This window comes from Acidiphilium multivorum AIU301 (assembly GCF_000202835.1).
Taxonomy (GTDB): Bacteria; Pseudomonadota; Alphaproteobacteria; order Acetobacterales; family Acetobacteraceae; genus Acidiphilium; species Acidiphilium multivorum.
In genome coordinates this window covers 1,550,370-1,605,392 of record NC_015186.1, presented here as the reverse complement: position 1 = coordinate 1,605,392, position 55,023 = coordinate 1,550,370, and the positions used below count along the sequence as shown (strand labels likewise).

Genomic DNA, 55,023 nt, shown 5'->3' with positions numbered 1-55,023 from the left:
ACGCATTACGGTCGCATGGTCCGCGTCGATGACAACACCGTGATCCTGTTCGGCAACATGGACGACGTCTTCGAATACATCTGAACCGCGGCACTCCGGCGCGCCCGCGCGGCAAGCGCGTGGCGCGCCGCCCAGCAAGCAATCAACACGTGGAGGAAACCATGTTCGTAACGCCTGAGGGTAAGGAAATCTTCATCGTGGACGGCCACACCCATTTCTGGGACGGCAGCCCGGCGAACCAGAGCAACATTCACGGCAAGCAGTTCATCGAATGCTTCTTCGCCTATCACAACGCGCTCAGCCCCGCCGACAAATTGTGGCCGAAGGAGAAGTTCGAGAAATACAGCGCCGATGATCTCTATCGCGACCTCTTCATCGACGGCCCCGACGATGTCGCGATCGTGCAGTCGACCTACCTCAAGGATTTCTACAAGACAGGTTTCAACACGATCGAACGCAATGCGGACGTCGCCGCCCGCTACCCCGAGCGCTTCATCGTCAATGGCGCGTTCGACCCGCGGGACGGCGAGAAGGCGCTCGAATACATCCATTACATGAAAGAAACATACAATATCCAGGGCGTGAAACTCTACACCGCCGAATGGAACGGAGCCTCCCGCGGCTGGCGTCTGAACGATCCCGAGGCATACAAATGCTTCGAGCTTTGCGAGAAGCTCGGCATCAGGAACATGCACGTCCACAAGGGCCCGACCATCATCCCGCTGAGCAAGGACGCTTTCGACGTTCACGACGTCGATTATGCGGCGACCGACTTCCCCAATCTCAACTGGGTGGTCGAGCATTGCGGCCAGCCGCGCATCGACGATTTCTGCTGGATCGCGGTGCAGGAGGCCAACGTCTATGGCGGCCTCGCGGTCGTCCTGCCCTTCATCCATTCCCGGCCGCGCTACTTCGCCGAAATCATGGGCGAGCTGCTGTTCTGGCTCGGCGAGGACCGCATCCTGTTCGGCTCCGACTACGCGATCTGGACGCCGCGCTGGCTGGTCGAGAAATTCTGGAACTTCGAGCTGCCTGAAGATGTGAAGCAGGAGCGCGGCATCGACCTCACCCCGGCGATCAAGGAAAAGATCCTCGGCCTCAACGCCGCGAAGCTCTACGGCATCGACATCGCGGCGAAGAAGGCGGCGCTTGCGGCCTCGCCGCTCGCGGTCGCCGCCGAATAGGCCGGTCCACGCAGCACGCCGGCCATCGGCCGAAGGGAGACAAAATGGCTAAGCTGCTTCTGCATAATTCCGAAGCCCGGCGTGCGCTGGCCCGCGGTGTGGGCCGGCTCGCGGCGGCCGTCGAGCCCACGCTCGGGCCTAAAGGCATGAACGCGATGATCGACCGGCCGATCGGCACGCCGATGGTCACGCGCGATGGCGTCAGCATCGCGGTGGAGATCGAGCTGCCGAACCGGTTCGAGAACATGGGCGCGCAGGTCGTCCGAGAGGTCTCGATGCAGACCAACGAACTCGCGGGCGACGGCACCACCACCGCGATCGTGCTCGCCAACGCGCTCGTCCAGGCCGGCGTCGAGGCCAGCGAGCGCGGCGCCCGCGCGGTCGATCTCATCCGCGGGATCGATCTCGCGGTCGAGCGCGTGGCATCGTCCCTCAAGGAAGCGGCCCGGCCGGCTTCCGGCAACGGCATGCTCGCCGCGGTGGCCAACATCGCCGCAACCGAGCCGCATCTCGGCGCGCTGGTCGCCGAGGCCTTCGCGCGCGTCGGCGCCGAGGGCGTGATCACCACCGACTTCAGCGTGACCACCGCAACGACGCTCGAGGTCGTCGAAGGCATGTCCTTCGATCGCGGCTATATCTCGCATCACATGGTGACCGATCAGGAGAAGATGGAAGCCGTGCTCGAACGGCCGCTGATCCTGATGACGGATCTCAAGATCCGCGATCCCCATGCGCTCGATGCGGCGCGCGCGCTCGCCGCCGACGCCCACCGCCCGCTTCTCGTGATCGCCGAGGAGGTGGCGCCGGAGGTCGTCGTCAGCCTGCTCGGGCGCGACGGGCCGGGCCGCTACCTCGTCGTGCATCCGCCCGAATACGGCAACTGGCGCAAGGCGATGATGGAGGATATCGCCATCATCACCGGCGGCCGCGTCATCGCCCGCGATCTTGGCGGCCGGGTCGAGGACGTCACGGCGGCCGATCTCGGCGCCGCCGAGCGGGTGCGCACCAGTGCGACGCACACCGCGATCATCGGCGGCGCCGGCGATCCGGCGGCGATCGCCGCGCGCCGGGCGCAGGTGCAGCGGATGCACGATGTCGCCCCGCCCAATATCGAGCAGGACAAGCTGCGCGAGCGCCTCGCGAAGCTTTCCGGCGGTACCGCCATACTTTATGCCGGCGGAGCGACGCCGGTCGAGCAGAAGCGCACCATCCAGCTGATCGAGGATTCGCTCGCCGCCGTGCGCGCCGCGAGCGAGGAGGGGGTGGTTGCCGGCGGCGGCACCGCGCTGGCGCAGATCGGCCCGGTGCTCGACGAGGTTCTGGCCGGCGTCGGCGGCGATGTCGCGGAAGGGGTGAAGCTCGTCCGCTCCATCCTCACCCGCCCGCTCTGGCGCATCGTGACCAATGCCGGCGGCGACCCCGACCACGTGGTCGCCCAGGTCTCGGCGGTGAATGGCGGTTTCGGCTACAATGCCGCCATCGGCACGTTCCAGAACATGTACGATGCCGGCATCATCGATCCCGTCCGCGTCACCTGCACGGCGCTGCGCAACGCCGCCTCGGTCGCCAAGCTGATCCTGACCACGGAAACGCTGGTGGGCGATCTGGGTGAGGACGAGGAAGACCCGACCGCGTCTCCCGCCCGCGGCGGCGGCGCCGAGCGTCTCGGCCGCGCATGATCTCCGGCGTCAAGGGCGGCTGGATTCCGGCCGCCCTTGCCGTTCAGACGAAGCCGCGCCTGATTCCGAACTGGTCGAGCTTCCGGTAGAGCGTCGGCCGCGAGATTCCGAGCTTCTGCGCGGCGCGGCTCAGGTTCCCCTTTTCCGCGAGCAGCACGTCGCGGATCGCCTGGCACTCGGCTTCCTCGATGCTGTGCGGCCGCGGCGCTGTTGCGGGCAAAAGGGCGGGCTCCTCCGGCCGGGCGTGGAATTCCGCCGGCAGGTCCTCCGGGCCCACGCGCGTGCCGCGCCAGAGGATGTGGAGCTTTTCAACGAGATTGCGCAATTCGCGCACATTGCCCGGCCAGCGATAGGCGCGCAGGATATCGAGCGCCTCCGCGGCGAACGTCAGCGGGGCCGTGCCGAGGCGTGCTGCGAACCGGGAATTGAAATGCTCGATCAGCAGCAGCACATCGTCGCCGCGCTCGCGCAGCGGCGGGACGTGAATGGTCACCGCGCTGATCCGGTAGAACAGGTCGCGCCGGAAGCGTCCCTGTTCGACCTCCTGTCGCAGGTCGCGGTTCGTCGAGGCGATCAGTCGCACATCCACCGGCCTGGCCCGGCTGTCGCCGAGGCGCCGGACAACCCGTTCCTCCAGCACCCTGAGCAGGAAGGGCTGGATCTCGGGTGGCATTTCGCCGATCTCGTCGAGGCAGAGCGCGCCGCCATTCGCGAGTTCGAACACGCCCGGCTTGCCGTCCCGGCTCGCGCCGGTAAAGGCGCCTGGCACATGGCCGAAGAGTTCGCTGCCGAACAGCTCGCGTGTGATCGCGCCGCAGTTCAGTGTCACGAACGGGCTGTCAGAGCGATGGCGGGTGCGGCCGTGGATCAGCCGGGTGAAGAGTTCCTTGCCGACGCCGGTTTCCCCCTCGATCAGCACGGAGGTGACGTCCGCCGTCGCCGCCACCCGGCTGGCGATCTCGATCGCACGCCGCAGCGCCGGGCTTTCGCCGATGATGCAGTTGGCCTGGCTGTCGCTGGCATCCGCATCGGCGCGCCGCGCCGCGGGGGATGGCCGGGCCTCGCGCGTCGGAAACACCAGCGCCGCACCGCGCATGCCATTATCCGCCTGCAGCGGGCTGAAATGGCAGTTCTGCAGCGCGAGCATCGCGTCATTGTCGAGTTCAGCGCCGTTGCCGCTTTCAAGGAAGCGCACCAGGCGCCGCTCCGCCGCCGGCGTCGGCGGGTTGGCGCGGAACGCGCGCAGCGTGCTTTCGGCGACGTTGTGGCAATAGATCGGCCGCCCCCGATGATCGACGATCAGCAATCCGTCGCTGCGCCGATATTCGGGCGCGGATGAGATGAATGCCTCCAGCAGCCGCGCGCGCTCCTCGTTGCGCTGCTCGGCGAGCGCCTTCTCGATTTCCTGCGCCGCCGCGGCGACGAGGCCGATATTGTGCGGCCGGAAGATGTCCGGATGGCCGGACAGGTCGACGACGCCGATGATGCTGTTGTCGAACGGTTCGCGGATCGGCGCGCCGGCGCAGGTCCAGCTCTTGATGCCGGCGCAGAAATGTTCGGCCGCATGCACGAAGACCGGCGCGCCCGCCCACAGCGCCGTTCCGATTCCGTTGGTGCCGACGACATCCTCGGTCCATTTGCCGCCGATCGAGAGATTGATGTCCATGCCGTCATGCAGCGTCCGCCGGTCGCCGATCGCATCGATCAGCACGCCGTTGCGGTCGGCGAGGACGAGCATCGCGCCGGTGCCGTCGAGCAGCCGGCCGATCGTGCCGAAGCTGCGCCGGGCCGCCGCGAGGAGGTCCCGGTTCTGTTCGATCAGCGCATCGATGCCGTGGTTCAGGGGAGCTTCCCGCTGCCGCGCATCGATGCCGCAGGAGGCGCAACGCGACCATGAATCGCCGATCAGCGGCCGCACCGGAAAGCGGCGCTGCCCGTCCCCGGCCTCGCCGGAGAGCAGGCATTCCCACGCCTTCATCGTGGTGTGCTCGTCGTAGGGGGTGCTGAACTCCTCCGTGCGCGGCCCGCGTGCCGCCGCATCGCCGCCTTTCAGGTCGTCCGGCGGGCGGGTCGCGCGGCGCGGCGCGGAGATCGCGTCAGCCAATGCCCAGCCGAACGCCGATTTCGGCGGCCAGTTCGTCCTCGCCATAGGACGGGGAAAGCCGCGTGCCGTCCAGCGTGCCGAGCGGCGCCGCGATCTCGGGCGCCACGGGCGCGATGAATCCGTTGGCATCGGTGGCCAGCACGAAAATCTCCTCGCCGCCACGCCGCTGCAGGGTTCCCAGGTGATGCAACTGGTAGCCGGTGTTCCCGTCGACGAGGCAGACACGCCCATTCACGCTGATCCGCACGGATGGGGCGGCCGCCGTGGTGTCGGGGCGCGAGGCAGCGCCCGTGCTGATGATCAGGCCGCTGGCCTCGGGGGCCGGCTTCGGTGCCTTGCGCGCCGAGTAGCCGCCGGCGGTGATGTGGTCGGCGATGCGCGTGATCGTTCCCTGGTTGCGCCGGAGAATCTCCCGCATCCGGACGTCTTCAGGGCGCGGGCCCTGGGTTTTGGTGACGATGGTGACCATGGTTCCTCCCACAAGAATCCTCAGGCCGCTGTGTCGCCGTTCATTTTTCCTGCGGATCAGCCGCTATCTCGTCCGACGACTGCTTCAGGTACGATGGATGTTTGATGAATTGGTGGTATCCGGATGCCCCGCTTCGGCAATTCAGGTAACGGTTTGAAATGACCAAGGAAATATCATCATCTTTCGGAAAGATGTGGAAATTTCAAAGTGTTTCCGCACGCGCCGCGATGTTCCGATTCGGCGCAGCTCTTGCGACGCCGCAAAAGGAAGCGCACGTACGGGCTCAGCCATGATCGAGACAGCCGACAATCCGCCCGGCCGCAGGCCGCCATCGCGGGAGCCGCTTTCACATGATGCCGCGGAAAGATGGCGCCGGCGATGAGGGCAGCCGCATCCGTGCCGTTCTGGCTGGAGAGCGAGGCGGGGTTGCTCGTTGCCCTCAAGGTTCAGCCTGGCGCGCGCCGGGCGCGGCTTGGCCCGGTCGTCCCGGCCGCGGCGGCACCGGGCTGGCCGCCGGCGCGTCTCCGCCTGGCCGTGGTTGTGCCGCCGGAAGACGGCCGTGCCAATGACGCGGTTCTGAAGGCGCTGGCCGCGTGGCTTGGCGTCGGCGCCGCGCGCCTCGCATTGCGTGCCGGCGGTCAGGCGCGCGACAAACTGGTGCTCGTGGTGGGCGGCAGCGCCGCTGAATTCGCCGGTCCGCTGGCGGCGGTGAGCGGCGCCGGCGAGGCGCCGCCCGGCGTCACGACAACAGGCGCAAGGTGAAGCGGTAGCGCACGCTCTCGCCGCGGGAGGCCCGGATCGCGCCGAGGATCAGCATGATCACGTCGGCGACCCCGACGATGATCGCGAGCGGAATGCCGACGACCGAGAGAATCAGCGTCGCGGTCAGGAGATAGGCGATCAGCATCAGGCCGAGCACGGTGATCTGGAAATTGAGCAGTTCGACGATCTGCTTTCTGGTCGTGGTGCCGTCCTTCGCGACGAAATAGCCGACGAGCGGCGAGAATACGCCGAAGAAAAGGCTGGCCAGGGTGAAGATCACGACGAAGTTGCGATCGTTGGTGGCGGCAAGATCGCTGGCGATGGCATTCTGGTCTGACATGTTGGAACTCCGGTCTGGAATGGCGGCAAGCCTGAATTCAGAGCGAGGGCTTCGCCGCCGGCTGCTGGTTGGCGTGGGAGACGGTCTTCGCCTGCTGGCTTGCCGCGGCCGCGCGCTCGCGCGCGATGTCGCTGTAGATGCTGCCGGCATCGAGCATCAGTTCCGACAGGAACTGGACATGCCCGCCGAAGCTGTTGTTGGCCGACATGGTGATCTGCAGCACCTGCGGGCAGTCCTTCGACCCGTTGTAGAGCTGGGACGGCACCGCGTTGAACGCGCCGGAGATGCAGCCGCTCTGCAGCGTGTAGATATTGTCGGCCAGCTTGTGGGCCGGGTTCGCCCCGGTCCAGTCGACCGCGCCGATCGTGAAGCCGTCCGGCGTGCCGTATTGCGACAGCATGGCCGCGAACAGGTCGTGCACGCCCGGCGCCTTGCCGAGATCCTTCGCGTCGGACGGGAACGTCGCCTCGCGGTTGACCGCGACAACCTTGTTGCCGCTCGCCGGCGAGGTGTACTGGATGAAGATCGTCTGGGAGATGTCATCCGCGAAATTCCGCGGGTCGGAATGGCTGGTCACCGTCATGTCGGCAACGAAGGTCTTGCCGTCCGGCATGCGGTACTGCCCCTGCTGGATGGCGGCGTTGGGGAACATGTCCTTGTGGGCGCCGATCAGCTGCCGCACATCGGCGGGTGTCATGCCGAACTTGATGCCCATGATGTCGATGGCCGGCTTCGCCGCGGGCGTGGCGGCGGAGGCTGGCGCGCAGCCGCCGACGAGCGCTGCCGCCGCGAGGGCGGCAGCAGCGAGATGTTTCATCTGCATGTCGATTGTTCCGTGTGCGTTAAGGGAGAATGCCGGCCGGATGGACGATATATTCCCAGTGACCGTCATGCTTCCTGAAGTCGAAGGGCTTGGTGGCGGTGCTGCCGTCCGGCGCGGCCATCTTGATCTGGCATCGGTAGATGCCCTGCTCCGCGGACTTGCACGAAACCGCCTTGAACTTGATCTTGTCGATCCCGGCAATCGCCGAATGGGCGACATCGGTGGCCATGCTCCGGGCCATGGCGTTGCTGCCGGCGGCGGCCATTTCCTTTTGCAGCGCGGCGTTGATCTGATCCTTGATCGCCTGCTTCGCCTCTTTCGGACTGGGGCCGGTCCGGCCGCACCCGGCCAGCGCGAGCAGCGGGATCATCGTCAGGGCAGTCTTTTGAATGATTCTCACGGGAAAATTCTTCTTCTTGAAAAGCGTGACTGATCGGAAAGATCGCCGCGGCCGGGCATCACGATACTGAAAACACGACATGCCCGTCGCGGCAGATGGAAATCAAAATTGACAAATAATTATCACATTAAATTCCTCGACTTTTAGAAAAGCATTTCATTACGATTCTTCGATGAACCGGGTCTCCCACAAAATGTCCTGCCTGTAAACAGTTCGTGATCGAAACCGGCGGGGCCGGGTTCAGCCGGCGCCGAGATATTCGATCGCCGCGTCCACGCCGCCGCGCGCGTGCGGCACGCGGGCGAGGCGCAGCGCCATCTCGACCACGCCGAGCGTGCCGAGCAGCATCGCCTCGTTGAGATCGCCCATATGGCCGATGCGGAACACCTTGCCGCCGAGCGGATCGAGCCCGGCGCCGAGCGAGACGTTGAACCGGTCATAGGCGATCCGCCGCACCGCCTCGCCATCGTGCCCCTCGGGCATGCGGATCGCCGTCACCGAATCCGACCGCCTGGCCGGATCGGCGCAATAGAAGGCCACGCCCTGGTTCCCGCTCCAGACCGAAACCGCCCGCCGCGTCGCTTCCGCGAGGCGGTGATGCCGGCGCCACACCGCCTCGATCCCCTCCGCCTCGATCAGCCGCACGGATTCCAGCAGGCCGTAGAACGGCGCGATCGGCACGGTGCCGGTGAAGCTGCGGTGCCGGCGCGCCATCATCCTGGTCCAGTCGAAATAGAACCGCGTCAGCCGCGCCTGGGCATGGGCGGCGAGCGCCTTTTCGCTCACCGCGGTGAAGGCGAGGCCGGCGGGCAGCATCAGCCCCTTCTGGCTGCCGCCCACCACGGCGTCGATCCCCCAGTCGGCCATGCGGAATTCGATCGAGCCGAAGGAGGAGATCGTGTCCGCGAGCAGCAGCGCCGGGTGGCCGGCGGCGTCGAGTGCGGCGCGGATCTCGGGCAGCGGCACGGCAACACCGGTCGAGGTCTCGTTATGGACGATGCAGATCGCCTTGATCTCGTGCGCCGTGTCGGCGGCGAGACGCTCCGCGATCGCGCCGATATCGGGGCCGCGCCGCCAGTCGGCCTCCGGCATTTCGACCTCGAGGCCGAGCGCGCGCGCCATCGCGCCCCAGACGCGGGAGAAATACCCGGCCTCCGGCATCAGGATGCGGTCGCCCGGCGAGAACAGGTTCTGCAGCGTCGCCTCCCAGGCGCCGTGGCCGCTGGAGGTGTAGATGAACACCTCGCCGGTGGTGAACAGCAGCCGCTTCAGCCCCGCCACCGCGCGGTCATAGACCTCGATGAAATCGGCGCTCATGAAATCGGTCGTCGGCCGGTCCATCGCCCGCAGCACGGAGTCGGGAATGTTGGTCGGGCCGGGGTTGGCGAAGAACAGGCGGCCTGGCTTGCGGGCGGCGGGGGACTCGGGGGTCATCGGCCTCATTTCCTTCCGGGGTGACGATACCGAAACCTACCCCGGAGTGCCGGCGTTTGCCCACCCGCGCGGTTGCATCGCCGCCTCGTGCGCGAGCAGCCAGCGCTTGCGCTCCAGCCCGCCGGCGTAGCCGGTCAGCGATCCGTCGGCGCCGGTGACGCGGTGGCACGGCACGACGATGGCGACCGGGTTGGCGCCGTTGGCCAGCCCCACGGCGCGGACGGCGCGCGGCCGGCCCATCCGCGCGGCGAGGGCGCCATAGCTCAGCGTCTCCCCCGCCGGAATGCCCCGCAGCGCCGCCCAGACCGCGCGCTGGAACGCGGTGCCGCCGGTCCGCACCGCGATGCCGCCCAGCGCGTCCGCCCGCCCCGCGAAATAGGCGAGAAGCGCCTCGCGCAGCGCGGCGGGGGCCGGCCGCGCCGCGAGCGTGAAGCCCGTCCCCTCGGCGCCGAAATGGCGCCGCAGCAGGCGGCGCATCCGCGCCTCGTGGTCCGGCCAGTCGAGCGCGCGCAGCGCGCCCGCCGCATCGGTGATGACCAGCATCGTCCCGATCGGGGACTCGATCCGGTCGAGGAACAGCGGTTCAGGCGCCATCGTCGTCTCCTTCGGCCGGGGCGGCGGATGCCGCCCGCGGATGGTGCGCGGCATCCGCCGCCCACAGATGCTGCGCGGCATAGGCGCGCCAGGGTCGCCAGGCTTCCGCCCGCGCGGCGAGGTCGGCCGGGTTCGGCCGTGCGCCGGTCAGCCGCGCCGCCACCCGCAGCAGGGCGGCGTCGGACGCCGGGAACGCATCCGGCTCGCGGGCGGCGCGCAGCGCGATGTAATGCGCGGTCCATTCCCCGATCCCGGGCAGCGCCACGAGCCGGCCCACCGTCTCGTCGAGCGAGCGCCCGGCCCGGAACAGGCCGGGGTCGCGCAGCGCGGCGGCGGCCAGCGTCTCGATCGTGCGGGCGCGGGCGCGCGGCATGCCGAGCGCGACGGCATCGAGCTGCAGCAATGCGGCGGGTTCGGGAAAGACGCGCGCGAGCCCGGCCGGCCCGCCGCCGTCCAGGGGCGCGCCATGGGCGGCGACCAGCCGTCCCGCCAGCCGCGCCGCCGCGCGCACGCTCACCTGCTGGCCGAGCACGGCGCGCACCGCGAGTTCGAACCCGTCCCAGCCGCCCGGCACGCGCAGCCCCGGCCGGGCCGCGGCCAGCGGCGCGAGCAGCCGGTCGGCGGCGAGGTGGCGGCCGATGGCGAGCGGGTCCGCGCCGAGATCGAAGACCCGGCGGATGCGGCCGACCAGCGTCGCCAGCGCCGCCACGGCGGGAAAGCGGATCGTCGCCCGCAGCCCGCAGGCCTGCGCGTCATGCGCGATGCTGACCGTCCCCCGCGCGCCGCCGAGCGCGACGCTGCGGTGGTATCGCCCGGCATCGTCCATCCGTTCGACCTGGTCGATCGCCCGCGCGGCGAGGAAATCCGCCATCGCCGCCCAGTCATAGGGCGGCGCGTAGGGCAGGGTGAGGGTGATGCCCGACGGTTCTGCCGCCGCTACCTGTCCCGCGCGGCGCAGCGCGCCCGGCGCGCTGCCATAGAGCGCGCGGAAGGTCGCGTTGAAGCGGCGCACGCTGCCGAAGCCGGCGGCGAGCGCCACGTCGGCCAGCGGCATCGCGGTTTCGGTGAGCAGTTGCCGGGCGAACAGCACCCGCCTTGTCTGCGCCACGGCGACCGGCGAGGCGCCGAGATGCTGGCGGAACAGCCGCCGCAACTGCCGCTCGCCGAGGCCGAGCCGGAAGGCCAGCGTGTCGACCGCCGCGCCGTCGAGCCCGCCCTCGGCGATCAGCGCGAGGGCGCGGCTGACGGTGTTCGACGTGCCCCGCCAGGCGGCGAGATCGGGCGAGGATTCCGGCCGGCAGCGCAGGCAGGAGCGGAACCCGGCGGCCTCGGCGGCGGCGGCGGAGCCGAAGAAGCGGACATTCTCGCGCCGCGGCGTGCGCGCCGGGCAGACCGGCCGGCAATAGATTCCGGTGGTGCGCACGCCGGTGAAGAAGCGCCCGTCGAACCGGGCGTCGCGCGTGGCGAGGGCGCGGTAGCAGGCATCGGGGTCGAGTTCCATGAGCGCATCATGGCACGGCGGGACGCCGGATGCTCGCCGTTTTCGGACATGATGGCCCGGCGGACCGCCGTTTCCGGACGCCCCGGCCAGGACGCCCGGCCGGCCGCCTCAGTGCGACAGATGCGCGCTGTAGAAGTATTTGGCGTAGGTTGGGTTCGACGCCTCGGCCGTCGTGACCGTGATATTGGCGAGCCGCTTCGAGGCGGGCACCTGCGCGCTCTTTCCGGTCAGGATGTCATAGGCGTATTTCACGCCGAGGCGGCCTTCCTCGGCCGGGCGCTGGACGATCAGGGTGCTGATCACCCCCTGCTTGAGCAGCTTCACCTCGCCCGGCTCGGCGTCGTAGCCGACGACATCCACCTTGCCCTTCTTGCCGGCGGCGACCACCGCCTTGCCGACGCCCTCGCCGGAGAACACGTTGGTGGCGAAGATGCCCTTGAGGTGCGGATACTTGAGCAGCAGCAGCTGGGCTTCGGTGAAGGCCTTGGTCGGGCTGTCGTCATCGTATTCGATGGCGACGACCTTCATGCCCTTGTAGTGCTTCATCTGCGCGAGGAAGCCCTTCTGGCGCGCATCGGTCGTCGAGATGCCGGGCTTGACGTTGATCACCGCGACATCGCCCTTCCCGTGCGCGAAGCCGGCGATCGCCCGCGCCGCCGAGGCGCCGCCCTGGACGTTGTTCGACGTGATCCGGCTTTTCAGGATCGCGGTATCGCTGATCGTGGTGTCGACCGAGATCACCGGAATGCCGGCGGCGATGAACTGCCTGATCGGGTTGATCAGCGCCTTCTCGTTGGTCGGCGCCACGAGCAGGGCGGCCGGGTGCTTGGCGAGCAGCGCCTGCAGCACCGGGATCTGCGTCTCCGGCGAGAAGCTGCTGCCGCCCTGCCAGATCAGGTGCAGGCCGAGCTTCTTCGCTTCCGCCGCCGCCCCATGCTGCATCGTGATGTAGAACGGATCGGTGGCGATGCCCGGCACCAGCGCGATCGTCTTGCCGCCCGCCCGGGCCGCGCCGCCGGCCAGCGCGAGGCCGCCGGCGATGCCGAGCGCCAGCGTGGCGCCGCGGCGGGAAATCCGTTGTCTGCGTGTTGTGGCCATGATGTCCTCCCCTTTGCCGCCGGGTTCGCGGCGGCCGTTTCCGGTCAGATCGACTCCAGCAGCCTGTCGCGAAGCTGGTCCATGGCGACGGCCAGGATCAGGATCGCGCCGACGGCCACCTGCTGCCAGAACGGCTGCACGCCGATCAGGATCAGCCCGGTGACCATGACCGTGATCACGAAGCCGCCGACCACGGTTCCAAGGATGGTGCCGCGACCGCCGAACAGGCTGGCGCCGCCGATGACGACGGCGGTGATCGCGTCGAGTTCGTCGTTCGCGCCGGCCTGGACCGAGGCCGAGGCGAAGCGCGCCATCACCATCAGCCCGGCGACGGCGGCGAGAAATCCCGCCAGCGTGTAGATCCTCACCAGATGCCGCCGCACGTCGATGCCCGCGCGCCCGGCACCCAGCGGGTTCGAGCCCACCGCGTAGGTCCGCAGCCCGAAGCGGGTCTGCGCCAGCACCACGGCGCAGATGATGCAGAACACCGCGGCGACCAGCACGGTGACCGGCATCCACCCGCCGATCGCGAAGGAGCCGGCGGTGCCGACGATGTCCGGAATCGTGCCGACATTGCGCCCGCCATTGAGCAGGTAGATCCCGCCGGTGCAGATCGACAGCATGCCGAGCGTGACGACGAAGGGGGTGAGCCGCAGCCGGGTGATCAGCGTGCCGTTCACCCAGCCGACCAGCGCGCCGCTCGCCAGTGCCGCGGCGATGCCGGCGGCGATGGTCTCGCCATTCGCCGCATGGGCGTGAATCAGCGCGCGCATGACCAGGCCGCCGACCATGCCGGAGAGGCCGAGAATGGCGCCGACCGAGAGATCGATGCCGCCGGTGATGATCACGAAGGTCTCGCCAAGCCCGAGCAGCAGGTATTCGACCGCGAATTGCGAGGTGGCGAGCCAGCTCGCGCGGCTGAAGAAATCCGGACTCGCGATCCCGAACACGGCGATGAGCGCGAGCAGGATGAACAGCGTCCAGATCTCGCCGTGCCGGGAGAGGAATTCGAGCAGCGCGCGAGAGCCGCCCCGCGCATCCGGCGCCACGACCGCCGCCTCCGCGCCGCGCGGCGGGTTCGACGGGCCGCTCACGGCGCGCTCCCCGCCGCATCCGCGCTCGCCAGGCCGGCGCCGGTGATGCAGGCGATCGTGTGCTCGATCGTCATCGACCGCGCGTCCCGGTCGGCCACCTTGCGGCCGCGGAACAGCACCACGATCCGGTCGCACAGCGCATGGACCTGCGGCATGTTGTGGCTGACCAGGATCACGGGAATGCCCTGGTCGCGCACGGCGGCGATGAGTTCGCCGACCTTGGCCTGCTGCTCGACGCCGAGGGCCGCGGTGGGTTCGTCCAGCAGCAGCAGGCGCGACCCCCAGATCAGCCCGCGCGCGACCGCGACGGCCTGGCGCTGGCCGCCGGACAGCGCGCGGCAGGGCGTGCGGACCGAGCCGATGCGGATGCCGGTGCGCCGCAATCCGCCGAGCGCGGTCTCCCGCATCGCCGCCTTGTCGAGAAAGCCGAGGCGCCCGAGCAGGCCGGGCCGCAGCCTTTCGCGGCCGAGAAAGACATTGGCCCAGATGTCGAGATCGAGGGCGAGGGCGAGATCCTGATACACCGCCTCGATCCCGGCGAGGCGGGCATCGAGCGCCGAGCCGAACTGCACCTCGCGCCCATCGACGGCGAGCCGCCCGGCGGAGGGACGGATCGCGCCGGCGATGATGTTGACGAGGGTGGACTTGCCGGCGCCGTTATCGCCCACGAGGCCGACGACTTCGCCTGGATGGATGTCGAGGCTGACATCGGTGAGGGCGCGGATATGACCGTAGGACTTGCCGATGCCCGACACCCGCAGCACCGGCGCTTCCGGGTTCGCGGCCGGCGCCGGTGGATGCGGATCGGGCGTGACCGGCAGTTCGGTTGGCATGGAGTGCGTCCCAAACGTTTCCCTGCCGTGACACTAGACTGGCTTGGGAGCATGTCAATCGACCGCGATCCGCACGATGTCGCGACAGCGTCGCGCCCGCGTCCGTTATTCATTCTATCATGCAGTGAGTTGGCGCGGCTTGCCGGCATCGCCGGTGTGCCATGGCCATGCCGGCAATGCGGAATGGCCCCGAACGATGGACCGGCCGATCTTCTCACGCCCGCGCCGACGCCCCGGCGGGCCATGCCGCCGGGGCGCGTGCGATCGGCCGCTGGCGGTCAGACCGCGAGGCGGAGGCGCCCGACGCGCGGGCGCGCGAGGGTTTCGTAGATCTCGAGATAGTTCTCCGCCATCCGCCGCGCGGTGAAGCGGGCCTCGAACGTCGCGCGGATGCGGGACGGGGAGAGCTGGTGCACCCGGTCGAGCGCGGCGACCGCCTCCGCCTCGCTCTCGACGATGAAGCCGGTGACGCCATCCTCGACGATCTCGGGCACCGAGCCGTGCCGCCAGGCGATCACCGGCGTGCCGCAGGCCATGGCCTCGATCATCACCAGGCCGAAGGGTTCCGGCCAGTCGATCGGCATCAGCAGCGCGCGGGCACCGGAGAGAAATTCGGATTTTTCTCCCTCGCCGATTTCGCCGATCAGGCAGGCATCGGGGCCCAGCATCGGCTTGATCCCGGTTTCGAAATATTCCTCGTCGACACGGTCTACTTTCGCGGCGAGGCGCAGATCCATGCCGGCGGCGCGGGCGATGCGGATCGCGCGGTCGGGCCGCTTTTCGGGGCAGATGCGGCCGAGAAAGGCGACATAGTCGCGCGAACGCTCGCGCGGCGTCAGCAGGTCCTTCGGCAGGCCGTGCTGGACCGTGGCGACGAAATTCGCTTCCGGCAGCGGCTGGCGCTGGGAGTCGGAAATCGAGATCAGGTTCATCACCGGCAGCTCGTCGTAGACGGGGCCGAGTTCGGGCAGGTCGAGCCGGCCGTGCAGCGTGGTGACGAAGGGGGTGCGCTGGCGCGCGAACAGCGAGGCCGGCCAGTAATCGTTATGGAAGTGCAACACGTCGAACTCGTGGGCCCGCCGGTAGACCCGTTCCATCAGCATGAAATGCGGCGCGAGCGTATCGCGGATGCCGGGGTCGAGCCGCAGCGCGCGCGGCCACACGGCGTCGAGTTCGGCGGCGGTTACCGAATCCCCGCTCGCGAACAGCGTGACGTCGTGACCCATCGCGACGAGTTCTTCCGTCAGGAAGGAGACGACACGTTCGGTGCCGCCATAGAATTTCGGCGGAACCGCTTCAGTCAGAGGTGCAATCTGGGCGATTTTCATGAGTGCCTGACTCCTCGCTGCTGGATTGTTTTTACGAGCGTTAGCAGGACGCCCCGATGTGGCAGTCATCGGGCGGTATTTGCCCAAATGCTGCCGCATTCGATGCCAAGGTAGGGAGTGCCGGGGGCGCCGCCGGCTGGCGCTATTGCCGAAATGCCACATGAAGACAGGAAATTTGGCGGCGCCCCTCGATAAAGACCCGCACCGATGGAGCCCGAGACCATGCCGGATCACAAAAAGGCGATTGCAGAAGCGGAAGGAATCGAAAGCGCACCCCGCCGATCGCCGGCGCCGGAGGCATCGGCGCCGCTTGCCATTCCGCTCTCCGCACCGCCGGCATCGCGTCCGCAGCGCTTTCTGCTGCGGGCGATCCTGCGGCACGCGCCGGGACATGCGACGATCGTGCTTTCCGTCGTCGCCGCGGTCGCCTGTTCTGTGCTGTCGCAATATGCCGTGAAGAACCTGGTCGATGTGCTGACCGCCAATCAGCGCGGCGCGGTCTGGGGGGCTTTCATGCTCCTCGCCGGGCTGATCGCCGCGGACAATCTCGCATGGCGGATCGGCGGGTTCGTCGCGGCGCGCAGTTTCGTGGCGGTGACCGGGGAATTGCGGCGCGCGCTGTTCAACCACACGCTTGGCCATTCGCCCGGCTTCTTCGCCGACCGCCGGCCCGGCATGCTGGCCGGCCGCATCAGCGTGACCGGCAATGCGGTCTTCCGGCTCGAGAACCTGATGGTGTGGAACGTGCTGCCGCCGGCGCTGGCGGTCGTTCTCGCGATCGTGATGATCACCAGCGTCGATCCGGCGATGGGGCTGGCGCTGCTGGGCATCGCGCTGGCGCTGGGGGCGGTGCTGGCCTGGCTGGCGGCGAAGGGGCGGCGGCTGCATCGCGACTATGCCGAGGCCGCGGCCTCGGTGGATGGCGAGCTGGTCGATGTGATCAACAACGTCGCCGTCGTCCGCGCCTTCGGCGCGATGTTCCGCGAGCGGCAGCGCTTCGCCGAGGATGTCGGGCGCGAGATGCGCGCGCGCCGGGCGAGCCTGAACTACCTTGAAGGGCTGCGGAGCTTCCACGCGGTCACCACGGCGCTGCTGACGGCCGGCATGCTCGCCTGGATCATCGACCGCTGGCTCGACCATGCGGCGAGTCCCGGCGACGTCGTGCTGGTGACGACGCTCGGCTTCACCGTCCTGCACGGCACGCGCGATCTCGCGATCGCGCTGGTCGAGATGGTGCAGGACTGGGCGCGGCTGCACGAGGCGCTGGCCTCGCTCCTGATCCCGCACGACATGATGGACGCGGCGGACGCGCGGGCCCTGCCGCAGGCGCGCGGGGCGGTGAGCTTCGCCGATCTCGATTTCGCCTATCCGGACGGGCGGGCGGTGCTGAAGGAGGTGAATCTGACCGTGGCGCCCGGCGAGAAGGTCGGCCTGGTCGGCCGGTCGGGCTCGGGCAAGACGACGCTGCTCGCCCTGCTGCAACGGCAATACGATCCGGCGCGCGGGCGGGTGACGATCGATGGCACCGACATCGCCGCGCTCAGCCGCCAGGGCCTCGCGGAAATCCTGTCGGTCGTCTCGCAGGACGTGCAGCTGTTCCACCGCTCGGTGCGGGAGAATATCCGCTATGGCCGGCCCGATGCCGGCGATGCCGAGGTGGAGGCGGCGGCGCGGGCGGCCAACGCGCATGACTTCATCATGGCCCTGCCGCAGGGGTATGACACGCTGGTCGGCGAGCGGGGGATGAAGCTGTCGGGCGGGCAGCGGCAGCGCCTCGCGATCGCGCGGGCGGTGCTGCGCGACGCGCCGGTGCTGCTGCTCGACGAGGCGACGTCGGCGCTCGATTCCGAAAGCGAGGCGGCGGTGCAGGAGGCGATCGACCGGCTGGCGCGCAACCGGACGGTGATCGCGGTGGCGCACCGGCTGGCGACGCTGCGCGATTTCGACCGCATCGTGGTGATGGCGGAGGGGCGGATCGTCGACGAGGGATCGCCGGCGGCGCTGGCGTCGCGCCCCGGCCCCTATCGCGAGCTGTTGCGCCGGCAGGATACCGCCCGGCTCGGCCGGGCGGCCTGAGCCGGCTCAGCCGTATCTTGTTTTGAAAACGTAACGAAAATGGCGCGGTGAGGCGGCGCAGGTCAGGCGCCGTTTCGGCGGCGCCGGCTTGCGGGGGGAGAAGGCGCGCATCGCGCGGCGGGCGTCGGGCCCGCGGCCGAAGCCGGTGGCGCGGCGCACGGTGGCGGCAGGGCGGCGGGATCGGGCGCGGTATCGGCTGCCGGATCGGGTGCTCGATCGGGGATCTTGGGGCGGCGCAGCGCCGGCGGCGGGCGCAGGCCGAGGGCGTGGCAGAGCGGGCGCAGGGCGCGGCCGGCGGCCGGGATGGATGCGGCGAGGGCGAGGATTTCGGGGTCGGCGAGCAGGTCGCGAAGCTGGCCGGCGGCGGCGGCGGCGCCGGGGATGAGGGTGCCGAGCCAGCCGAGGCGGCGCGGCAGCGGGCGCGGGCGCGCCGGGGCCGGTTGGCGGGCGGTTGCGGGATGGCGGGGGCGCGGGGGGCGCTGCGGACCGTCCAGCGCCGCGGCGAGACGGGCGGCGAGGCGGCGCAGGCGCGTCCAGATCAGGATCACCAAGGGGCCGGCGATGCCGCGCCGGTGACCCTCGGCGGCCACGCGGTCGCACAGCGCCGCGATGATCGCGGCGAAGCGGCTGGCGGGACTGGCGAGGGGGACGGCGCTGGCCATGCCCGAAAGGACCACGGCGGAAGGGGGGTGGGCAAGGGCGATGTGACGCCGGTCATTGCCGGTTGACGGATTTGCCGGCAAGACGGCGATGAAAGCATCGTTGCCGCCTCATGATGATCGCGGGGCGGCGCGCCGGCGTCCTGTCCCTGAAATTCGCGGTGGATCTCGGATCCGGGACGCCGGACAACAAATCCTGGGAGGCGGCGGCGTGATTCACATCATTTATCAGGCGGACCACAAGAAGCGGGCGGAGGCGTTGCAGGCGGCGAATCCGGGATCGTTGATCAGCGAGGTCGGCGATACGCCGTTCGGACGCGGCAGCGTCGACACGCTGGTCTATTGGGGGCATGGCGACGCCTACAAGTTCTGCACGATGGAGGCGGACGCGTTTCTCGCGAACATCAGGGCGTGGCAGAAGATGAACCCCAATATCCGCACGGTCGAGGTGATCACCTGCAACGCCCGCCACGGGTTCGAGGGGGCGGAGATCCGGGCCTCGTTCACCGACCAGATCAAGAAGCAATGGCGGAAGAAGTTTTCCGGCATGATCATGAAGGCGCTGCCGATGGGCGTGAGCAAGGGGCAGGTGAACAGCTGGTCCATCCTGAAATACCAGGACACGACGAAGACCTGGTATTACGTGACGGCGCCGGGGGCGAAGGACACCCAACACATGTGGCCGGGCTGCCATGAGATCGAGGCGGCGGTGGGGAACGGGCTGCACGAGAAGGCGCAGGCAGCGAGCGCGAACACCCGGCGGGTGTGGACGGTGATGTCCGGCACGATCTACACGCTTCGCAGCAGCCTCGTGGTGATCAATCGCTGACGCGGCCGCGGCGGGCGGGCGCCGGCCGGCCCGCGATGGCGAGGAGGAGCAGAAATATGGCGAAGGGATACTGGATCGCGAGCGTCGATGTCAGCGACGCCGAGGCCTATGCGGCCTATGTGCGGGAGAACGCGGTGGCGTTCGCGAAATATGGCGCGCGGTTCCTGGTGCGCGGCGGGGCGGCGGAGGCGGTCGAGGGCGGGATGCGGTCGCGGATCGTGGTGCTGGAATTCCCCGACCACGCGGCGGCGCTGGCCTGCTACCACTCGCCCGAATACGCGAGGGCGAAGGCGCTGCGCGAGGGGGCGTCGGTCGCCGATGTGGTGGTGGTCGAGGGGTATGACGGGGCGCAGCCCGGCGCGGCCTGAGCGCGGGCGGATGCGCGCCCTGCTTGCCGCGCTGGCGCTGGCCTGGCTGCCGCTGGCGGCGGCGCGGGCGCGGGTGGTGCGGCTGGACACGGCGCTCGGGCCGGAGCGCGTGCTGGTGCTGCGCCCGGCGCATCCGCGCGCGACGCTGGTGATGCTGCCGGGCGGGACCGGGCGGGTCGGGCTGACGCGGACGGGGCGGTTCCGGCATGGCGCGAATTTCCTCGTCCGCACGAGGCGGGACTGGGTGCGGCGGGGCTTCGCGGTGGTGATTCCGGACGCGCCGGGCGGGCGCGACCTGCGCGGCCACCGGCATGGGCCGGGCTTTGCCGCGGTCGTCGGCGGGCTGGTGCGGCTCGCGCGGCGGCGGATCGGGGCGCCGGTGATCCTGTTCGGCACCAGCCAGGGGACGATCGGCGCGGTGAACGGGGCGGCGCACGCGGCGGCGGGGAGCATCGCCGGGGTGGTGCTCACGGAGACGGTGTCGGTGCCGGGAAGGCTGAGCCGGATGACGGTGTTCGACGCCGATCCCGCCGCGGTGCGGGCGCCGGTGCTGATCGTCGCCAACCGGGACGACCGCTGCCCGGTCGCGCCGCCCGGACAGGCGCCGGCGGTCGCGCGGGCGCTGGGCGGCGCATCGTCGGTGACGGTGCGGATGGTCGCGGGCGGGGCGGCGGGAGACCGGCCTTGCGGCTCGCTCGGCCCGCACGGGTATTTCGGGATCGAGGGGCGGGTCGAGGCGGCGATCGCCGGGTGGATCGGGACGCTGGGCCTCGAAAAAGAAAAAGGCGGTGCCTGAGCACCGCCAAGTTCAGGGAGGAAACGTCCTGGGATTTTTCTAGCACGGACGCGGGACGCGCGGATTGTTTTTGTTGCAGTGCAGCATTGCCGCGGCAGGCGTCCGGCGTGGTTCGGGGGGCGCTCAGAGCTCGCGGGCGAGGGTGGCGCGGGCGGCGGCGGCGGCGTTGATGCAGTCCGGGCTGGCCGCGAGATCGCCGGGATTGGCGGCGCAGGCGGCGATGGCGGCCTGGCGGGCGGCGGCGTGGCGGGCGAACCAGGGGACGTCGTGCGTCGCCGCCGCATGGGCCGCCGGGGCGGCGAGGGCGAGGAGGAGCGAAAACAGGATCTTGCGCGTCATGGTCTTGGTCCTTGCGTGGTGGTCTGCCCCCGATGTGCGCCCGCGCGCGCCGGCGCGGTAGGCACGGGGGCGGCAAAAGACCCTTGCCGGGACGGCACGGATGCGCGTATCCGGCGGGCTGGGATCAGGAAGATTCGGGGGCGATGCGGCGGGCGCGCAGGCGGCGGATGCGGCGGGCATCGGCGTCGAGGATCAGGAACTCGATGCCGGCGGGGTGGGAGATGATCTCGCCGCGGGTGGGCACGCGGCCGGCGAGGGTGAAGACGAGGCCGCCCACCGTGTCGAGATCGGCTTCCTTTTCCTCCTCGGTCAGGAAGTCGCCGAACCGGGTGGTGAAGTCCTCGACCGGGAGGCGGGCGTTGAGATCGACCGCGCCGTCGTCACGGTCGATCATCAGCGGGCCCTCGATCTCGTCGTGCTCGTCGTCGATGTCGCCGACGATGGTCTCGACGAGGTCCTCGATGGTGACGAGGCCGTCGACGCCGCCATATTCGTCGATGACGAGGGCGAGATGGGTGCGGCGCTGGCGCATCTGCAGCAGCAGGTCGAGGACGGGGATCTGCGGGGCGACCATCAGCGGGCGGCGGAGGATGGCGCGCAGCGAGAACGCCTCGGGGCGGCCGGTGTAGCCGACCACGTCCTTGATGTGGACCATGCCGAGAATGTCGTCGAGATGCTCGCCGAAGACGGGCATGCGGGAATGGCCCTCGCGGCGGATCTGGTCGATCGCCTGGTCCAGCGTGACGTCGGCGCGCATGGCGACGATGTCGGCGCGGGGGATCATCACGTCGTCGGCGGTGATGCCGCGCAGGCGGAGGACGTTGGCGATCAGCGCGCGTTCCTGGCGGTCGAGCCCGGTGCCGCCCTCCTCGCCGCCGGCTTCCGCGGCGGCTTCCTCCATCAGCTCGCCGATCTGCTGGCGCAGGTCGGGCTGCTCGCGCATCTTGCTGAGCAGGCGGGAGAACCAGCTGCCGCTCACGACGCGTATTTCCACGGGTTGGGCACGCCGAGGCGGTGCAGGAGGCGGGTTTCGAGGCGTTCCATCCGGCGGGCCTCGCCAGCTTCGTGGTGGTCCTCGCCGGCGAGGTGGAGGGCGCCGTGGACGACGAGATGGGCGAGGTGGTGCGCCGGGCGGCGGCGGGCGGCGCGGGCCTCGCGCAGGACGACGCCGAGGGCGAGGATGATCTCCGGCGGCATCTCGTAGGTGAGGACGTTGGTGGGCTTGTTGCGGCCGCGGTCGCGCGCGTTCAGCGCCTTCACCGTGCGGTTGTCGGCCAGGATGACCGGGCAGGCGGCGCCGGCGGCATCGAGCGCGCGGGCGACCACGCGCTCGGCGTCCGGCACGAAGCGGCGCCAGCGGGGCTCGGCGATGTGGATCAGCCCCCGCAGCGCGGCGCCGCGGGGGAGGCTACTTGGAGGCTCGCTCACAGGTCCCGCGCGCGCTCGCGCTGCGCCTCCGAGCGGTGGTCGTAGGCCTCGACGATGCGGGCGACCAGCGGGTGGCGCACCACGTCGCCGGCATTGAAGCGGGTGACGCCGATGCCGGAGACGCCTTCCAGCGTCTCCAGCGCGTCGGCCAGGCCCGAGCGGCTGTGGGGCGGCAGGTCGATCTGCGAGAGGTCGCCGGTGATGACCATGCGGGTGCCCTCGCCCATGCGGGTGAGGAACATCTTCATCTGCGCCGGGGTGGTGTTCTGCGCCTCGTCGAGGATGACGAAGGCATGCGCGAGGGTGCGGCCGCGCATGAAGGCGAGCGGGGCGATCTCGATCTCGCCGGCGGCCATGCGGCGGGCCATGACCTCGCCGGGCATCATGTCCTGCAGCGCGTCGTAGAGCGGGCGGAGATAGGGGTCGACCTTCTCCTTCATGTCGCCGGGCAGGAAGCCGAGGCGCTCGCCGGCCTCGACCGCGGGGCGGGAGAGGACGATGCGGTCGACCCGTCCGGAGGTGAGCATGGCGACGGCCTGGGCGACGGCGAGATAGGTCTTGCCGGTGCCGGCGGGGCCGATGGCGAAGACCATCTCGTGGCGGGAAAGCTCCTCGATATAGGCGGCCTGGCCGGGGCTGCGCGGGCCGACCACGCCCTTGCGGGTGCGGATCGCCGGCAGGTCGGACAGCGGCAGGCGGGGCTCGGCGGCGGGATCGACCAGGCGGGCGGCGGCATCGACCTCGGCGCCGGAGATCTGCTCGCCGCGGGCGAGACGGTCGTAGAGCGCCGAAAGCGCGGTTTCGGCGGCGGCGACCTGGTCGGGCTCGCCCGAGATCGACACCCGGTTGCCGCGGCAGGCGAGCCGGACATGCAGGCGCTTTTCGAGGCGGGCGAGGTTGCGGTCGTGATCGCCGAGCAGGATGGAGAGCAACCCGTTGTCGTTGAAGGTGAGGGTGCGGGACAGCCGGGGGGGCTGGGATGTGACGATCTGGCTCAAGCGGCGATCTGCTCCTGTGTGAGACTGGCCATGAGAGAATTGGGGTTGGACTGCACGATTTTCACCGTCCGCAGGGTGCCGGGCGGTATGTCGGCATTGTCGACGACGACGGGCTGCAGGTAGGGCGAGCGGCCGGTGGACTGGCCGGGATGGCGGCCGGGGCCGGTGAAGAGGACTTCGAAGCTGCGGCCGACCTGGGCGCGGTTGAAGGCGTGCTGCTGGTCGCGGAGGACGGCCTGGAGTTCCTGCAGGCGGGCATCCTTCACCGCCTCGTCGATCTGGTCGGCGGCGTCGGCGGCGGGGGTGCCGGGGCGGCGGGAGTATTTGAAGCTGTAGGCCAGGGCGAAGCCGGTCTCGCGGACGAGCCGCATCGTCGCGGCGAAATCGGCGTCGGTCTCGCCGGGGAAGCCGACGATGAAATCGGACGAGAGCGCGATGTCGGGCCGGGCCGCGCGCAGCTCGCCGGCGATGCGGCGGAACAGGTCGGCGCCGTGGCGGCGGTTCATGCGGGCGAGGATCGCATCCGAGCCGGACTGCACGGGCAGGTGCAGGAAGGGCATGAGCTTCGGATTGTCGCGATGCGCGGCGATCAGCGCGGCATCCATGTCGCGCGGGTGGGAGGTGGTGTAGCGCAGCCGGGCGAGGCCATCGATGTCGGCGAGTTCGGCGAGCAGGCGGGCGAGGTTCCAGGTGGCGCCGTCCGGCGCCTCGCCGTGCCAGGCGTTGACGTTCTGGCCGAGCAGGGCGATCTCGCGCGCCCCGCCGGCGACGAGGCGGCGGGCCTCGGCGAGGATGGCGGCGGCCGGGCGGCTGGCCTCGGCGCCGCGCGTGTAGGGGACGACGCAGAAGGTGCAGAACTTGTCGCAGCCTTCCTGGATGGCGAGGAAGGCGATCGGGCCCTGGCTGGCCTGGTCCTCGGGCAGGAGGTCGAATTTCTGCGCGGCGGGGAAGTCGGTGTCGATCACGGCGCGGCGCTTCGCCTCGATCTCGGCGATCAGCTCGGGCAGGCGGTGATAGGCCTGCGAGCCGACCACGAGATCGACATGCGGGGCGCGGGCGAGGATTTCCGCGCCCTCGGCCTGGGCGACGCAGCCGGCGACGGCGATCATCATCGCGCCGCCGCGGGACTCCTTGAGCGCGCGCAGGCGGCCGAGCTCGGAGAACAGTTTTTCCGAGGCGCGCTCGCGGATGTGGCAGGTGTTGAGGATCACCATGTCCGCATCCTGGGTGGCGACCTGCCGGTAGCCGAGCGGGCGCAGGACGTCCGCCATGCGTCCACTGTCGTAGACGTTCATCTGGCAGCCCCAGGTGGTGATGTGCAGCGTGCGGCGTGAGGCGGTCTCGGTCATTCCAGTTCATCCGGGCAAGGGTTTGCCCAGTGGATGTGCCGGGACGCCGGACGGGTCAAGCGCGGAAGAATGAGATTGCTCCCGATTCCATGATCGTAACTATCGCAGATCGTGGGGCGGCGCTGTCAAGCGGATTCCGGTTATGCTTTCGTGAAGGGGCCGGGAAAGCGGCCCTGGCGGATCGCGGCGGCGCGGGCGGCGATCTGGCGTTCGAGGGTCGCGGTCAGCGCCTTGCGGCCGCCGTCGAGCTCGATCGGGTCGTCGAGCACGATGGTGGCGCGCCAGTCGTGCCGGCCGAGCTCGGCGTAGTGCGAGGCGATGTCCATGTCGCCGTACCAGGCGATGCGGGGGCGGTTGCGGCGGCAGACGGGCAGCGAATCCATCCGGTCGTACACGATGGTGACGGGCTGGATCAGCGGCGGCGGGTCGGTCTCGGCGAGGGCGAGGAAGCTGGAGCGGAAGGGCAGCACCCGCGCGCCGTCCGACGTGGTGCCCTCGGGGAAGAGGATCAGGCTGTCGCCGGCGGCGAGGCGCTCGGCGAGCTCGGCGCGCTCGCGGCCGGCGCCGGTGCGCGCGCGGCTGACGAAGATGGTGCGCCCGGCGCGGGCGACGGCGCTGATGCCGGGCCAGCGCCCGACATCCGCCTTGGCGATGAAGCAGCCCGGCAGCACCGCGCCGAGGGCGACGATGTCGAGCCAGGAGGTGTGGTTGGAGACGAACAGCACGGGCCGCTCGTCGGTCGCGGCGGGGGTGCCGATGACCTGGAGTTCGAGGCCGAGGATGCGGGCCACGCCGCCCCAGTAGCGCAGCGGCAGCGCCCGCTTGGCGCGGCCGGGCCGGCGGATCAGCACGAGCTGGACCGGCAGCAGCGCCATCGTCCAGGCCAGCACGGCGGCGAGGCGGGCGTACATCCGCGCGCCGGAGAGTGTTTTCGTCATGGCCCGCCGGGTCATGGTGCGTCGCCGCGCAGCATCATGCGCAGGTCGGCGAGGATGGGGGCGGGGTCGGCGCCGAGTTCGTCGCGCAGCAGGTCGGCCCAGTCGCCGATATCCTCGACCTTCGTGGGGTTGTCGCGCAGCAGTTCGCGCTTGATGAACGGATAGCCGGACAGCAGCAGGTGGCGCCAGAGATCCGAGGTCGGGTTGAGCGGGCGGCGGCGGGCGATCGCGTCGCGCAGGCGCAGGATGTGCAGCCAGCGGGTGAGGTCGTGCGGGTCGGCGCGGCCGCCGGGCTCGATGTCGAGATAGGGGGCGAGCTGGTCGCGGGTGATCTGCCGGGTCAGCGCCTCGTAGGGCCAGAGGGCGGCGACGCGCAGGCCGGCGCGGATCATCGCCTGGGTCAGGCCGACCTCGTATTTGCCGATCACGTAGGGTTTCGACGGCGCGGGGATCACGCCGGACCAGAAGCGGCGGAAGGCGGGGCTGCGGATGGCGCGCGGGCCGAAGGCGACGAAATAGGATTGCAGGTGGTAGCGGCGCTGCCAGCTCTCGGTGAGGCCCCAGACATCGGCTTCGTCGTAGTCGAGCCGGAGCAGCATCGAATCGATCGGGCGGACCGGGCCGAAAATGCTGTCGTTGGCGATGATGATCTCCTCGGTGCCGGATTGCGGGAGATCGAGCGTCTCGATCGCGTCGCGCCAGCCGCCGAAATCGTAGCCGATGTTGCGGCGGACGAGAATGCCGGCGCAGAGGGCGAGCAGGCGGGCCTCGGCGCCGGGGTCGAGCGCGCCGGCATTGGTGACGAAGACGACCGAGCGGCCGGAGGCGGCGAGCTGGGCGATGTAGTCGAACAGCGCCTCGCGCACGCGGCCGCCGCGGTCCCAGTGCAGGAAGAGGACGACGCGGGGGCCGAGGACGATGCCGCCATCCGGCTTACGGGCGATGACCTGGTGCGGGTTGCGCAGCCGGCCGAGCCCGGCGGCGACGGTCATGGCGGCGAGGGTCCAGGCGTGGCGGAGGGCGCGCCAGGCGGCGCGGAGCAGCTGGGCGGTGTTCATCGGGCGGGCGGGGCCAGTTCGGTCCTGAGACTGTCGGGAGCGCCCTCATAGCGCGCGAGCATCGCCCGGCCCAGGGCCGCGGCCTCGGCGGCGCGGCCGGTGCGGTGGAGGGCGATGATCTCGCCGCGCAGGGCTTCCCAGAACAGCGCCGGGGCGGCGTCGCCCTCGGCGAGGTCGGCGGCGAAGCCGCGGCGGACGGCGGCGAAGGCGCGTTCGGCGCGGTGCGGGCGGGCGGGTTCCTGCAATTCGAGCAGGCCGAGGGCGAAGCCGGCGCCGCGCAGCGCCGGGCTCGCCGCCGGAGCGAACCCGTCGAAGGCGGGCTCGACGCGGCGGCGCAGCCGGTCCGCCGCCGCGAAATCGCCTTCATGGACGGCGCTGACGAAGCGGCCGACGGCGAGGCCGGCGAGCCGGCCGGGATCGGCGCCCTCGGCATCCAGCCGGTCGAGCAGGTCGGCGAGGGCGGCGGTGTCGCCGGCGGCGGCGGCGCAGCCGGCCCGTGCCGCGAGCAGCTCGATCCGCGCCGCCGGGGCGAGGGCGGCTTCGTCGACCGGGGCGAGCAGGCGGGCGGCCTCGTCCGGCCGGCCGAGATGCAGCAGGCGGAGCGCGGCCTGGACCAGCGCGTCGCCGCGCGCGGCGGTGTCGAGATGCGGCAGGCCGTCGAGCAGGGCGGGCAGGATCGCGGGGTCGCCGGCGACGAGGGCGAGGGCGATCAGGGCGATCGCGGCGTCGTGCCCGTCGGCATCGCCGGCGGCGGCCCAGTCGGCGATCGGGGCGGACTCGGCGAGGGCGATGGCCTCGTCGTAGCGGGCGCGGTTGACCAGGGTGACGAAGGCGCCGAGCGTGATCTGCCGGCGGCGCTCGGGCGCGAGCGGCACCGCGGCGATGCGGGCGGGCGCGCGGGCGGGATCGCCGGTGACGAGGTCGAGGATGGCGAGCGCGGTCAGCGCGTCGGCCGCGGCGGGATCGTTCCCGCCGCCGCTCGCGGCCAGCGCCTCGATCCCGGCGGCCTCGGCATAGGTCGCGGCGTCGGCGTAGCGGCCGGCGTTCACGAGGCGGCAGAACCCGTCGATCAGCATGTCCCGCTGCGCCGCCGGACCGAGGGCGAGGCCGGCGATGCGGGCGGGAACGTCCGCCGGGTCGCCGGTCGCGAGGTCGAGCAGGGCGAGGGCGAGGCGGGTGTCGCGGCCGATCGCGTCGTCGCGGGCGACGGCGTGGCTGACGATGTTCTCGGCATCGGCCATCGCCACCGCCTCGTCGTGGCGGCCGGCGGCGACGAGGCGGGTGAAGGCGGTGAGCACCGCCTCGACCCGGCGCCGCGCGTCGATCCGCAGCGGGCGGAGCAGGAGCGGGATCTCGGCCGGGTCGGCATGGCGGGCGATGGCGCCGGCGAGGGCGTTCGAGGCGTCGGTGCCGAGCGCGTCGGTGCGGCCGGCGCAGAGCGGGGCGGCGCGGTGCAGCAGCGGGACGAGGGCGGCTTCCTCGCCGTCGTTCGACAGGCGGACGACGGCGCCGAGCAGGAGGGGCGCGCCGGGGCTGGAGGGGGCGTCGGCGCCGAGGCGCTCGGCGAGGGCGATGGCGCGGCGCGGGTCGCCGCCCGGGCCAAGGGCGAGCTGGCCGAGCACGATCAGCGCGTCCCGCCGCGTGACGTGCGGCAGGTCGGGGCCGGGTTCGGCGAGGCCTTCCGCCTGCATCAGCGCGCGGGCGCGCTCCGGCGCGCCGGCATTCACCAGTTCGATCACGCCGCGCCAGAGCACGTCGCGCCGTTCGGCCTCCGGCGCGGCGCGGCTGGCGAGGGCGGCGAAGCGGAGCGGGGTTTCGGGGGCGGCGACGCGGGCGGCCTCGAGCGCGGCCTCGGCGGCGGCGCGGAAGGCGAGCTGGGTGGCCAGCGCGTCGTTCAGGGTGAGGCGGGCGAGGGCCGCGTGCAGGGCGGCGGCGGCATCGCCGGCGAGGGCGAAGACGGCGCCGGCGCGCGGCCGCGTGGCCGGGGCGGCGCGCAGGCGGCTGGCCTCGGCGTGCAGGATCATGCCGAGATTGAGCGGCATCACCTCGTTCAGCCGGGCGAGGGGCAGGCTCATCCAGTCCGCCGGGATCGCCTCCAGCGCGTCGGGCTCGAAGCCGTAGCGGGCGCGGATGGCCGGCCAGAGGTGGGAGCGGGCGGCGGCGGCGGCCGGCCAGTCGAGATCGACCGCCGCCTCGAACAGGGCGCGGGCGGCGAAGCCGAGGCCGGGATCGGAGACCGGATCGAGGGCGCGGGCGCGATCGGCCAGCCAGGCGCGGAAGCGCGGGCGCTGGGCGGCATCGTCCTCGGCCAGCGCGCCGCGGGTGGCGCCGGCATAGGCGACCAGGGTGAAGCCCTCGCGGCCGACGCGGACATTGGCGAAGCCGGCGGATTCGAGCAGGCGGCGCAGGCTCGCCTCGGTCTGGAAGACCATGTGGATGCCGGGGGCGAGGAGCTGGGCGAGGTCGGTTTCCGGGGTGGCGCGGTCGATCGCCGCGCCGTCCGGCGTGGTGAGCAGGAGGATGCCGTCCGGCGCCAGGCGGGCGCGCAGCTCGGCGAGCAGGGCGGCGGGGCGCTGGACGTGCTCGATCACCTCGGTCGCGGCGATGACGTCCCATGGCGCGGCATCGGGCAGGGCGTCGGGGAAATAGCCGTCGATGATGTCGAGGCCGAGATCGGCGGCGCCGACGCGGGCCATCGGCGAGGGGTCGATGCCGAGGCAGGTCCAGCCCATCGCGTGGCGGGCGAAATCGAGGCCGAACCCGTAGCCGCAGCCGATTTCGAGGCAGCGCGTGCCGGGCTTGCGGGCGATGCGGCCGAGCAGGCGGGTGATGGCGACGAGGCCGGCGCCGTGCTGGATGTGGAACTGGTGCCAGCCCCAGTCCATCACGTCGGGGTCGCCATAGTTGGGGACGCGCAGCGGCGGGTAGAAGCGGGCGGTGCAGGCGGGGCAGGCGAGCACCGGCTTGCGGTCGCCGCGGGGCAGCTTGGGCGCGGTCCAGGCGACGTCGAGCAGGCGGGGCTTGGGGCCTTCGGCGCCGCAGTTCGGGCAGACGAGATCCTGCGGCGCCGCCGGCGCGTCCGGCCAGTGGACGCGGATCGCCGGGGCGGTGGCGGGCTGGGGGGGGCTGGTCGTCATCTCCGGCAGATGGGCGCGCGCCGGTTACGCGAACAGGGCCGGGACGCGGGCGCGGAGGGCGGCGTCCAGCTCCGCGCGGCGGGCCCAGAGGGCGCGGTACCAGTCGGTCCGGGCGCGGACCTGGTAGGCGAGCATCCGGTTCGCGGCGACCTCGGCGCGGGCGGAATCGGCGAGGCGGCGGGCGGCCTCGGGATAGGCGAGCAGGCGGAGGAGCTGCATGCGCAGATGGTCGGGCGAGGTGAAGATCAGGCCGGTCTCGCCGTCGCGCAGCGAGTCGCCATAGACCACCGGGCTCGCCAGGGGAACGACGCGGGCGGCGCCGGCCTCGATGTATTTCAGGTCGGACTTGGCGCGGTTGAAGGGCGTGTCGGCCAGCGGCATGAAGCTGATCTCGCAGCCGGCGAGGCGGCTGCGATAGGTCGCGTAGTCGGAGATCGGCACGAATTCCTTGTTCGGCGTCTCCAGCGCGTCGAAGAAGGCGCGGTCGTGCATGACGAGCAGGTGCAGGCGCGGGCCGACGGCGCGCAGCACCTCGTTCAGCACGGGCATGAAGGGCGCCCAGTCCTCCTCGCGGTTGAGGGCGCCGAAGAACAGGGTCAGGCGGTCGGGGTTGGCGAAGTTGGCCGGCGGGTCGAGCGCGCGGATCGCGTTGGGGAAGACCGCGACCTCGGGATTCCAGGCGGCGAGGGTGGCGGCGAGCGGCTCGGTGCTGGTCTGGATCGCGTGGACGCCGGTGAAGGAGAGCAGCTCGGCGACATCGATGCCGCGGGCGGCGAGGAAATCGGGGTGGTCGTCGAACTCGGTGACGACGAGGAAGCCGCGATCGATCAGCGCGCGCAGGCGGGCGCGGCCGGAGTCGCCGACCAGCAGCGGGCGGTGCAGCACGGCGATGTGCGGCGCGCCCTCGATCATCGGGGCGATCTCGGCTTCCTGGCGGACGACGCTGAAGACGGTGGGGTCGCTCGCCAGCGCCGCCGCCGGCTCGATGACGCGGACATCGGAGACGCCGCCCTGCGGCGGCAGCATGGTGGAGGCGACGACCAGGCGCTCGCGCGGGGCGAGGCTGGCGCGCCAGACGAACTGCACGGGGGTGGCGCGGCCGAGATATTCCGCCGGATCGACGCCGATCGCGGCGAGGCCGGGGCGCATCGCCTCGACGAAGCGGGCGGCGGCGGCGGCATCGCTCGGGCGGGAGCGGACGTCGCACGGGGTGAGGCCGGCGCGTTCGAGCAGGGCGCGCATGGTGCGCGGGGTGAAGAAGCGCAGATGCGTGCGGTCGAGCAGGCCGCGCTCGTCATAGTCGAACCGGCCGGCGAACAGCCGGTAGGCGATGCTCCAGTGCTCGACATTGGGGAAGCAGACGACCACCGCGCCGCCGGGGTTGAGGTGGCGGACATGGCGGGCGAGCACGGCCCAGGGATCGGCCAGGTGTTCCAGCACGTCGCCATAGACCAGGACGTCGACGCCGCCGGAGAGGTCGAAGGGCAGGTCCTCGGCCTGGATGTCGCAGCGGGCGACCTCGGTGAGGCGGGTGCGGGCGATGGCGAGCGCCGCCTCGTCGGTATCGATGCCGAGCACGCGGGCGGCGGGGTTGAGGCGGAGATAGGCGGCGCCGAGCGCGCCGCCGCTGCAGCCGATGTCGATCACCGTCCGCGCGTCCAGCGGAATGGCGGCGAGCAGCTCGGGATTGGCGAAGTCGGGGTAGGCGCCGGCCATGGCGAGTTCGGGCGGCGCGTCGCCGGCCGTGGCGCCGGCGGTCAATTCATCCATCGGAAAACTCCCTGTCCTGCTCAAAATCCTGCTCAAATTCAGGGTTCGCGGCCAATTGCGAAACGCTGCCGCGACCCACGCCATGATACACGAAACCGGCGGCGCGAATCGCCGCCGGGTCGAAAATGTTGCGCAGGTCGACGATCAGCCGGCCCTGCATCCGCGCCGCGAGCCAGGCCGGGGCCAGGGCGCGGAACTCGTTCCATTCGGTGACGGCGACCAGCACCGCCGCCCCCTCGATCGCCGCCTCGGCGGTTTCGGCATAGCGCACCGCGGCGGGCAGCAGGGGTTTCGCCGCCGCCATCGCCGCCGGATCATAGGCGATGATGTCGGCGCCGTCATCCGCGAGCGCCTCGATCAGCGGGATCGCCGGGGAATCGCGCATGTCGTCGGTCTCGGGCTTGAAGGCGAGGCCGAGCACGGCGACGCGCATGCCGCGCACCGAGCCGCCGGCGGCATCGAGCACGCGGCGGCCGAGCCCGGCCTTGCGCGCGTCGTTCACCGCGACCACCGCCTCGGTCAGGCGGGAGGGGGCGCGGGCGTCCTGGGCGATGCGGGCGAGGGCGAGCGTGTCCTTGGGGAAGCAGGAGCCGCCGAAGCCGGGGCCGGGGTGGAGGAACTTGGCGCCGATCCGCCGGTCGAGCCCCATGCCGCGGGCGACGCCGTGCACGTCCGCCCCCACCGCCTCGCAGAGATCGGCCATCTCGTTGATGAAGGTGACCTTCATCGCGAGGAAGGCGTTGGCGGCGTATTTGATGAGTTCGGCGGTCTCGAGCCCGGTGATCAGGATCGGCGTCTCGATCAGGTTGAGCGGGCGGTAGAGGGCGCGCAGCACCTCGCGGGCGCGCTCGGTCTCGGCGCCGACGACGACGCGGTCCGGCCGCATGAAGTCGCCGATCGCGCTGCCCTCGCGCAGGAATTCCGGATTCGAGGCGACGTCGATCGCAAGGTCGGGGCGGCGGGCGGCGGCGAGGGCGGCGAGGCGGCGGCCGGTGCCGACCGGGACGGTGGATTTGGTGACCAGCACCGTCGGGTGGTCGAGTGCCGCCAGCACCTGCTCGGCGGCGGCGAAGACATAGGACAGGTCGGCATGGCCGCCGCCGCGCCGCGAGGGGGTTCCGACGGCGATGAACACCGCCTCGGCCCCGGCGATCGCCTCCTCGATGCGGCCGGTGAAGCCGAGACGGCCGGCGGCGCGGTTGCGCTCGACCAGCGGATCGAGCCCCGGCTCGTAGATCGGGATCTCGCCGCGGCGCAGGCGGTCGAGCCGCGCGGGGTCGGTTTCCGCGACCATCACGCTGACGCCGAATTCGGCGAAGCACGCCGCCGACACCAGGCCGACATAGCCGCCGCCGATGATCGCGATCTTCAACACGTTCAGCTCCTCTAACTCGCCTCGGGGATGTTCTGGCAATCATGCGGGCGCGAGGCAATAGGCGCCCGCGCGGGGATCAGGGTGGCGTCGCGTCGCGCTCCCAGTAGGGCGGGGCGCCGAGATGGGCGGCGAAGCCGTCGATGAAGGCGCGGACCTTGGGCGGGACCACGCGCTTGGGCGGGTAGACCGCCCAGATGAAGCGCTCGCCGGGCCAGAACATCGCCTGGTGGTCGGGCAGTAGGCGGACCAGCTCGCCGGCGCGCAGCGCGGCGCCGGCGACCCAGAAGGGCAGCAGCGCCGCGCCGAGCCCGGCGCGGGCGGCGGCGAGCAGGGCCTCGCTGTCGTTCAGGCGGAGGCGGCCGGTGAGGGGCATGTCGTGCCGGTGTCCGCCCGGATCGGTCAGCAGCCAACGGTCGTGCGGCTGCAGCGCGAAAAGGAGGTGCGGCAGGCGGGCGAGATCGTCCGGCGTGGCGACCGGGCCGTGCCGGGCGAGCAGGGCGGGGGCGGCGCAGAGGACCCGGCGGTGCGGCGCGAGCTTGCGGGCGATCAGCCGGCTTTCCTCCAGCGCGCCGATGCGGATGGCGAGATCGGTGCCGGAATCGATGATGTCGACCACCGAATCGCTCAGGGTGAGGTCGATGCGGATGTCCGGCCAGGCGGCGGCGAAGCCGGGCAGGAAGGGCATGACGTGCAGCCGGCCGAAGGCGGAGGGGACGTTGAGGCGCAGCAGGCCCTGCGGCCGGGCGTTGAGATCGGCGGCGACGGCGCGGGCCTCGTCGAGCTCGGCGAGCACGCGGCGGGCGCGTTCGAGAAAGGCGAAGCCGACCTCGGTGAGATGCAGCTTGCGGGTCGAGCGGTTGAACAGCGCGGCGCCGAGCTCGGCCTCGAGGGCGGCGATGGCGCGCGAGACCGAGGAGGGCGGCAGCCGGGCCTCGCGCGCGGCGCCGGAGAAGCTGCCGAGCTCGGCGGCGCGGACGAAGGCGCGGAGGCGGGCGAGTTCATCCATCGGGCGGGCTTGTGCTGGCGGGACAAAAATGAATTGCGATTTCTGCTTCTACAGCACGGGCGGCGGTGGGCGCAAATGGGATCGGGCGATGAGGAGAGAGGGACATGCGCCGGATTTCGGAATTTCGGACGACAGGGGTGGCGACGGCGGTGCGGCTTGCGGCGGGGTTCGCGGTGGTGCTCGGCTGCCTTGCGGCAGGCGGCGCCGTGGCGCCGCTGCTGCCGGTGAAGCTGCCGGGGGCGCTGGTGGGCATGGTGATGCTGGCGGCGCTGCTTGCCGCGCATCGCGGGCGGGCGGCCGTCGCGGCCGGCGAGGCGGGGGCGCTGCTGCTGCGGCGCTATGCGCTGTTCTTCGTGCCGGCGGGCGTGGGGGTGATGACCGGTGCCGGCGCGCTGCGGGCGGCCTGGCCGGCGGTGGCGGCGGCGCTGGTCGTCTCCTCGCTGCTGGCGCTGGCGGTGACGGGGCTGACGATGCGGCTGCTGCTCGGGTCGCGGGCTTCGGCGCCGCGGGCGGCGTTGCCGGCGGCGGGCGGCCATGAGTGAGATGTGGAGCGGCGCGCTGCCGGGAATCGGGTTCGCCGCCGGCACGGTGCTGGCCTTCGAGGCGGCGCTGCGGCTGGCGCGGCTTGTGCGGCATCCGGCGCTGAACCCCACTCTCGTGGCGATTCTCGCGGTGATGGCGGGGCTGGTGGCGGGGCACGTGCCCTACGCGGCCTATGCGCGCGGGGCGGCGCCGGTTTCCTGGCTGCTCGGGCCGGCGACGGTGGCGCTGGGCGTGCCGCTGGCGCGCAATCTCGGCGCGATCGCGCGGGACAGCCTGGCGGTTCTGGTCTCGCTCGCCGCCGGCGCGCTGACCGCGGCGATCGCCGGGCCGCTGGTGCTGGCGGCGTGCGGCGGCAGCGGCGCGCTGGGGCTGGCGATGGCGCCGAAGGCGGCGACGACGCCGATCGCGATGGCGGTGGCGCGGGAGATCGGCGCCGCGCCACCGCTCGCCGCGGTGTTCGCGATCGCCGGCGGGGTGATCGTGGCGATCGCGGCGCGGCCGTTGCTGGGCTGGCTCGGGATCGAGGATCATCGGGCCTTCGGCCTCGCGGCCGGGGTGGCGGGCAGCGGGATCGGCGCCGCGGAAGCGGTGGCGCGCGATGCGGAGGCGGGCGCCTACGCGGCGCTCGGCGTCGGGCTGACGGCGGTGGCGACCGCGCTGGTCGTGCCGGCGCTGGCGGCGCTCGGGGTGGTCTGACCGGCGCGGAGGGCATCGCGGGGCGGACCGGACCCCGCGGCCAGCGCCGCGGCCCGGGGCGGCGGTGGGCCGCGCCGGGCTTGCCGGTGGCGATCTGCGGGTTCGGGCCGGGCGGCGATGCCGTCCCGGACGATCAGCGTCACGCGGGCCGGGCCGGCCTTCCGCCTGAACGCAGTCCCCGCAGCCCGCCGCGGATTGCCGGCGCCGAGCGGGCGCCCAGGAATCCGATGATCGCGGTGCCGAGCAGGAGAAGGGAAGACGGCTCGGGCACGTTGACCGGGGTGGGACCGGGACCGGGGCCGGGGCTCGGCACGCCGCCGGTATGGCCGTTCACGGGCGGCGGGTTGGGGGCCCCGGGGACGGGCGGCAGGCCGGTATCCACCGCGGGTATGAAGGACGGCATGGGTTGGGAGAGAATGCCCGGATTCGGGATCTGATCGGTCACGCCCTGAGGGGCGATATACGGACTCGGGTTGCTCACGCCGCCGACCGGTGTCATCGGCATGGCGACCGGACCCGGGGCACCGGCGATGACGGGCGGCGCCCCGACCGGATGCGGCGGGCGCGGATCCGCGTGACCGGCCAGCGTGAATGCCGCTCCCAGAACGCAGGCGGTGCCGACGACCGCATGAGGGAGTGCCAGCCATGCGGCCCGCGAACCGTGCCAGGGCACCCATCTGCATTGGAGGCGATTCCAAATTTTCATACACGAAATTCCAAAATGCCGTAAAAAAACTATAAAAACTGCCCAAATATCGCTTATCGCGATTCTTGCTGTTTGGCAATATTTCATTAAGAATTTGATCCGCGGCTCCAGCGCCACGGTCAGGCGCGTCGAAGCCCGCCGATCCGGTTGATCAAAAAATCTCTCGCAATCAGAAAGTTATGGGCTGGATCGCAGGTAGGCCACGGCGTGTCCGGCGTTGGAGGGGCGGGGCGCGGCGCCATGAGGGCCGGAGGCGGTGGCCTCGGGCCCCGCGGGGCGGATCAGCTCGCGCCGCGATCCTTCAGCAGGTCGCGGATTTCGGTGAGGAGAAGTTCGGTCGGCGTCGGCGCCGGGGGGGCGGAAGGGGCCGGTTCCGGCGCCTTGTGCAGCTTGCTGATCAGGCGGACCATCCAGAAGATCGCGAAGCCGACGATCAGGAAGTTGAACAGCGTGTTGACGAAGGCGCCGTAGTTCAGCGTGACGGCGCCGGCCTTCTTCGCCGCGGCGAGGGTGGGCTCGGCCGCGCCCTTGAGCGTGATGAAATGGTTCGAGAAATCGACCCCGCCGGTCAGCAGGCCGATGACCGGGTTGATGATGTCGGCGACGAAACTCTTGACGATATTGGAAAACGCGGCGCCGATGACCACGGCGACGGCCAGATCGACCACGTTGCCGCGCATCAGGAAGGCCTTGAAGTCATCGACCCAGGCGGGCCGTTTTGGCTTGAACGACTCTGACATCGAATGCTCCCGTCGTGAAAAACGCCCGTTTTGGGGCGAGTGGCCTGGCATGACCGTTGGCCGGTCACGCTGGCGTGCGCGGAGGCTAGCCGGGTTTGCGCGCCGGGGCCAGCCCGATTGCGAGCCGGCGCGCCGCCCAGCGCCCGGCTTCGGCGACGACGGGATCGTCATCGGCGGCGAGGCGCGCGGCGGCGGGGGCGAGTGCGGGATCGGCCGAATTGCCGATGGCGATGGCGACGTTGCGGGCGAGGCGGGCGCGGCCGATGCGCTTGATCGGGCTGCCGGCGAACAGGGCGCGGAAGCCAGCATCGTCGAGGGCGGCGAGATCGGCGAGGCGGGGGGCGAGGAGGTCGTCGCGCGCGGCGAGTTTCTGCTCGCGCCCGGCGGCGGCGAACTTGTTCCAGGGACAGGCGGCGAGACAGTCGTCGCAGCCATAGATGCGGTTGCCGATGGCGGGACGGAACTCCTCCGGGATCGGGCCCTTGTGCTCGATGGTGAGGTAGGAAATGCAGCGCCTGGCATCGAGCCGGTAGGGGGCGGGGAAGGCATCGGTCGGGCAGGCGGCCTGGCAGGCGGTGCAGGTGCCGCAGCGGTCGGGGTGCGGCGGATCGGGCGGCAGGGCCAGCGTCGTCATGATCTCGCCGAGCAGGAGCCACGAGCCGTGGCGGCGGGAGACGAGGTTGGTGTGCTTGCCCTGCCAGCCGAGCCCGGCGGCGGCGGCCAGCGGCTTTTCCATCACCGGCGCGGTGTCGACGAAGACCTTCACTCCTTCGCCGCGCGCGGCGATGAACTGGGCGAGGTGCTTCAGCCGGCCCTTGATGATGTCGTGATAGTCGCGGTTGCGGGCATAGACCGAGATGTTGCCGCGATCGGGGCGGGAGAGGGTCGCGAGCGGGTCGCCATCGGGGGCGTAGGACAGGCCGAGGGAGATGACGCTGACCGCCTCCGGCCAGAGCGAAGCGGGGTCGGCCCGCTGGGCGGCGCGATCCTCCATCCAGCCCATCGTGCCGTGATGGCCGGCGGCGAGATGGGCGCGGAGATTGTCGCGGACGCTCTCGGGCAGGCGGGCGCGGGCGATGCCGATCGCATCGAAGCCGAGAGCGGCGGCGCGGGCGGCGATGGCGGCGCGGAGATCCGCCTCAGCCACGGCCGCGATAGGGCGGCACGCCCTGGTCGGGCAGGTAGGCGCCCTCGGGCGGGGCGCCGGTCTGCCAGAACACGTCGATCGGGATGCCGCCGCGCGGATACCAGTAGGCGCCGATGCGCAGCCAGCGCGGGGCGAGCAGGTCGACCAGGCGCTCTGCGATCATCAGCGTGCAGGCCTCGTGAAAGGCGCCGTGGTTGCGGAAGCTGCCGAGATAGAGCTTGAGCGACTTGCTCTCCACGATCCACGAATCGGGGATGTAGTCGATCACGACATGGGCGAAATCGGGCTGGCCGGTGATCGGGCAGAGCGAGGTGAATTCGGGGCAGGTGAAGCGCACCACGTAGTTCTTCCCCCGGGACGGGGCGGCGACGCGTTCGAGCACCGCGGCCTCGGGCGAGTCCGGCATGCGGCTCTCGCGGCCGAGCTGTTGCAGCGCGTCATAGCGTGTGTCGGTCATCGCCCTGGCTCCATGCGTCGCGGGTGGCGGCGGCGTAGGCGGCGAAGCGTCCGGCCTCGATCGCCTCGCGCGCGCCGCGCATCACCGTCTGGTAATAGCTCAGATTGTGGGTGGTCAGCAGCATCGGGCCGAGCATTTCGTCGCAGCGGAAGAGATGGTGCAGGTAGGCGCGGCTGTGGCGCGCGCAGGCGAGGCAGGGACAGGCCGGGTCGAGCGGGCGGTCCTCGGCGGCGAAGCGGGCGTTGCGCAGGTTGAGGATGCCGCGCGAGGTGAAGGCGCGGCCGGTGCGGCCGGCGCGGGTGGGCATCACGCAGTCGAACATGTCGACGCCGCGGGCGATGCTGCCGAGCAGGTCGTCCGGCGTGCCGACGCCCATGAGGTAGCGCGGGCGGTCGGTGGGCAGCAGGGGGGTGGTGACGTCCAGCGTGTCGAACATCGCCTGCTGGCCCTCGCCGACCGCGAGGCCGCCGATCGCGTAGCCCTCGAAGCCGAGGCCGGTGAGGGCGGCGGCGGATTCGGCGCGGAGATCGGCGAAGACGCTGCCCTGGACGATGCCGAACTGGCCATAGCCGGGGCGCGGTTCGAAGGCCGCGCGGGAGCGTTCCGCCCAGCGCATCGACAGGCGCATCGAGGCGGCGGCCTGCTCGTGCGTGGCGGGGAAGGGCGTGCACTCGTCGAAGGCCATGGTGATGGTCGCGTCGAGCGCGTTCTGGATCGCGGTCGAGGATTCGGGGGTGAGGTGGTGGGCGGAGCCGTCGAGATGCGAGCGGAAGGTGACGCCGACCTCGTCGATCTTGCGGAGCTTGGCCAGCGACATGACCTGGAAGCCGCCGGAATCGGTGAGGATGATGCCGGGCCAGTCCATCATCCGGTGCAGCCCGCCAAGGGCGCGGACGCGCTCGGCGCCGGGGCGGAGCATCAGGTGATAGGTGTTGCCGAGGACGATCTCGGTGCCGGTGGCGCGGACGGCGTCCGCCGTCATCGCCTTCACCGTGCCGGCGGTGCCGACCGCCATGAAGGCGGGGGTTTCGGCGGTGCCGTGGGCGGTGACCAGGCGGCCGCGGCGGGCGGCGCCGTCCTGCCCGAGATTGTGGAAGGCGAAGCCGGTCATGCGCGCTCCAGCAGCGAGGCGTCGCCGTAGGAATAGAACCGGTAGCCCCGTGCTATGGCGTGGGCATAGGCGGCGCGCATGCGCTCCACCCCGGCGAAGGCGGCGACCAGCATCAGCAGGGTGGATTTCGGCAGGTGGAAATTGGTCATCAGCCGGTCGACCAGCTTGAAGCGGTAGCCGGGGGTGATGAAGAGCTCGGTCTCGCCGTGCCAGGGGGCGAGCGTGCCGTCATCGCCGGCCGCGGTCTCCAGCACGCGCAGGCTGGTGGTGCCGACGGCGACGATGCGCCCGCCCCGCGCGCGGGTGGCGTTGACCAGGGCGGCGGTCTCCGGGCCGATCAGGCCGCGCTCGGCGTGGAGCTTGTGGCGTTCGAGCTGGTCCTCGCGCACCGGCAGGAAGGTGCCGGCGCCGACATGCAGCGTGACGGTGGCGAGGCCGACGCCGCGCGCGGCGAGGGCGGCGAGGACGGTTTCGGTGAAATGCAGCCCGGCGGTGGGGGCGGCGACGGCGCCCTCCTCGGCGGCGAACATGGTCTGGTAGTCCTGCCGGTCCTGTTCGGAGATGCCGGCGGGGCGGGGGATGTAGGGCGGCAGGGCGAGGCTCGCCGCGCGGTCGAGCATGGCGCGGAAGGTCTCGGCGTCGCAGTCGAAGCGCAGGGTCGCCGAGCCGTCGGGCGCGCGGTCGATCACCTCGGCGGCGATGCCGCCGGCGCCGTCGATCGCGATGGTCTCGCCGGGGCGGGCGCGGCGGGCGTTGCGCAGCAGGACGCGCCAGGTGCCGTCGGCCAGCGGGCGGTCGAGGGTGATGCCGATCCGCGCGTCGCCGCGCCGCCCGGTGAGCTGGGCGGGGATGACGCGGGTGTCGTTGACCACCAGCAGGTCGCCGGGGGCGAGCAGGGCGGGCAGGTCGAGGATGGTGCGGTCGTCGAGCCCGTCGCCGCGGACATGCAGCAGGCGCGCGGCGTGGCGCGGCCGCGCCGGTTCGGCCGCGATGCGCTCGGGCGGCAGGTGATAGTCGAAATCAGCGAGGTTCATTCTTCGAGGTAGCTCGAAATCTCGACCAGGTTGCCGTCCGGATCGCGGCAGTAGACCGAGCGCATGGCGCCGAGCGCGCCGATTTTCGGCGCCGGTCCCTCGACGATGTCCACCCCCTGGGCCTGGAGGTGGTTCACCACGAAGTCGGTGCCGAGGGCGGTGACGAAGCAGATGTCGAGCGCGCTGGGGGCGGGTTTCGCCGCCTGCGGGCCGGACTCGCGCCCGGCCTGGTGCAGGTTCAGCTTCTGCGCGCCGAAGCGCAGGGCGATCCGGCGCTCGGCGCCGAATTCCTCGCGCTCCATGCCGAGGACGCGCTCGTACCAGTCGGCCGTCCTGTCGACGTCGGAGCAGGTCAGCACGACATGGTCGATCCGGTCGACGGTGAACTTCATGGCCGGCTCAGGCGAGGTCGGCGAAGAAGTCGTTGCCCTTGTCGTCGACCACAATGAAGGCGGGGAAGTTCTCGACCTCGATGCGCCAGACCGCTTCCATGCCGAGTTCGGGGTATTCCAGCACCTCGACCTTGCGGATGTTGTCGCGGGCGAGCACGGCGGCGGGGCCGCCGATGGAGCCGAGATAGAAGCCGCCATGCGCCTTGCAGGCGTCGCGCACGGCGCGCGAGCGGTTGCCCTTGGCCAGCATCACCAGCGAGCCGCCGGCGGCCTGGAACTCTTCGACATAGCTGTCCATCCGCCCGGCGGTGGTGGGGCCGAAGCTGCCGGTGGCCATGCCCTCGGGCGTTTTCGCGGGGCCGGCGTAGTAGACCGGGTGGTTCTTGATGTAGTCGGGCAGGCCCTCGCCGCGGTCGAGCCGTTCCTTCAGCTTGGCGTGGGCGATGTCGCGCGCCACGACGATCGGGCCGGTGAGGGCGACGCGGGTCTTGACCGGGTGTTTCGAAAGCTCGGCGAGGATGTCCGCCATCGGGCGGTTGAGGTCGATCTGCACCACGTCGCCGCCGAGATGGGTGTCGGTGACCTCGGGGAGGTATTTCGCCGGATCGGTTTCGAGCTGTTCGAGGAAGACGCCTTCCTTGGTGATCTTGGCGCGGATCTGCCGGTCCGCCGAGCAGGAGACGCCGATGCCGACGGGCAGCGAGGCGCCATGGCGGGGCAGGCGGACCACCCGGACGTCGTGGCAGAAATACTTGCCGCCGAACTGCGCGCCGATGCCGAGCCGGCGGGTCATTTCCAGGATCTGCCGCTCAAGCTCGAGGTCGCGGAAGGCGTGGCCGGTGGGCGAGCCCTGGGTGGGCAGCGAGTCGAGCCAGCGGGTGGAGGCGAGCTTGACCGTCTTCATCGTGGTCTCGGCCGAGGTGCCGCCGATGACGATGGCGAGGTGATAGGGCGGGCAGGCGGCTGTTCCGAGGGTTTTTACTTTGGTTTCAATGAATTCGAGAAGTTTCTTCGGATTCAGGATCGCCCGCGTTTCCTGATACAGGAAGCTCTTGTTGGCGGAGCCGCCGCCCTTGGCGACGAACATCAGTTCGAATTCCTCGGCATGGGCCTCGCCGGGGGCGGCCATGATGTCGCACTGGACCGGCAGGTTGGTGCCGGTGTTCCGCTCCTCGTACATCGAGAGCGGCGCCATCTGCGAGTAGCGCAGGTTGGTCTCGGTGTAGGTGCGGTAGACGCCGTGGGAGAAGGCCTCCTCCTCGTCGCCCTCGACCCAGACGCGCTGGCCCTTCTTGCCGAAGACGATGGCGGTGCCGGTGTCCTGGCACATCGGCAGGATGCCGCCGGCGGCGATGTTGGCGTTCTTGAGGAATTCCATCGCCACGTAGCGGTCGTTCTCCGAGGCCTCGGGATCGTCGAGGATCGCGCGGAGCTGGCGCAGATGGCCGGGGCGCAGCAGGTGGGAGACGTCGTGGAACGCCTGGAAGGCGAGGGCGGAGAGGGTTTCCGGGGCGATCCGCAGGATGGTCCTGCCCGCCGCCTCGATGGTGGCGACGCCGCCGAGATCGAGCCTGCGCCAGGGCGTGTCGTCATGGCCCAGGGGGAACATGGTGCTGAAGGCGAAATCGGGCGTCTTCTTGGTGATCGCGTTCATGGCGGCTCTCCGGGCTCAGTCTTTGGCGGGCGGGCGGCGGCGGAAGGCGTCGAGGCTGACGACCTCGGCGGGGCCCTGCTCCGGTGGCGGCGGCGCGGGTTCGGGCGCGGCCGCGGGCGCTTCTTCCGGCGCTTCGGGGACGCGGGCGGCGAATTGCAGGCCGAAGCGCACCGCCGGGTCGGCGAAGGCGGTGATGGCGTCGAGCGGGATGTCGAGCGTCGCCGGCACGCCGCCGAAGGAGAGGCGGACCGAGAAGCGCTGCGCCTCGGCATCTACCGACAGGTCGCGGTACTGGTGCTGCAGGACGATGGTCATCTCGTCCGGATACTGGGCGCGCAGCCGGTCGGGCATGATCACGCCGGGATGGGCGGTGGCGAAGGTGATGTAGAAGTGATGCTCGCCCGGCATGCCCTCGCGCGACGCATGGTCGAGCGCGCGCAGCACCACGAGGCGGAGCGCGTCCTCGGTCCATTCGTCGTAGGGCAGGAGGCTTTCGGGGATCGGCGTGTCGTCGTCTTCGGCCATGTCGTCGAATTCACCTTGCAGTCGTCATGCGTGCGGGCCGGCAGCGGCGCCGGCGGCTTGTCAGCGGGACTGTCGCTCGTAATGGCGGTAATATTTTTCGGTCACAAGATCCGTCTGCACGACGACGGCTATGTCCGTCGTGTTGAACTGCCAGTCGATCACCGCGCCGTCGCCGACGAAGCCGCCGAGGCGGAGATAGCCCTTGATCAGCGGCGGCAGCTCGGCGAGGACCTGGCGGGCGTCGTATTCGTCGGCGCCGAGGCGGCACATCTCGACATAGCGCGCCTCCAGCGCGCGCGGGCGGATGTGCGCCGGGGCGAGGTGGTGGGCGTGCAGGTAGGAGAGCGCCGGCGCCAGATCGTCGAGATCGGTGCCGTGCAGGCTGGCGCAGCCGAACATCAGCTCGATCCCGTGCTGGAACACATAGGCGGCGATGCCGCGCCAGAGCAGCTGCATGACGGCGCGGGAGCGGTGCGCCTGGTCGACGCAGGAGCGGCCGAGCTCGAGCAGGCGGCTGGAGAAGCGTTCGAGCGGCGCGATGTCGTATTCGTCGGCCGAATAGAAATGGCTGCCTTGGGGCAGGGCGTCCTGCCGGATCAGCCGGTAGGTGCCGACGACGCCGCGGGCATCGTCGGCGATGTCGTGATCGATCACGAGGAGATGATCGGCGATCGCATCGAAGGCGTCCTGGTCGCGGCCGGAGGCGAGGGTCGCGGCGTCAGGATGGGCGCCGAGCTCGTCGTAGAAGATGCGGAAGCGAAGGGCCTGGGCGGCGTCGAGCTCGGCCGCGGTCGCGGCGAGGCGGACGCCGAGATTGCCGACCCGGATTTCCGGAAAGGCCAGCAGGCTGTCCATCGGGCGTTCGGCCGTCATGGTCCGGCCGCCTCGCCGGCGGGCTCCGGCGCGCGCGCGGCGGTGCCGAGGCGGCGGCCGAACAGCTCGATCTTGAGGGAAACGAGTTCGAACCCGTGGCGGGCGGCCACCTTGCGCATGAGAAGTTCGGTCTCCGGCTCGTCGAATTCGATCACCTGGCCGCTGTCCTGGTCGACCAGGTGAAAATGGTCGTGCTCGCCCGACATCTCGTAGCGCGCGCGGCGGCTGCCGAGGCTGCGGCGCTCGAGGATGCCGTGCTGCTCGAACAGGCGCACCGTGCGGTAGACGGTGGCAAGCGAGATCCGCGGGTCGAGGCGGTGGGCGAGGCGGTGCAGTTCGTCGACATCGGGGTGGCCGTTCACCTCGGACAGCACGCGCGCGATGACGCGCCGCGGGCCGGTCATCCTGAGCCCGTTTGCCACGCACAGACGCTCGATGCGGGTCTCCATCCGCTGCCTTGTGGACCATCTCGGCGGCGCGGTCCACCCCAATCCGCGCCCGAGGGCGGGGGCGCTAGGACAGGCGGCGGCGCGGGGTGTAGAAATTGCAGAAGCCGGCCGGCGCCACCGCGCCGCGCACCCGCCGGCAGGCGGCGCCGGCGGCGCGGAAATTGGCGCAGGTCGCGCAGCGCGCGCCGTTGCGGAAGGGATGCGGGACATAGCCGGCGGCATCCCGCGTGGCCTTCGGATGGGGGGCGCGCAGAACCCGGGCGGCGGCCAGGGCGAGGGCGCCGCAGAATGTTTCGAGCCAGTAGCGGCGGGGCCGGGGCGGAATCGTCGTCTCCCTGCGGATTGCGCGTCATGTTATCATTTCTAGGGCGGTCATGCACGCGAAAGTTGTGTTCCGATGGCGGCGGCGCCGCGCCGGGCGCGGCGGCTGCATCCAGATTGTCTCGGCGGCGGTAATGCCATAAGCAATGTTCGATGGCGCAGGATACGGAACGGTGACGTCGTCGCCCGGTGGGGCGGTTGCGGCGGATGAGGAGCTTGGCCGGTTGGTCGAGGCCTGCCAGGCGCAGGACGCGGCCGCGCTGCGCGAGCTTTACCGGCGCATGTCGCCGATGCTGATGGGGGTGGCGCTGCGGTTGCTGCGCGACCGGCCGCAGGCCGAGGAGGTCTTGCAGGAGGCGTTCCTGCAAGTGTGGCGGAATGCGGCCAGGTTCGACCGGGCGCGCGGATCGGCGAAGGCCTGGATGATCGGGATCGTGCGCTACCGCGCCCTCGACCGGATCGACAGCGAGCGGCGGCAGCCGGCGAATGGCGGCGAGATTCCCGATATCGCGGCGGAGATGCCGGTGGCGGTGGAGGACGGGCGGGCGCTGGCCGCCTGCCTCGGCGAACTGCCGGAACACTGGCGGCGCGCGGTCGTGCTGTCGTTTGTCGACGGGTATTCGCACAGCGAGATCGCCGAACGCACGGACACGCCGCTCGGCACGGTGAAGAGCTGGATTTCCCGGGCCCTCGGCGCGCTGAAAAGGTGTCTTGAGCGATGAGCGGGTCGATGGCGGACGACGGGCCGGACCGGGCGGGGCTTTACGTGCTGGGCCTGCTGCGCGGCGCGGAGCGGCGGGAGTTCGAGGCCGCGTGCGCGCGCGATCCGGCGCTGGCCGCCGAGGTGGCGGCGTGGGAGGAGCGGCTGCTGCCGCTGGCGCTCGCGGTGCCGCCGGTGGCGCCGGGGCCGGCTGTGTGGGCGGCGATCGAGCGCGCGACGAGCCCGCGCGCGGCCGCGCCGGCGCGGCGCAACCGGCTGCGGGAGATCTGGGACAATCTGTTCGTCTGGCGGGGCATCGCCCTGGCCGGCGCGGTGGCGGCGGCGCTGCTGCTCGTGCTGCCGCGCGGGGCGCCGGGGCCGGCGATGGTCGCGGTGCTGTCGGCGAAGTCGGGCCCGGTGTTCACCGTGGCGATGAAGACGAACGGCGCGCTGAACATCGCGCCGGTGGGGCATGCGGCGCCGCCGGCGGGCAAGGTCTGGCAGCTCTGGGCGGTCGGCCAGGGCGAGGCGCCGGTGCCGATCGGCTTCGTGCAGGCGGGGGCGACAAGGCTGCCGGCCAACGACGTGCCGGCGCGGCTGCGCCGGGCGCATACGCTGATCGCGGTGACGGTGGAGCCGCCCGGCGGCTCGCCCACCGGCAAGCCGGACATGCCGATCGTCTTCGCCGGGCCGCTGCTGCCGGTGGCGCCGACAGCCTCCTGATATCCGGCCGGATCAGAGATCGAGGCTGGTCTGCGCCGGCGGCGCGCGGTCGGCTTCGGGACGGACGCCGAGCGTGCCGTCGCCGAAATGCAGCACGAGGTGGCGTTTCGATCCGGCGTCGCGCCGCGTGGTGACGGGATCGCCGGACGGGGTCGCCACCATCACGAAGCCGCGCGCCAGTGTCGCGTGATAGGACAGGGCTTCGAGGCGGGCGGCGAGCGCGCCGAGGCGGAGCCGGTTCTCCCGCAGCAGGCCGGGGGCCGGGGCGGCGAGGCGCTGGCCGAGCAGGGCGAGGCTGTGGCGGCGGGCGGCGATGATCTCGCGCGGATGCACGAGGCGGGCGGCGACTTCCCGCGCCTGGGCGCGCTTCGCGGCGACGAGGCGGGGCAGGGCGAGGGCGAGGCGCTCGCCGCGATCATCCAGCCGCTGGCGGGCGGTGCCGATCATCGAGGGCAGGTCGGGCAGGGCGGCGGCGGCGCGGTCGAGCCGCAGGCGGACCGACTGGGTGACGCGGGTGAGCGCGCCGGTCAGCCGCGCGCCGCTCTGGGCGAGATCGGCGGCCAGCGCCATGCGGTCGGGCACGGCGAGTTCGGCGGCGGCGGTGGGGGTGGGGGCGCGGCGGTCGGAGGCGAAGTCGATCAGCGTCGTGTCGGTCTCGTGGCCGACGGCGGAGATCAGCGGGATGGGGCAGGACGCGGCGGCGCGGACCACCTCCTCGTCGTTGAAGGCCATCAGGTCCTCGAGCGAGCCGCCGCCGCGGGCAACGATCAGCACGTCCGGCCGCGGCACCTCGCCCGCCTCCGGCAGCGCGCCGAAGCCGCGGATGGCGGCGGCGATCTGGGCGGCGGCGGCCTCGCCCTGGACGGCGACCGGCCAGAGGATGATGCGGCGGGGGAAACGGCGGGCGATGGTGGTGCGGATGTCCTGGATCACGGCACCCTGGGGCGAGCTGACGACGCCGACGATGCGCGGCAGCAATGGCAGGGCGCGCTTGCGGGCGGCGTCGAACAGGCCTTCCTCGGTGAGGCGCAGGCGCAGCTTCTCGATGCGGGCGAGCAGCGCGCCCTCGCCGGCATAGTCCAGCCGCTCGATGATGAGCTGGTATTCCGAGCGCTCGGGATAGGTGGTGATGCGGCCGGTGGCGATGACCTCGACGCCGTTCTCCGGCTTCAGCCCGAGTCGCGCGGCGTTGCCGCGCCAGATGATCGCCCGGATCTTCGCCCCCTCGTCCTTCAGCGCCATGTAGGTGTGGCCGGAGGCGTAGGTCTTCATCTCGGTGATCTCGCCGCGCACGCGCACGCGGCCGAAGGCGGTCTCGACCGTGCGTTTGACCGCGCCGGCGAGTTCGGAAACGGTGAGTTCGGGCAGGTTGCCGGTGGCGGTGTCCGTGGTTTCGCTCATGGCGGCGGACTATGCTAAGCGCGCGCCGGTTGCACAAGCGCAAGGGGGTCGATCATGCGGGTTCTGGTTGTCGGCGGCGGCGGGCGCGAGCATGCGCTGGCGTGGAAGCTCGCGCAGAGCCCGGTGCTGGAGACACTCTTCGTCGCGCCGGGGAATCCGGGCATGGAATCGCTGGCGAAATGCGTCGGGATCGGCGCCGAGGAGATCGACGCGCTCGTGGAGTTCGCGCGGGCGGAGCGGATCGACCTCGTGGTGCCGGGGCCGGAGGCGCCGCTGGCGCTCGGCCTCGCGGACCGGCTGGCGGCGGCGGGAATCGCCTGTTTCGGCCCGACCGAGGCGGCGGCGCGGCTCGAATCCTCGAAGCGGTTCACCAAGGAGATCTGCGACGAGGCGGGGATTCCGACGGCCGGCTGGGCCAGCTTCACCGATGCCGGCGCGGCGCGCGCCTATCTCGACGAGCATCCGGCGCCGATCGTGATCAAGGCGGACGGGCTGGCGGCGGGCAAGGGCGTGGTCGTCGCCGCGACCGATGAGGAGGCGCGCGAGGCCGTGGCGGCGATGCTGGAGGGCGGGCTGCACGGCGCCTCGGGTGCGGAGATCGTGATCGAGGAATGCCTGATCGGCACCGAGATCTCGCTGTTCGCGATCTGCGACGGCGAGGCCGCGGTGTTCTGCGGCACCGCCTCGGACCACAAGCGGGTGGGCGATGGCGATACCGGGCCGAATACCGGCGGGATGGGCGCGATCGCGCCGCCGCCGGCGGCCTCGGGGGCGGTGATCGGGGCGGCGATGGAGCGGATCGTCCGCCCGGCGCTGCGGACGATGGCGCGGCGCGGGACGCCGTTCCGCGGCTTCCTGTTCGCCGGGCTGATGCTCACCGCCTCCGGCCCCCGGCTGATCGAGTTCAACGTGCGGTTCGGCGATCCGGAATGCGAGACGCTGCTGCCGCTGCTGAGGACCGACCTGTTGCCGGTGCTCGCCGATGCGGCGCGGGGGCGGCTCGATCCGGAAACCCGGCTCGACTGGCGGGACGGCGCGGCGGCGACGGTGGTGATGGCGGCGAAGGGCTATCCGGGCGCCTATGAGAAGGGCCATCCGATCGACCTCGCCGGGGTGGCCGGGCTGCCGGAGACGACGGTGTTCCAGGCCGGCACGGCGCGGCGCGACGGCGCGCTGGTGAGTGCCGGCGGGCGGGTGCTGGCGGTGACGGCGACGGGCGATGACCTGCGCGAGGCGATCGACCGCGCCTATGTCGCGGTGCGGCGGATCGGCTTTCCCGGCGGATTCTGCCGCCGGGATATCGGCGCCAAGGCGGTGTAGTGTCCTGCCCCTGAAATTCGTGGGTGAATTTCAGGGACAGGCAGGCCACCAAACTATTGTTTTTTATCAATACGATAGAGCACTACATCCGATCCGGAAGGATCGGAAAGTGCTCTGACCGCCTCAGGCGGCGCGGCGCTCGCCGCGCACCGCCGCGGCCAGGGCGGCGACATCGTCCAGCACCGCCTCGACGATGGCGGGCGGGGCCTTGCCGTCGGCATCGAGGCCGGCGGCGAGCTTGTCGATCAGCGCCGAGGCGACCACGGCGGCATCGGCGAACCGCGCCACCGTTGCGGCCTGGGCGGGGGTGCGGACGCCGAAGCCGACGGCGATCGGCATGTCCGTCGCCTTGCGGACGCGGGGGATGTCGCGCGCGAGATCCTCGGCGGAGGCGGTGCGGGTGCCGGTGATGCCGGTGATCGAGACGTAATAGACGAAGCCGGAGGAGTCGTTGAGCACGACGGGCAGGCGCTCGTCCGTCGTGGTGGGGGCGACGAGGCGGATGAGGTCGATGCGGTGCTGGCGCAGATGCGGCAGCAGCAGGTCGGCCTCCTCGGTCGGCAGGTCGACGACGATGACGCCATCGACGCCGGCGGCGGCGGCATCGGCGGTGAAGCGCTCGACGCCGTAGGAGAGGATGGGGTTGAGATAGCCCATCAGGATCAGCGGCACGGTGTCGTTGACAGCGCGGAAGTCGCGCACCAGGCCGAGCGTGCCGGCGAGGGTCGCACCGGCGCGCAGCGCCCGGCGGCCGGCCTGCTGGATGGTCGGGCCGTCCGCCATCGGGTCGGTGAAGGGCATGCCGATCTCGATCAGGTCGGCGCCGCGGGCGGCCATGCCGGCGAGCAGGGTGGCGGAGGTTTCGCGATCGGGGTCGAACGCCTCGACGAAGGGGATCAGGCCCGCCCGGCCCTCATCGCGGAGGCGGGCGAAGGTGGCGGCGATGCGGCTCAAATCTGTTCTCCGAGATGGCGGGCGACGGTGAAGATGTCCTTGTCGCCGCGGCCGCAGAGATTCATCAGGATGATGCTCTCCTTGTCCATGCCGGGGGCGATCTTCGCGACATGGGCGAGGGCGTGCGAGGGCTCGAGGGCGGGGATGATCCCCTCGGTGCGGCAGCAGAGCTGGAAGGCGGCGAGGGCCTCGTCGTCGGTCGCGGACACGTATTCCACGCGGCCGATATCGTGCAGGTAGGAATGCTCGGGGCCGATGCCCGGATAGTCGAGCCCGGCGGAGATCGAGTGGGCCTCGAGGATCTGGCCGTCATCGTCCTGCAGCAGGTAGGTGCGGTTGCCGTGCAGCACGCCGGGGCGGCCGCGCGAGAGGGAGGCGGCGTGCTCGCCCGAATCGAGGCCGCGGCCGGCGGCCTCGACGCCGATCAGCTTCACCTGCTCGTCGAGGAAGGCGTGGAACAGGCCGATGGCGTTGGAGCCGCCGCCGATCGCCGCGATCGCGACATCCGGCAGGCGGCCCTCGGCCTCCATCATCTGGGCGCGGGCCTCGACCCCGATGACCGACTGGAAGTCCCGCACCATGGCGGGATAGGGGTGCGGGCCGGCGGCGGTGCCGATGATGTAGAAGGTGTCGCGCACATTCGCGACCCAGTCGCGCAGCGCCTCGTTCATCGCGTCCTTCAGCGTCGACGCGCCGGAGGTCACGGGGCGGACCTCGGCGCCGAGCAGCTTCATGCGGAAGACGTTGGGCTGCTGCCGCTCGACATCGGTGGCGCCCATGTAGACGATGCAGGGCAGGCCGAAGAGGGCGGCCACTGTCGCGGTGGCGACGCCGTGCTGGCCGGCGCCGGTCTCGGCGATGATGCGCGTCTTGCCCATGCGCTTGGCGAGCAGGATCTGGCCGATGCAGTTGTTGATCTTGTGCGCGCCGGTGTGGTTCAGCTCGTCGCGCTTGAAATAGACCTTGGCGCCGCCGAGTTCCTTCGTCAGCCGCTCGGCGAACCAGAGCGGGCTGGGGCGGCCGACATAATGTTGCAGGTAATACTGGAATTCCCGCATGAAATCGGGATCGTCCTTCGCCGCCTCGTAGGCCGCCTCGAGCTCGAGGATCAGCGGCATCAGGGTTTCGGCGACGAACCTGCCGCCGAACTCGCCGAAGCGGCCGCGGTCGTCGGGCAGGGTGCGCAGGGAATTGGGTATCGGCTTGTTCATTCTGGCTCTCCGTTCCGCACGGATAGCCGATATGGCAGGCGGATGAAACCGGATCAGGTCTCCAATTCGGTATCCCAGTAGAGAAAGTCGCGCCAGCTTTCGTGCAGGTAGTTGGGCGGGAAGGCGCGGCCGCGGTCCTGCAGCTCCCAGCTGTTCGGCCGGCGCGGCGTTTCATAGGGGAACATGTGGCATTCGCGCGGGAGTTTCGAGCCCTTGCGCAGGTTGCACGCGCCGCAGGCGGTGACGACGTTCTCCCAGGTGGTGCGGCCGCCGCGGGCGCGCGGGATGACGTGGTCGAAGGTCAGTTCCGGGGCGGGCAGGCGGCTGTGGCAGTACTGGCAGGTGAAGCCGTCGCGGAGAAAGACGTTGAAGCGGGTGAAGGCGGGCTGGCGCAGGCCGGGGACGAAATCCTTCAGCGCGATGACCGAGGGCAGGCGCATCGCCGAGGACACGGAATGCACCTCGTGCTCGTATTCCGACAGGACGGAAACGCGGTCGAGGAAGACGGCCTTGACGGCGTCCTGCCAGGACCAGAGCGACAACGGAAAATAGGAGAGCGGACGGAAATCCGCGTTCAACACGAGGGCGGGAAAGTTCTGCCCGCCGTCAGGCATTACTGAACCGCTCCCAGAAGGGCGACCAGATCACCGGGCCGGCCTCGGACTGGAAACGCCCTGCAATGTTCTGCACCGATTCCATGAGTGAAATATGGCGCCAACGACCCGGGGCCGCAAGGCGGGTTTCGCAATGTCAACAGCTTGTCACGCGGGCGAGGCCGGGGCGGCGAAGGCGCGCTGGAGCGTGAGGGCGCCGAGGGACAGCCCGGAATCGTCGATTCCGTGGGCGAGTTTCGGGACAAGGAGGCTCTCGACCGGCACGCCGGCGGCGCGCAGGGCGGCCTCGGCATCGCGCGAGCGGGAGGGCGGGACGATCTCGTCGGCCTCGCCATGGACGAGCAGGACCGGCGGGCGGCCGGCGAGTTCGGCGGGCAGCGACTCGGGGGCGAGCAGCGCGCCGGAATAGGCGAGAATCGCCCGCGGCGGCACCGCCCGGCGCAGGCCGGTGAACAGCACGGTCATCGCCCCCTGGCTGAAGCCCATCAGCGCATAGGCATCGGCCGGCAGGCTGAGGCGGGCGAGTTCGGCGTCGATGAACGGGTCGAGCGCCGCGCGGGCCCGGCGCACGCCGCCGCCGAGCGCGTGCGGGTCGAGCGTGCCGATCGGGAACCACTGGCGGCCGAAGGGGGCGAGGTCGAACGGGTCGGGCGCGTGCGGGGCGACGAAGGCGGCATCGGGGATCGCGCGGGCCCAGTAGGGCGCGAGGTCGATCAGGTCGTTGCCATCGGCGCCGACGCCGTGGCACAGCACCACCAGTTGCCGCGCCTTGCCGCCGTTCGCCGGGCCCCAGCGCGGTCCGTCCAGTTCAGCCATGAAGTCCTGCTCCTTGCATTTGCGGGGGAGCGTATCATCGTGGAGGCCGATGTCCATCGTCACCCGTTTCGCGCCGAGCCCGACCGGCTACCTGCATCTCGGCCACGCGGCCTCGGCCATGGCCGGGCACGACCTGGCGCGCGGGGCGGGCGGGCGGTTCCTGCTGCGGCTCGAGGATATCGATGCCGGGCGCTGCCGGCCCGGATTCGCCGAGGCGATCCTGGAGGACCTGGCCTGGCTCGGCCTGGCCTGGGATGGCGCGGTGCGGGTGCAGTCGGCGCATTTCGACGAGTACCGGGCGGTGCTGGCGCGGCTGGAGGCGATGGGATTGCTCTACCGGTGCTTCTGCACGCGGGCGGCGATTGCCGCGGCCCTCGGCGCGCCGCACGGGGCCGAGGCGGCCTATCCCGGCACCTGCCGCGGGCTCGATCCGGCGCTGGCGGACGCGCGGGCGGCGCAAGGCGAGCCCTATGCGCTGCGGCTGCGGATGGACCGGGCCGCGGCGATGGCCGGGCGGCTGCGCTATCACGAGGCGGCGGAAGGCTGGGTGGAGGCCGATCCGCGGCCGCATGGCGATGTGGTGCTGGCGCGCAAGGACGTGCCGGCGAGCTATCATCTCTGCGTCTGCCATGACGATGCGGCGCAGGAGGTGACGCATGTGACGCGGGGCGAGGACCTGCGGGCGGCGACGGATGTTCACGTGCTGCTGCAGGCGCTGCTGGGCTGGCCGCATCCGGCCTATGCCCATCATCCGCTGATCCGCGACGCGGCGGGGCGGCGGCTGGCCAAGCGCGACCGGGCGGCGACGCTGCGCGATCTGCGGGACGCCGGGGCCACGCCCGCGCAAATCCGCGAGATGGTCTCTTGCCGGATCGGCGATCTCGCCTCACTCTGACAGGATGATGCGTTTCGCGATTTTGGTTCCGACCGCCGGCGCGGCCCTCGCGCTCGGCCTGCTGCTGTCCTCGTCCCCGGCCCATGCCGTGCCGGCGCCGCCCGCGGTCGCGCAGGTGGCGCGCGCGGCGCTGCCCGCCGTGGTGGATATCGAGAGCATCGATCCCTCCAAGGGAAAGGGCGACAAGTCCGGCGAGATGCCGCCGCCCGACCAGGGGGCGGCGGCGCCTTCGAAATCGGAGCCGGCGGACACGAGCACGCTGATCGTGCCGCCGAAGGCCGAGCAGGCGCTCGGCACCGGGTTCTTCATCAGCCCGACCGGCTATATCGTCACCAATCATCACGTCATCGCCGGGGCGAGCGAGATCAAGGTGACGATGCATGACGGCTCGATCTTCACCGCGAAGCTGGTCGGCTCGGACAAGAAGGCCGATCTCGCGGTGCTGAAGATCGACGCGCATCATCCGGTGCCCTTCCTGCATTTCGGCGACAGCTCGCAGCTGGTGCTCGGCGACTGGGTGGTGGCGATCGGCAATCCGTTCGGCCTCGGCTTCAGCGTGTCGGCGGGGGTGGTGAGCGCGCTGCACCGCGACATCGGCTCGGGACCGTATGACGATTTCATCCAGACCGACGCCGCTATCAACCGCGGCAATTCGGGCGGGCCGCTGCTGGACGCGAAGGGGGAGGTCATCGGCGTCGATTCGGCGATCTACTCGCCTTCGGGCGGGTCGGTCGGGATCGGGTTCGCGATTCCGTCGAGCATGGTGCGGCCGGTGGCGGCGGCGATCATCGCCGATGGCGCGATGAAGCGCGGCTGGGCGGGGCTGCGGATCGAGCATGTGTCGGAGGACATGAAGGCGGCCTGGCATCTGGCCTCGACCGATGGGGTGGTGGTCGGCGGCGTGGTCGCGGACGGGCCTTCCGCCGGCAAGCTCGGCCCGGGCGACGTGGTGACGGCGGTGAACGGCCGGAAGGTGGCCACGGTGCATGACTTCAAGGTCGCGCTGGCGGAGATCCCGGTCGGGCACGAGGCGCGGATGACCTATGAACGCGGCGGCAGGACGGAGGAGGCGGCGATCACGATCGAGCCGGCGCCGGCCGCCAAGGGAAAGACCGGCAAGCCGGCGGCGAAGCCCGCGCTGGTTCCGACGGAAATTCCGGCGCTCGGCATCGGTGTGGCCGCGCATCCGGGCGGGGCGGGCGTGATCGTGATCACGGTCGCCAAGGATGGCCCGGCGGCGCGGGCCGGGCTGCTCCCGGATACGCTGATCGAGGCCGTCGGGCCGCATTTCGTCACGACCGCGGCGGCCTTGCAGGACGGCGTGAAGGCGAGCCGGCACGTCGTGCCGCTGCTGGTGGGCGGGCCGACGGGAACGAGCTGGATCGTCGTGCCGCTGGGCGACGGGGCCGGCTGAAAGCGTGCCCCGGCCGGGCGGCGTGCCCGGCCGGGGACGGCGGCTTGCGACCAGACGATTGAACGGCCTTCCGGCGCGCCGGGCCGTCAGTTCGCGCGGGGGGTGAGGCCGGCGGCCTCGATGCCGGCGATGGCGCAGGCCTCGTCATTGTCCGAGGTGTCGCCGGAAATGCCGACCGCGCCGAGCACGGCGCCGTCGGCGGTGACCAGCACGCCGCCCGGCACCGGCACCATGCGCCCGCCGGTCGCCGCGGCAAGGGCGGTGACGAAACCGGCGCCGCCGGCGTTCCAGCGGTCGAACAGCATGCGCGAGCCGGCGCCGACGCCGAGGCCGCCCCAGGCCTTGCCGGTGGCGATCTCGACGCGGGCGATGCCCGAGCCGTCCTCGCGGGCGAGGGCGATCATGTGGCCGCCGGCATCGAGCACGACGACGGTGAGCGGCGCGAGGCCGAGTTCGCGGCCCCTGGCGCGGGCGCCCTCGATGATGCGGTTGGCGGCTTCGAGCGTGAGACGGGACATCGACATACTCCGTTGGACTGGGTGATGGCGGATGTTTCGC

At 71.2% G+C, this 55,023-nt stretch carries 56 protein-coding genes (1 of these 56 cut by a window edge); 15 read left to right on the top strand and 41 right to left on the bottom strand.

Annotated features, from left to right (window positions below; all coding sequences use genetic code 11):
- The 3 genes from ACMV_RS07055 to groEL form a co-directional block, all read left to right on the top strand.
- Positions 1-84 carry the end of an MmoB/DmpM family protein gene (locus tag ACMV_RS07055; protein ID WP_007421823.1) on the top strand. The gene continues 285 nt to the left of window position 1, outside the view, so the window shows 84 of its 369 coding nt (coding positions 286-369); its start codon lies off the left edge, out of view; the stop codon is at positions 82-84.
- A 77-nt stretch (positions 85-161) separates the two neighbouring features.
- Entirely contained in the window at positions 162-1,184 is a 1,023-nt protein-coding gene (locus tag ACMV_RS07050; RefSeq protein WP_013639985.1) for an amidohydrolase family protein, read from the top strand.
- A gap of 44 nt (positions 1,185-1,228) precedes the next feature.
- Entirely contained in the window at positions 1,229-2,863 is a 1,635-nt protein-coding gene (groEL, locus tag ACMV_RS07045) for a molecular chaperone GroEL (protein WP_013639984.1), read from the top strand.
- Positions 2,864-2,906: 43 nt separating this feature from the next.
- Here groEL and ACMV_RS07040 read toward each other — a convergent pair whose 3' ends face one another.
- Both ACMV_RS07040 and ACMV_RS07035 read right to left on the bottom strand, forming a co-directional pair.
- Entirely contained in the window at positions 2,907-5,012 is a 2,106-nt protein-coding gene (locus ACMV_RS07040; protein WP_231844503.1) for a sigma-54-dependent Fis family transcriptional regulator, read from the bottom strand.
- On the bottom strand, positions 4,960-5,436 hold the full coding sequence (locus tag ACMV_RS07035) for a hypothetical protein (RefSeq protein WP_013639982.1): 477 nt from the start codon (positions 5,434-5,436) through the stop codon (positions 4,960-4,962). Before ACMV_RS07035 ends, ACMV_RS07040 begins: the two co-directional genes overlap by 53 nt.
- A gap of 378 nt (positions 5,437-5,814) precedes the next feature.
- Here ACMV_RS07035 and ACMV_RS07030 point away from each other — a divergent pair, with 378 nt between their 5' ends.
- A complete protein-coding gene (locus tag ACMV_RS07030) occupies positions 5,815-6,198 on the top strand; it encodes a DUF167 domain-containing protein (protein WP_158320257.1) in 384 nt (127 codons plus the stop codon).
- On the opposite strand, the gene ACMV_RS07025 is transcribed toward ACMV_RS07030, so the two are convergent.
- The 10 genes from ACMV_RS07025 to ACMV_RS06980 form a co-directional block, all read right to left on the bottom strand.
- The gene (locus ACMV_RS07025; protein WP_007423733.1) at positions 6,176-6,538 is read right to left on the bottom strand and encodes a DUF4870 domain-containing protein; all 363 of its coding nucleotides are present in this window, start codon (positions 6,536-6,538) and stop codon (positions 6,176-6,178) included. The genes ACMV_RS07030 and ACMV_RS07025 overlap by 23 nt on opposite strands.
- 37 nt (positions 6,539-6,575) lie before the next feature.
- Entirely contained in the window at positions 6,576-7,361 is a 786-nt protein-coding gene (locus tag ACMV_RS07020; RefSeq protein WP_013639980.1) for a hypothetical protein, read from the bottom strand.
- Between the two features lie 19 nt (positions 7,362-7,380).
- On the bottom strand, positions 7,381-7,842 hold the full coding sequence (locus ACMV_RS07015; RefSeq protein ID WP_013639979.1) for a hypothetical protein: 462 nt from the start codon (positions 7,840-7,842) through the stop codon (positions 7,381-7,383).
- Positions 7,843-8,001: 159 nt separating this feature from the next.
- Positions 8,002-9,195, bottom strand: a complete 1,194-nt coding sequence (locus ACMV_RS07010) for a pyridoxal-phosphate-dependent aminotransferase family protein (RefSeq protein WP_041664680.1) — start codon at positions 9,193-9,195, stop codon at positions 8,002-8,004.
- Positions 9,196-9,231: 36 nt separating this feature from the next.
- On the bottom strand, positions 9,232-9,789 hold the full coding sequence (locus ACMV_RS07005) for a methylated-DNA--[protein]-cysteine S-methyltransferase (protein WP_013639977.1): 558 nt from the start codon (positions 9,787-9,789) through the stop codon (positions 9,232-9,234).
- Positions 9,779-11,290, bottom strand: coding sequence for an AlkA N-terminal domain-containing protein (locus ACMV_RS07000; protein ID WP_013639976.1), 1,512 nt, complete (start codon positions 11,288-11,290; stop codon positions 9,779-9,781). Before ACMV_RS07000 ends, ACMV_RS07005 begins: the two co-directional genes overlap by 11 nt.
- 108 nt (positions 11,291-11,398) lie before the next feature.
- The gene (locus ACMV_RS06995; RefSeq protein ID WP_013639975.1) at positions 11,399-12,388 is read right to left on the bottom strand and encodes an ABC transporter substrate-binding protein; all 990 of its coding nucleotides are present in this window, start codon (positions 12,386-12,388) and stop codon (positions 11,399-11,401) included.
- Positions 12,389-12,432: 44 nt separating this feature from the next.
- The gene (locus ACMV_RS06990; protein ID WP_013639974.1) at positions 12,433-13,482 is read right to left on the bottom strand and encodes an ABC transporter permease; all 1,050 of its coding nucleotides are present in this window, start codon (positions 13,480-13,482) and stop codon (positions 12,433-12,435) included.
- Entirely contained in the window at positions 13,479-14,315 is an 837-nt protein-coding gene (locus ACMV_RS06985) for an ATP-binding cassette domain-containing protein (protein ID WP_013639973.1), read from the bottom strand. The genes ACMV_RS06990 and ACMV_RS06985 overlap by 4 nt, the downstream gene beginning before the upstream one ends.
- Positions 14,316-14,593: 278 nt before the next feature.
- Positions 14,594-15,643 (bottom strand): glycosyltransferase family 4 protein, encoded by a 1,050-nt coding sequence (locus ACMV_RS06980; protein ID WP_007423455.1) that lies wholly within the window; start codon positions 15,641-15,643, stop codon positions 14,594-14,596.
- Positions 15,644-15,865: 222 nt separating this feature from the next.
- On the opposite strand from ACMV_RS06980, the gene ACMV_RS06975 reads away from it, so the two are divergent.
- On the top strand, positions 15,866-17,719 hold the full coding sequence (locus tag ACMV_RS06975; RefSeq protein WP_231844502.1) for an ABC transporter ATP-binding protein: 1,854 nt from the start codon (positions 15,866-15,868) through the stop codon (positions 17,717-17,719).
- A 62-nt stretch (positions 17,720-17,781) separates the two neighbouring features.
- On the opposite strand, the gene ACMV_RS06970 is transcribed toward ACMV_RS06975, so the two are convergent.
- Entirely contained in the window at positions 17,782-18,381 is a 600-nt protein-coding gene (locus tag ACMV_RS06970; protein WP_013639972.1) for a hypothetical protein, read from the bottom strand.
- A 208-nt stretch (positions 18,382-18,589) separates the two neighbouring features.
- Here ACMV_RS06970 and ACMV_RS06965 point away from each other — a divergent pair, with 208 nt between their 5' ends.
- The 3 genes from ACMV_RS06965 to ACMV_RS06955 are packed head-to-tail and all read left to right on the top strand — an operon-like array spanning position 18,590 to position 20,371.
- Positions 18,590-19,207: a hypothetical protein gene (locus ACMV_RS06965; RefSeq protein ID WP_013639971.1), complete on the top strand. Its 618-nt coding sequence runs from the start codon at positions 18,590-18,592 to the stop codon at positions 19,205-19,207.
- A gap of 56 nt (positions 19,208-19,263) precedes the next feature.
- On the top strand, positions 19,264-19,575 hold the full coding sequence (locus ACMV_RS06960; RefSeq protein WP_013639970.1) for a DUF1330 domain-containing protein: 312 nt from the start codon (positions 19,264-19,266) through the stop codon (positions 19,573-19,575).
- Positions 19,547-20,371 (top strand): alpha/beta hydrolase, encoded by an 825-nt coding sequence (locus ACMV_RS06955; protein WP_081479230.1) that lies wholly within the window; start codon positions 19,547-19,549, stop codon positions 20,369-20,371. Before ACMV_RS06960 ends, ACMV_RS06955 begins: the two co-directional genes overlap by 29 nt.
- A gap of 123 nt (positions 20,372-20,494) precedes the next feature.
- Here the strand turns inward: ACMV_RS06955 and ACMV_RS06950 are convergent, their stop codons facing one another.
- The 11 genes from ACMV_RS06950 to ACMV_RS06900 all read right to left on the bottom strand — a co-directional run bounded on the left by ACMV_RS06950 (position 20,495) and on the right by ACMV_RS06900 (position 33,769).
- Entirely contained in the window at positions 20,495-20,710 is a 216-nt protein-coding gene (locus ACMV_RS06950; protein ID WP_013639968.1) for an EexN family lipoprotein, read from the bottom strand.
- 124 nt (positions 20,711-20,834) lie between these two features.
- Positions 20,835-21,653, bottom strand: a complete 819-nt coding sequence (locus tag ACMV_RS06945; protein WP_231295411.1) for a hemolysin family protein — start codon at positions 21,651-21,653, stop codon at positions 20,835-20,837.
- Between the two features lie 32 nt (positions 21,654-21,685).
- Positions 21,686-22,138 carry an rRNA maturation RNase YbeY gene (gene ybeY / locus ACMV_RS06940; protein ID WP_013639967.1) on the bottom strand — a complete coding sequence of 151 codons (453 nt, stop codon included), beginning with the start codon at positions 22,136-22,138 and terminating at the stop codon, positions 21,686-21,688.
- Positions 22,135-23,136, bottom strand: a complete 1,002-nt coding sequence (locus ACMV_RS06935) for a PhoH family protein (protein ID WP_007423478.1) — start codon at positions 23,134-23,136, stop codon at positions 22,135-22,137. The genes ybeY and ACMV_RS06935 overlap by 4 nt, the downstream gene beginning before the upstream one ends.
- Complete coding sequence (miaB, locus tag ACMV_RS06930) at positions 23,133-24,485, bottom strand: tRNA (N6-isopentenyl adenosine(37)-C2)-methylthiotransferase MiaB (protein ID WP_013639966.1); 1,353 nt, start codon at positions 24,483-24,485, stop codon at positions 23,133-23,135. Before miaB ends, ACMV_RS06935 begins: the two co-directional genes overlap by 4 nt.
- A gap of 140 nt (positions 24,486-24,625) precedes the next feature.
- Positions 24,626-25,438 (bottom strand): lysophospholipid acyltransferase family protein, encoded by an 813-nt coding sequence (locus tag ACMV_RS06925; RefSeq protein WP_013639965.1) that lies wholly within the window; start codon positions 25,436-25,438, stop codon positions 24,626-24,628.
- Positions 25,435-26,481: a rhamnan synthesis F family protein gene (locus tag ACMV_RS06920; RefSeq protein WP_013639964.1), complete on the bottom strand. Its 1,047-nt coding sequence runs from the start codon at positions 26,479-26,481 to the stop codon at positions 25,435-25,437. Before ACMV_RS06920 ends, ACMV_RS06925 begins: the two co-directional genes overlap by 4 nt.
- Entirely contained in the window at positions 26,478-29,618 is a 3,141-nt protein-coding gene (locus ACMV_RS21810; RefSeq protein WP_013639963.1) for a class I SAM-dependent methyltransferase, read from the bottom strand. The genes ACMV_RS06920 and ACMV_RS21810 overlap by 4 nt, the downstream gene beginning before the upstream one ends.
- 24 nt (positions 29,619-29,642) lie before the next feature.
- On the bottom strand, positions 29,643-31,388 hold the full coding sequence (locus tag ACMV_RS06910; RefSeq protein ID WP_013639962.1) for a methyltransferase: 1,746 nt from the start codon (positions 31,386-31,388) through the stop codon (positions 29,643-29,645).
- Positions 31,381-32,760 carry a UDP-glucose dehydrogenase family protein gene (locus ACMV_RS06905; protein WP_048858219.1) on the bottom strand — a complete coding sequence of 460 codons (1,380 nt, stop codon included), beginning with the start codon at positions 32,758-32,760 and terminating at the stop codon, positions 31,381-31,383. The genes ACMV_RS06910 and ACMV_RS06905 overlap by 8 nt, the downstream gene beginning before the upstream one ends.
- Positions 32,761-32,839: 79 nt before the next feature.
- On the bottom strand, positions 32,840-33,769 hold the full coding sequence (locus ACMV_RS06900; protein ID WP_013639960.1) for a LysR family transcriptional regulator: 930 nt from the start codon (positions 33,767-33,769) through the stop codon (positions 32,840-32,842).
- A 104-nt stretch (positions 33,770-33,873) separates the two neighbouring features.
- Between ACMV_RS06900 and ACMV_RS06895 the strand changes: the two genes are divergently transcribed.
- Both ACMV_RS06895 and ACMV_RS06890 read left to right on the top strand, forming a co-directional pair.
- Complete coding sequence (locus ACMV_RS06895; RefSeq protein WP_013639959.1) at positions 33,874-34,311, top strand: CidA/LrgA family protein; 438 nt, start codon at positions 33,874-33,876, stop codon at positions 34,309-34,311.
- Positions 34,304-35,008, top strand: coding sequence for an LrgB family protein (locus ACMV_RS06890; protein ID WP_041664653.1), 705 nt, complete (start codon positions 34,304-34,306; stop codon positions 35,006-35,008). Before ACMV_RS06895 ends, ACMV_RS06890 begins: the two co-directional genes overlap by 8 nt.
- Before the next feature lie 139 nt (positions 35,009-35,147).
- Here the strand turns inward: ACMV_RS06890 and ACMV_RS21475 are convergent, their stop codons facing one another.
- The 11 genes from ACMV_RS21475 to ACMV_RS06835 form a co-directional block, all read right to left on the bottom strand.
- Positions 35,148-35,513, bottom strand: a complete 366-nt coding sequence (locus tag ACMV_RS21475; RefSeq protein WP_231844501.1) for a PEP-CTERM sorting domain-containing protein — start codon at positions 35,511-35,513, stop codon at positions 35,148-35,150.
- 482 nt (positions 35,514-35,995) lie between these two features.
- Positions 35,996-36,454: a large-conductance mechanosensitive channel protein MscL gene (mscL, locus tag ACMV_RS06880; RefSeq protein WP_007423609.1), complete on the bottom strand. Its 459-nt coding sequence runs from the start codon at positions 36,452-36,454 to the stop codon at positions 35,996-35,998.
- 85 nt (positions 36,455-36,539) lie between these two features.
- Entirely contained in the window at positions 36,540-37,601 is a 1,062-nt protein-coding gene (gene queG / locus ACMV_RS06875; RefSeq protein ID WP_013639956.1) for a tRNA epoxyqueuosine(34) reductase QueG, read from the bottom strand.
- Entirely contained in the window at positions 37,594-38,058 is a 465-nt protein-coding gene (queF, locus tag ACMV_RS06870) for a preQ(1) synthase (RefSeq protein WP_007423611.1), read from the bottom strand. Before queF ends, queG begins: the two co-directional genes overlap by 8 nt.
- Positions 38,039-39,169 (bottom strand): tRNA guanosine(34) transglycosylase Tgt, encoded by a 1,131-nt coding sequence (tgt, locus tag ACMV_RS06865; RefSeq protein ID WP_011942171.1) that lies wholly within the window; start codon positions 39,167-39,169, stop codon positions 38,039-38,041. Before tgt ends, queF begins: the two co-directional genes overlap by 20 nt.
- Positions 39,166-40,203: a tRNA preQ1(34) S-adenosylmethionine ribosyltransferase-isomerase QueA gene (queA, locus tag ACMV_RS06860; RefSeq protein WP_011942170.1), complete on the bottom strand. Its 1,038-nt coding sequence runs from the start codon at positions 40,201-40,203 to the stop codon at positions 39,166-39,168. Before queA ends, tgt begins: the two co-directional genes overlap by 4 nt.
- Entirely contained in the window at positions 40,200-40,595 is a 396-nt protein-coding gene (locus tag ACMV_RS06855; RefSeq protein WP_007423941.1) for a VOC family protein, read from the bottom strand. The genes queA and ACMV_RS06855 overlap by 4 nt, the downstream gene beginning before the upstream one ends.
- A 7-nt stretch (positions 40,596-40,602) precedes the next feature.
- Positions 40,603-42,249: a fumarate hydratase gene (locus ACMV_RS06850; RefSeq protein ID WP_013639955.1), complete on the bottom strand. Its 1,647-nt coding sequence runs from the start codon at positions 42,247-42,249 to the stop codon at positions 40,603-40,605.
- 15 nt (positions 42,250-42,264) lie between these two features.
- Positions 42,265-42,774 (bottom strand): SspB family protein, encoded by a 510-nt coding sequence (locus tag ACMV_RS06845; RefSeq protein WP_007423939.1) that lies wholly within the window; start codon positions 42,772-42,774, stop codon positions 42,265-42,267.
- A 60-nt stretch (positions 42,775-42,834) separates the two neighbouring features.
- Positions 42,835-43,647, bottom strand: a complete 813-nt coding sequence (locus ACMV_RS06840; protein ID WP_007423938.1) for a GNAT family N-acetyltransferase — start codon at positions 43,645-43,647, stop codon at positions 42,835-42,837.
- Positions 43,644-44,096 carry a Fur family transcriptional regulator gene (locus ACMV_RS06835; protein ID WP_007423937.1) on the bottom strand — a complete coding sequence of 151 codons (453 nt, stop codon included), beginning with the start codon at positions 44,094-44,096 and terminating at the stop codon, positions 43,644-43,646. The genes ACMV_RS06840 and ACMV_RS06835 overlap by 4 nt, the downstream gene beginning before the upstream one ends.
- Before the next feature lie 494 nt (positions 44,097-44,590).
- On the opposite strand from ACMV_RS06835, the gene ACMV_RS06830 reads away from it, so the two are divergent.
- Both ACMV_RS06830 and ACMV_RS06825 read left to right on the top strand, forming a co-directional pair.
- Positions 44,591-45,139, top strand: a complete 549-nt coding sequence (locus ACMV_RS06830; RefSeq protein WP_231295389.1) for an RNA polymerase sigma factor — start codon at positions 44,591-44,593, stop codon at positions 45,137-45,139.
- Complete coding sequence (locus ACMV_RS06825) at positions 45,136-45,840, top strand: anti-sigma factor (RefSeq protein WP_013639952.1); 705 nt, start codon at positions 45,136-45,138, stop codon at positions 45,838-45,840. The genes ACMV_RS06830 and ACMV_RS06825 overlap by 4 nt, the downstream gene beginning before the upstream one ends.
- 12 nt (positions 45,841-45,852) lie before the next feature.
- On the opposite strand, the gene xseA is transcribed toward ACMV_RS06825, so the two are convergent.
- Complete coding sequence (gene xseA / locus ACMV_RS06820; protein ID WP_011942167.1) at positions 45,853-47,241, bottom strand: exodeoxyribonuclease VII large subunit; 1,389 nt, start codon at positions 47,239-47,241, stop codon at positions 45,853-45,855.
- 54 nt (positions 47,242-47,295) lie between these two features.
- On the opposite strand from xseA, the gene purD reads away from it, so the two are divergent.
- Positions 47,296-48,561 (top strand): phosphoribosylamine--glycine ligase, encoded by a 1,266-nt coding sequence (purD, locus tag ACMV_RS06815; RefSeq protein WP_007423266.1) that lies wholly within the window; start codon positions 47,296-47,298, stop codon positions 48,559-48,561.
- Between the two features lie 123 nt (positions 48,562-48,684).
- On the opposite strand, the gene trpA is transcribed toward purD, so the two are convergent.
- The 4 genes from trpA to ACMV_RS06795 all read right to left on the bottom strand — a co-directional run bounded on the left by trpA (position 48,685) and on the right by ACMV_RS06795 (position 52,156).
- Positions 48,685-49,515 carry a tryptophan synthase subunit alpha gene (gene trpA / locus ACMV_RS06810; RefSeq protein ID WP_011942165.1) on the bottom strand — a complete coding sequence of 277 codons (831 nt, stop codon included), beginning with the start codon at positions 49,513-49,515 and terminating at the stop codon, positions 48,685-48,687.
- Positions 49,512-50,726, bottom strand: a complete 1,215-nt coding sequence (trpB, locus tag ACMV_RS06805) for a tryptophan synthase subunit beta (protein ID WP_007423023.1) — start codon at positions 50,724-50,726, stop codon at positions 49,512-49,514. Before trpB ends, trpA begins: the two co-directional genes overlap by 4 nt.
- Before the next feature lie 53 nt (positions 50,727-50,779).
- Positions 50,780-51,340, bottom strand: coding sequence for an HNH endonuclease (locus ACMV_RS06800; protein ID WP_007423024.1), 561 nt, complete (start codon positions 51,338-51,340; stop codon positions 50,780-50,782).
- A 147-nt stretch (positions 51,341-51,487) separates the two neighbouring features.
- Positions 51,488-52,156 (bottom strand): alpha/beta hydrolase, encoded by a 669-nt coding sequence (locus ACMV_RS06795; protein ID WP_013639951.1) that lies wholly within the window; start codon positions 52,154-52,156, stop codon positions 51,488-51,490.
- A 49-nt stretch (positions 52,157-52,205) separates the two neighbouring features.
- On the opposite strand from ACMV_RS06795, the gene gluQRS reads away from it, so the two are divergent.
- Both gluQRS and ACMV_RS06785 read left to right on the top strand, forming a co-directional pair.
- Entirely contained in the window at positions 52,206-53,051 is an 846-nt protein-coding gene (gene gluQRS, locus ACMV_RS06790; protein ID WP_013639950.1) for a tRNA glutamyl-Q(34) synthetase GluQRS, read from the top strand.
- A gap of 7 nt (positions 53,052-53,058) precedes the next feature.
- Entirely contained in the window at positions 53,059-54,465 is a 1,407-nt protein-coding gene (locus ACMV_RS06785) for a trypsin-like peptidase domain-containing protein (RefSeq protein ID WP_231844500.1), read from the top strand.
- Between the two features lie 86 nt (positions 54,466-54,551).
- Here ACMV_RS06785 and ACMV_RS06780 read toward each other — a convergent pair whose 3' ends face one another.
- Entirely contained in the window at positions 54,552-54,983 is a 432-nt protein-coding gene (locus ACMV_RS06780; protein ID WP_007422031.1) for a GlcG/HbpS family heme-binding protein, read from the bottom strand.
- Positions 54,984-55,023: the final 40 nt, after the last annotated feature.

Coding starts and splice junctions, on each gene's coding strand:
- ACMV_RS21475 (WP_231844501.1), bottom strand. CDS start 35,513: ATGCCGATGACACCGGTCGGCGGCGTGAGCAACCCGAGTCCGTATATC.
- xseA (WP_011942167.1), bottom strand. CDS start 47,241: ATGAGCGAAACCACGGACACCGCCACCGGCAACCTGCCCGAACTCACC.
- ACMV_RS06855 (WP_007423941.1), bottom strand. CDS start 40,595: ATGAAGTTCACCGTCGACCGGATCGACCATGTCGTGCTGACCTGCTCC.
- ACMV_RS06955 (WP_081479230.1), top strand. CDS start 19,547: ATGACGGGGCGCAGCCCGGCGCGGCCTGAGCGCGGGCGGATGCGCGCC.
- ACMV_RS06970 (WP_013639972.1), bottom strand. CDS start 18,381: ATGGCCAGCGCCGTCCCCCTCGCCAGTCCCGCCAGCCGCTTCGCCGCG.
- mscL (WP_007423609.1), bottom strand. CDS start 36,454: ATGTCAGAGTCGTTCAAGCCAAAACGGCCCGCCTGGGTCGATGACTTC.
- ACMV_RS06945 (WP_231295411.1), bottom strand. CDS start 21,653: ATGCGCGAGCAGCCCGACCTGCGCCAGCAGATCGGCGAGCTGATGGAG.
- ACMV_RS06825 (WP_013639952.1), top strand. CDS start 45,136: ATGAGCGGGTCGATGGCGGACGACGGGCCGGACCGGGCGGGGCTTTAC.
- ACMV_RS07040 (WP_231844503.1), bottom strand. CDS start 5,012: ATGGCGAGGACGAACTGGCCGCCGAAATCGGCGTTCGGCTGGGCATTG.
- ACMV_RS06975 (WP_231844502.1), top strand. CDS start 15,866: ATGCCGGATCACAAAAAGGCGATTGCAGAAGCGGAAGGAATCGAAAGC.
- trpB (WP_007423023.1), bottom strand. CDS start 50,726: ATGAACAAGCCGATACCCAATTCCCTGCGCACCCTGCCCGACGACCGC.
- ACMV_RS06925 (WP_013639965.1), bottom strand. CDS start 25,438: ATGACCCGGCGGGCCATGACGAAAACACTCTCCGGCGCGCGGATGTAC.
- groEL (WP_013639984.1), top strand. CDS start 1,229: ATGGCTAAGCTGCTTCTGCATAATTCCGAAGCCCGGCGTGCGCTGGCC.
- ACMV_RS07015 (WP_013639979.1), bottom strand. CDS start 7,842: ATGTCGTGTTTTCAGTATCGTGATGCCCGGCCGCGGCGATCTTTCCGA.
- ACMV_RS06780 (WP_007422031.1), bottom strand. CDS start 54,983: ATGTCCCGTCTCACGCTCGAAGCCGCCAACCGCATCATCGAGGGCGCC.
- ACMV_RS07020 (WP_013639980.1), bottom strand. CDS start 7,361: ATGCAGATGAAACATCTCGCTGCTGCCGCCCTCGCGGCGGCAGCGCTC.
- ACMV_RS07035 (WP_013639982.1), bottom strand. CDS start 5,436: ATGGTCACCATCGTCACCAAAACCCAGGGCCCGCGCCCTGAAGACGTC.
- ACMV_RS06890 (WP_041664653.1), top strand. CDS start 34,304: ATGAGTGAGATGTGGAGCGGCGCGCTGCCGGGAATCGGGTTCGCCGCC.
- ACMV_RS07030 (WP_158320257.1), top strand. CDS start 5,815: ATGAGGGCAGCCGCATCCGTGCCGTTCTGGCTGGAGAGCGAGGCGGGG.
- ACMV_RS06840 (WP_007423938.1), bottom strand. CDS start 43,647: ATGACGGCCGAACGCCCGATGGACAGCCTGCTGGCCTTTCCGGAAATC.
- ACMV_RS07025 (WP_007423733.1), bottom strand. CDS start 6,538: ATGTCAGACCAGAATGCCATCGCCAGCGATCTTGCCGCCACCAACGAT.
- purD (WP_007423266.1), top strand. CDS start 47,296: ATGCGGGTTCTGGTTGTCGGCGGCGGCGGGCGCGAGCATGCGCTGGCG.
- ACMV_RS06900 (WP_013639960.1), bottom strand. CDS start 33,769: ATGGATGAACTCGCCCGCCTCCGCGCCTTCGTCCGCGCCGCCGAGCTC.
- ACMV_RS07005 (WP_013639977.1), bottom strand. CDS start 9,789: ATGGCGCCTGAACCGCTGTTCCTCGACCGGATCGAGTCCCCGATCGGG.
- ACMV_RS06835 (WP_007423937.1), bottom strand. CDS start 44,096: ATGGAGACCCGCATCGAGCGTCTGTGCGTGGCAAACGGGCTCAGGATG.
- ACMV_RS06785 (WP_231844500.1), top strand. CDS start 53,059: ATGCGTTTCGCGATTTTGGTTCCGACCGCCGGCGCGGCCCTCGCGCTC.
- queF (WP_007423611.1), bottom strand. CDS start 38,058: ATGACCGACACACGCTATGACGCGCTGCAACAGCTCGGCCGCGAGAGC.
- ACMV_RS06960 (WP_013639970.1), top strand. CDS start 19,264: ATGGCGAAGGGATACTGGATCGCGAGCGTCGATGTCAGCGACGCCGAG.
- ACMV_RS06895 (WP_013639959.1), top strand. CDS start 33,874: ATGCGCCGGATTTCGGAATTTCGGACGACAGGGGTGGCGACGGCGGTG.
- ACMV_RS06950 (WP_013639968.1), bottom strand. CDS start 20,710: ATGACGCGCAAGATCCTGTTTTCGCTCCTCCTCGCCCTCGCCGCCCCG.
- ACMV_RS06795 (WP_013639951.1), bottom strand. CDS start 52,156: ATGGCTGAACTGGACGGACCGCGCTGGGGCCCGGCGAACGGCGGCAAG.
- miaB (WP_013639966.1), bottom strand. CDS start 24,485: ATGACCGAGACCGCCTCACGCCGCACGCTGCACATCACCACCTGGGGC.
- ACMV_RS07050 (WP_013639985.1), top strand. CDS start 162: ATGTTCGTAACGCCTGAGGGTAAGGAAATCTTCATCGTGGACGGCCAC.
- ACMV_RS21810 (WP_013639963.1), bottom strand. CDS start 29,618: ATGACGACCAGCCCCCCCCAGCCCGCCACCGCCCCGGCGATCCGCGTC.
- ACMV_RS06980 (WP_007423455.1), bottom strand. CDS start 15,643: ATGAAAATCGCCCAGATTGCACCTCTGACTGAAGCGGTTCCGCCGAAA.
- tgt (WP_011942171.1), bottom strand. CDS start 39,169: ATGACCGGCTTCGCCTTCCACAATCTCGGGCAGGACGGCGCCGCCCGC.
- gluQRS (WP_013639950.1), top strand. CDS start 52,206: ATGTCCATCGTCACCCGTTTCGCGCCGAGCCCGACCGGCTACCTGCAT.
- ACMV_RS06845 (WP_007423939.1), bottom strand. CDS start 42,774: ATGGCCGAAGACGACGACACGCCGATCCCCGAAAGCCTCCTGCCCTAC.
- ACMV_RS06800 (WP_007423024.1), bottom strand. CDS start 51,340: ATGCCTGACGGCGGGCAGAACTTTCCCGCCCTCGTGTTGAACGCGGAT.
- ACMV_RS07010 (WP_041664680.1), bottom strand. CDS start 9,195: ATGACCCCCGAGTCCCCCGCCGCCCGCAAGCCAGGCCGCCTGTTCTTC.
- ACMV_RS06995 (WP_013639975.1), bottom strand. CDS start 12,388: ATGGCCACAACACGCAGACAACGGATTTCCCGCCGCGGCGCCACGCTG.
- ACMV_RS07000 (WP_013639976.1), bottom strand. CDS start 11,290: ATGGAACTCGACCCCGATGCCTGCTACCGCGCCCTCGCCACGCGCGAC.
- queA (WP_011942170.1), bottom strand. CDS start 40,203: ATGAACCTCGCTGATTTCGACTATCACCTGCCGCCCGAGCGCATCGCG.
- ACMV_RS06850 (WP_013639955.1), bottom strand. CDS start 42,249: ATGAACGCGATCACCAAGAAGACGCCCGATTTCGCCTTCAGCACCATG.
- ACMV_RS06910 (WP_013639962.1), bottom strand. CDS start 31,388: ATGGATGAATTGACCGCCGGCGCCACGGCCGGCGACGCGCCGCCCGAA.
- ACMV_RS06985 (WP_013639973.1), bottom strand. CDS start 14,315: ATGCCAACCGAACTGCCGGTCACGCCCGATCCGCATCCACCGGCGCCG.
- ACMV_RS06920 (WP_013639964.1), bottom strand. CDS start 26,481: ATGAACACCGCCCAGCTGCTCCGCGCCGCCTGGCGCGCCCTCCGCCAC.